Genomic DNA, 55859 nt, shown 5'->3' with positions numbered 1-55859 from the left:
AGACGAGTCGCGACGGCAGCGGCAGCAGCGCGGTGAGCAGGTAGGCGGAGAGCGCGTTGACCTGGAATGTGCGCTCCAGCCCGTCCGCCGTCACCGGCCGCGGGCCTTCGGGCGGGAGCCAGCCGGCGTTGTGCACCACCACGTCGAACGGGGCACCGGCGCACAGCGAAGCGGCCATCGCCCGGGTGGAGGCGAGTGATGCGAGGTCGCCGACCACCACCTCGCCCGCGCCGGCGTCGCGCAGCCGGGCCGCCTTCGCCTCGTCGCGGGCGTGCCGGACCACCTCGTGGCCCCGCCCGTCGAGCACCCTGGCGATCTCCGCACCGATCCCGTCGGACGACCCGGTCACCACGACCCTCATGCGGCGACTCCCTGGAAGCCGAGCACCCCGTCGACCTCCAGCGGGCGTGGCCGCACCGGCACGTCGAAGCTGAACACCTCCAGCACCGCCGGCCCGGCCTGGAGGTAGGTCATCAGGAAGCCGCGCGGGTCGTCGTGGTGGCGGATCTCGCCGATCACCGGGTAGCCGAACGTGTCGAGCGCGGCCGGCAGGTCGTCGACGGTCACCGCCACGTGGTCGAAGCGCGGCCGCTCGCCGGGCGCGACGAGGGTCTGCGCGGCGGCCAGGTCCGGCGCGTACACGTGCTGGTAGCTCAGGTTGCCCTGGACGAACTCGAGGCGTGCCCCGTCCGGGTCGAGGAAGAACGCGATCCGCACGTCGCCGAGCACGTCGGCGGGGGGCGACAGCACGGTGACGCCGGCCGCCGCGAGGTCGCGGACGCGGGCGTCGATGTCGCCGACCTTCATGCCGAAGTGGCGGATGCCGCCCTGGAGGTCGTCGTTGACCCAGCCGCCGAGGTCGCCGCCCGGCCCGACGTCGGTGACCAGGACGCGCACCGCCCCGGCCGCGAAGCACCGCGTGCGCGGCGCCGACGTCACCTCGTCGAAGCCGAGCAGGTCGCGATAGAAGGCCGCAGACCGTTCGAGGTCGCGCGAGCCGAGCCGCAACATCACAAACGGGCACCCTACCGTGACCGCTCACAGAGGCACAACCGCTAGCGGCGCACTGGAAACAATTCCGCAACGAGCCCTTGACAGGCGCGCGACGGCGCGCAGATTCTGTGAACGCTCACAGAGTAGTGAACTCAGGAGGGCACCCCCATGACTCAGCACATCCACCGGCGCGGCTTGCTAAAGGGCATCGCGACCCTCGGCGCGGCCGCCGCCCTGCCCACTTTCCTCGGCGCGTGTACCGACGACGAAGAGCCGGCGAGCCAAGCGGCCGGCGACCCCAACGCACCGGCCAACCTCACGTTCTGGACCTGGACCACCAACATCCAGAAGGTCGTCGACATCTGGAACGCCAAGAACCCCACGCAGAAGGTCACGGTCAGCAACCAGGCACAGGGCGAGGAGCTGATCACCAAGACGCTCACCGCGCACCGCGCCGGCAACGCGCCCGACCTGATCCACGCCGAGTACCAGGCGCTGCCGGTGCTCATCACCAACGGCGTCGCCGCCGACCTCACCTCGATGGCCACCGGCATCAAGGGCGAGTTCACCGACGGGACGTGGGCGCTGACCTCGTTCGGCGGCAAGACGTACGGCATACCGCAGGACGTCGGGCCGATGATGCTCTACTACCGCGAGGACCTCTTCCAGCAGATGGGTCTCACGGTGCCGAAGACGTGGGACGAGTTCGCCGGTGTCGCGCGACAGGTGCGGCAGAAGGACGCCAAGCGCTACCTCGCGACGTTCTCCTCCGGCGACCCGGGCTGGTTCGCCGGGCTCGCCGAGCAGGCCGGCGCCAACTGGTGGGTCAACGACAACGGCACCTGGACCGTGCGGATCAACGACGAGGCGACCAAGAAGGTGGCCACCTTCTGGGGCCAGCTCGTCAACGAGGGCATCCTGTCCGGCAAGCCGATGTACACCCCGGAGTGGAACAAGGCGATGACCGACGGCACGCTGATGGCCTGGCCGAGCGCGATCTGGGGCGCCGGCGTGCTGGAGGGCGTGGCGCCGAGCACCAAGGGCAAGTGGCGCATGGTGCCGATGCCGCAGTGGGACGCCACCCCGGCGACCGGCTACTGGGGCGGCTCGGCGACGGCCATCTCCAGCAAGTCGAAGCAGCGGGCGCAGGCGGAGAAGTTCGTCACCTGGCTCAACACCGACCAGGAGGCGCTCGACACGCTGATCTCCGCGGGCGGCATCTACCCGGCCGCGACCAAGGGCCAGTCGAGCACCCAGCTGAGCAAGGCGCCGGCGATGATGCCCAACCAGCCGGACTTCTTCGCCGAGGCCGCCGAGATCGCGAAGACCGCGCGGGGCTTCAACTGGGCGCCGAACGTCAACGTGACCTACAGCCAGTACAACGACATCTTCGCCAAGGCGATCCAGGGCAAGACGGACTTCGCCGCCGCCGTCGACGCCATCCAGGCCGCGTCCGTCGCCGACCTCAAGAAGCAGGGCTTCGAGGTCAAGGAGGCCTGAGGTGGTAGCCCCGGCCGCCACGGTCCGCCGCCGCCGGCCCCGCCGGCGCGGCGGCCCGACCCCGTACGTGCTCCTGGCCCCGGCGATCGTCCTGCTCGTGCTGTTCCTGCTCGTCCCCATCGGGTACACGGTGTGGCTGAGCCTGCGCGCGGCGAGGGTGACCGGCGGCGGGTTGGGGATCCGCGAGGAGACGTTCGTCGGCCTCGAAAACTACGCGAGCGTGCTCAGCGACTCCGCGTACGTCGACGGCCTGCTGCGCATGCTGCTCTACGGCCTGATAGTCGTGCCCTCGATGCTCGGCCTCGCCCTGCTATTCGCGCTGCTGCTGGACACACCGCGGGTGCGCTTCGCGACGTTCTCCCGGATCGGTATCTTCCTGCCGTACGCGGTGCCCGGCGTGATCGCGTCGCTGCTGTGGGGCTTTCTCTACCTGCCCAACGTGAGCCCGATCCGGGACGCGTTCGAGGCGGTCGGGCTTCCCGCGCCGGACTTCCTCGCGGCCGGCTCGGTGCTCTTCTCGGTCGCCAACATCGGCGTGTGGGGCGGTGTCGGGTTCAACATGATCGTGCTCTTCACCGCGCTGCGCGGCCTGCCGGGGGAGATGTACGACGCGGCCCGCATCGACGGCGCCAACGAGGTCCAGATCGCGCTCCGGGTGAAGGTGCCGCTGATCATGCCGGCCGTCATCATGACCGGCATCTTCGCGATGATCTCCACGCTCCAGGTCTACACCGAGCCGGCGACGCTGCTACCCCTCACCGACACCGTCTCGCAGACCTGGGTACCGCTGATGACGATCTACCGGGACGCGTTCGTCAACGCGGACCTCTACAGCGCCGCGGCCGCCTCGGTGGTGCTCGCGCTCGGCACGCTCGTCGTGTCGGTCGCGATGCTCACGCTGCTCCAGCGGCGCGCCTTCGGGAGGGACCGATGACGACGCTCACCGCGCCCCGGGCGGCGGCGGACACCCGGCCCGCCCAGCGCCACCGCGGGGCCGACAAGCGCACCCGGTGGGTGCCGACGGCCCTGCTGCTGCTCGGCGCGCTGTACTGCCTCGTGCCCGTGGTCTGGGTCGCGGTCGCGGCCACCAAGGGGCCGAGCGAGCTGTTCAGCACGTTCTCGTTCTGGCCGAGCTTCCACGGCGGGTTCCAGTACAACGTCACCCACCTGCTCGACTTCCGCGACGGCGTGTTCCTCAAGTGGGCGCTCAACAGCCTGCTCTACGCCGGCGTCGGCTCGGTGCTGTCGGTGGGCGTCTCGACGATCGCCGGGTACGCGCTGGCCAAGTACGACTTCGTCGGCCGCGAGCTGATCTTCATGACGATCCTCGCCGGCGTGCTCGTCCCGCAGATCACGCTCGCCGTGCCGCAGTACCTGCTGATGTCCGAGCTCGACCTGGTCAACTCGTACTGGTCGGTGCTGCTGCCGAGCATCATCAGCCCGTACGGCATCTACCTGTCCCGGATCTACGCCGCCTCGGTGGTCTCCGACGACATGCTGGAGGCCGGCCGGATCGACGGTGCCGGCGAGTACCGGCTGGCCTGGAAGGTCGGGCTGCCGCCGATGATCCCGGGCATGGTGACGCTGCTGCTCCTCCAGTTCGTCGCGATCTGGAACAACTTCCTGCTGCCGTACATCATGATCTCGGACGATGGCCGCTTCCCGATGACCGTCGGCCTCTTCACGATGCTCAACCAGGGCGCCAGCCAGCCGGCCCTGTACTCGCTGGTGGTCATGGGTGTTCTCCTGTCCGTGCTGCCGCTGGTCGCGCTGTTCCTGTTCCTCCAGCGGTACTGGCGGCTCGACCTGGTCAGCGGGGGAGTGAAGGGATGACGTCGGTGCGTTTCCCGACCGGTTTCGTCTGGGGCACGGCCACGGCCGCGTACCAGGTGGAGGGCGCGGTCGCCGAGGACGGGCGCGGACCGTCCATCTGGGACACGTTCTGCCGGGTGCCGGGCGCGATCGCCGGCGGCGACACCGGCGACGTGGCGTGCGACCACTACCGGCGGTGGCCGGAGGACGTGGCGCTGATGGCGTCGCTGGGGCTGGGCGCGTACCGCTTCTCCGTCGCCTGGCCCCGCGTGCAGCCGGACGGCGCCGGCCCGGCCAACCAGAAGGGCCTCGACCACTACCGCCGGCTCGTCGACGGGCTGCTGGAGCGGGGCATCGTCCCGTACCTGACGCTCTACCACTGGGACCTGCCGCAGGCGCTGGAGGACCGGGGCGGCTGGCCCGCACGCGACACCGCCTACCGGTTCGCGGACTACGCGGCGATCGTGCGGGACGCGCTCGGCGACGTGGTCGACCACTGGGCCACGCTCAACGAGCCGAAGGTGGCCAGCCACGCCGGGTACGGCGAGGGCATCCACGCCCCCGGCATCCGCGACCGGGCGCTGCGCGACAGGGCCGCCCACCACCTGCTGCTCGCGCACGGGCTGGGCCTGTCGGTGCTGAGCGGGAGCGGGGAGGTCGGCGTCACCCTCGACCTCAGCCCGGTGGTGCCTTACGGGGGGAGTAGGGCGGACGCCGAGGCGTACGACTACGACAACCACGGGATGTTTCTGGAGCCGATCCTGCGCGGCGAGTCCCGCCTTCCGGATGATCTTGTCCACGCCGGCGACCTCGACCTGATCAGCGCGCCGATCGACTACCTCGGCGTCAACTACTACCGGCCCCTCTACGTCCCGAGGGTGCCGCCCGAGCTTCCGGTGACGGCCGTGGGGTGGCCGGTGGTCCCGTCCGGCCTGCGTGACCTGCTCGTCGGCCTGCGCGACACCTACCCCGACCTGCCGCCGGTCTACATCACCGAGAACGGCGCCGCCTACGACGACGAGGTCGGCCCGGACGGGTGGGTCGACGACCCGCTGCGGGTGGCCTACCTGCACGCGCACCTGCTCGCCCTGCACGAGGCGATCGAGGCCGGCGTCGACGTGCGCGGCTACTTCCTGTGGACGCTGCTGGACAACTTCGAGTGGGCCGAGGGCTACTCGAAGCGCTTCGGCATCGTCCACGTCGACCACGCCGACCAGACCAGACGACCCAAGACAAGTGCCCATTGGTACGGACAGGTGGCCCGCACCGGCGCGGTGCCGCAACCCGGGCCGGAGCTCACGTGGAAAACTGAGTCCGATGAGTAGCGAGATGGCGCAGCCACACCCCAAGTCGCGCGGCGCGGCGCGGCGGGCGATGCGCCGCGGGCCGACGATCGATGACGTGGCGGAGATCGCCGGCGTCTCCCGGGGCACCGTCTCCCGGGTGCTCAACGGCGCCCGCTACGTCAGCCCGGCCGCGCTCAAGGCGGTCGAGCGGGCCGTGCGCACCACCGGGTACACGGTCAACCAGAGCGCCCGCAGCCTGGTCACCAAGCAGTCCAACGCGGTGGCGTTCGTGCTGTCCGAGCCGCAGGAGCGGCTCTTCGAAGACCCCAACTTCAGCGTGCTGCTGCGCTGCTGCACCCAGGCGCTCGCCGAGCACGACATCAGCCTGATCCTGATGCTGGAGTCCAGCGACGCCGAGCGTGACCGGGTGCTGCGGTACGTGCGCGGCGGCCACGTCGACGGGGTGCTGCTGATCTCCGCGCACTCCGGCGACCCGCTGATCGCCGACCTGGCCACCGGCGTCGTGCCCGCCGTGGCCTGCGGCAAGCCCGGCGGGGCCGAGGCCGCGATCCCGTACGTGGCGGCCGAGGACGCCGAGGGTGCCCGCCAGATGACCCGCCACCTCGTCGCACAGGGCCGCAAGCGGATCGGCATGATCGCCTGCCCGCAGGTGGTCGGCGGCCCCGAGCGGCTACAGGGATACCGCGACGTGCTCGGCCGCAAGGCCCTCAAGCGCCTGGTCGTGCACACCTCCGACTACAGCTTCGCCGCCGGCGCGGCCGCGATGCGCGAGCTGCTCGCCGAGAGCCCCGACGTCGACGCCGTGTTCGCCGCGTCCGACCTGCTCGCCGCCGGTGCCCTCGCCGAGCTGCGCCGCGCCGGCCGCCGGGTCCCGGACGACGTGGCGGTCGGCGGCTTCGACGACTCCCGGATCGCCCGCGAGACCGACCCGCCGCTGACCACGATCCGCCAGCCGCTGGAGCGCGTCGCCGCCGACATGGTCGACGTGCTGCTCCGCCTCGTCCGCCGCGAGCCGGCGTCGTCCCGACTCCTCCCCACCGAGCTGGTCCGGCGCGAGTCCGCCTGAGCTTCTGACCTTTCCGGCCGCCGCGGCGTGTACTCCTGTGACAGGGCTCGCTGACATCGGAGGACACGGGTGGAGGACGGGGATGGTTTCCAGGAGTTCGCGCGCGCCAGGCTGACGACGCTTTCCCGGATCGCGTACCTGCTCGCCGGCGACCACCACGGGGCGGAAGACCTCGTGCAGAGCACCTTGATGAAGGTGGCGCTGCGGTGGCGGCAGGTGCGGGAGACGGCTGATCCGGACGCCTACGTGCGGCGGATCCTCTACAACGAGCGGATCAGCGCGTGGCGCCGGCGTGGCCGGGGCGGCGAGGTGGTCACCGACGCTCCGCCCGAGCATGCGTCCACTGTGGACGAGTCGGAGTCCGTGCTGCGCCAGATGATGCTGCGCCGGGCATTGGTCCGGCTCACACCGCGGCAGCGGGCGACGATCGTGCTGCGGTTCTTCGAGGACCGCACGGCGGCGGAGGCCGCGGCGATTCTCGGCTGCTCGGTCGGTGCCGTCAAGAGCCAGACCCACCACGCGCTCGGCCGGCTCCGTGCCGTGGCACCGGAGCTTGCCGAGCTGCTCGACCAATCGACGGAGGTTCGGGGATGAACGGTTTGCGGGGGCTTCTGGAGGACGTGGCCGACCAGGCCAGGACCTACGACGTGACCGAACGCGCGGTGCGCGCGGCCCACCGGCGTGAGCGGCTCCACCGGTACGCGCCGCTGGCGGCGGTGGCCGCGGTGGCGCTGCTGGCGGTGGGCATCTGGGTGCCGCTCCGGCCCTCCGGCGGCGAGCCGTCGCTGGTCGCGGGCCCGGTGCCGTGGCTACCGGAGGTGGTGGCGCCGCCCGCCCAGCCTCCGCCCGTCCTCGGCCCGGACCGGCGGGTGGGGCCGGGCTCGCTGCTCTACCGGGTACAGGGCCAGGCGGGCACGATCCTGTTGACGTCGGACGGGCGGCGGTACACCGTCCCGGACCGCGACGACCGGCGCGCGCTGTCGCTCTCCCCGGACGGGCGCTGGCTCCTGCTGGGATCGGATGACCTGCTGGTGATCCAGGACCTGCGTGACGGCGGCCAGCGGCAGGTTGCCGCGACCGATGGGAGGCAGCTCTCCTGGCGGTGGTCGTCGAACGGCAGGTGGCTCGCGCTCGGCGAAACGCTCGTGCCGCCCGCCGAAAGGAGCATGATGCGCCTGATCGACCTGACCACCGGGCAGAGCACTTCGTCGCGTGCGCAGCCCGTGGAGAGGTCGATGCTGGCCGTGCTGGATTCCGGAGAGGTTCTGCTCTGGCACGCCGGTACGACGTCGCTGAGCGCGGAACACCCGTCCGGTGGTGCGCGGTCGGTCCCGCTGCGGCTCGCCGGGGCGATGCGGCCGAACGAGGGGCTCAACCCGCAGCCGGTGGCCGCCCAGGCGCTGGCCGACGGCGCCAACGTCCTCATGCGGGCCTGGGCGTTGCTGTCCGGAGGGGACGGCCGGACCGCCCTGGTCCCCGACGACCTGCTGATGCTGGACCCCGGCAACGGCACGGTGCTGCGCCGGTTCGAGCTACCCGACCCGGTGTTCCGCGGCCCGGTGGGCGGGCCGCCGTCGGTCGACCCCAGCGCCGGCACGCAGACCTCGGGTACCCCGAGCGAACCGCCCCTCGGCTGGACGGACGCCGCCTACGACAAGCGCGACTCGGTGGCGGTCGCGCCGGAAGGCGTCCTGCTGGTGCACGAGATGCTGTCCGGATCGGTGGAGCTTGAGCTGCTGGACACCCGGACCGGGGAGCTGACGGTCGTCACCCGCGCCGGCGACCGGGTCGGCGACCTGCGACCCCGCGGCTACACCCGCTGACCAGGGCATCCGCCCGATGTCTATCAGGTGTCTACATCCCCGCTGGACGCTGTTCGCGGCGTCCAGTGGGCGCCACCGAGGGCTGGCCGGCCGGCGGGCCGAAACTCGCGACCGGCCGGGTGACCCGAGCCTCATCCAGGCCGTGGTTCCGCCGGCCGGCCTTCGCCTTCTAGGGTCTAGGCCCATGGACGCGGTCCGCGACATCTCGGCTCGGCTCGGCCCGGAGCGGGTGCTGGCGTCCGGCCCCGCGTTCGAGGCGGCCAGCCGGGTGTGGAACTCCGCGGTCGAGCACCGGCCGGTCGTCGTCGTGCGCCCCCGGTCCACCGCCGAGGTGGCCGTCGCCGTCGAGGCCGCGGGGGAGCACGGGCTGCCCCTGTCGGTGCGCGGCGGCGGGCACGACTGGCTCGGCCGGGCGGTGCGCGACGGCGGGCTCGTCGTCGACCTCGGCGCCATGCGGCGGGTCACTGTGGACGCCGCCGCGCGCGTCGCCACAGTGGAGGGTGGCGCGACCGTCGGCGACGTGATCGGCGCGGCCGCACCGCACGGCCTGGTCGCCGCGGCCGGCACCGTCGGCGGCGTGGGCATGGCCGGCCTCACCCTCGGCGGCGGGTACGGGCCGCTGGCCGGCCGCTTCGGGCTGGCCGCCGACAACCTGCTCGGCGCCGAGGTCGTGCTCGCCGGCGGGCGCGTGGTGACGGCCGGCGCCGACCTGCTCTGGGCGCTGCGCGGCGGGGGCGGCAACTTCGGCGTGGTCACCGCGATGCGGATCCGGCTGCACCCGGCGGCCCGGCTGCTCGCCGGCTTCGCGGTCTACCCGTGGGAGGACGCCGCCGGCCTGCTGTCCCGCCTGGACGACCACCTGCCGGCCGCGCCCGACGAGCTGACCGTCCCCAGTGGAGTCGCGGGCGCCCCCGGCCCGGCCGTCTTCCTCGCCCCGGTCTGGTGCGGCGACGAGAGCGCCGGCCAGGCGGCACTTGCCGAGCTGCTGCGCCTCGGCACGCCGCTGGAGTCCACCGTCGCGGCGGTGACCTATCCGGAGCTGCTCGCCCGGTTCGAGCCGTACGCCGCCGGCGGCCGGCACCACGCCATGCGCACCCGCGGCGTCCCCGGGCTCACGCCGGATGTCGTCGGCGCGCTCGTCGCGGCGGGGGAGCGCCGCACCTCGCCGCTGTCCGGCGTCGTCGTCCACCACTTCCACGGCGCGGCCGCGCGGGTACCCGAAGACGCCACCGCGTTCGGCAACCGCCGCGACCACCTGATGGTGGAGATCGGCGCGGTGTGGGAGCCCGGGCCCGGAGAGCCGCACCGGGCGTGGGCCGACGAGGTGTCGTCGGCGCTGGCGCCGGCGGCGCTGCCCGGCGGCTACCCCAACCTGCTCCGCCCCGACGACCATGACCAGATAGCGCACGCCTACGGCGCCAACGCCGCCCGCCTGGCCGAGGTGAAGGCCCGCTACGACCCCGGCGGTGTCTTCACCGCGACACCACTTCCATCGCCGAAGAGCTGACGCGCGGGGCGGGTGCCGTGCCACGCTGGACCGATGTCACTGACGATGGGGAGCGGCCCGTTCGGCCACGCGCCGGCCGGCGTGTTCGCACCCGGCATGGTGCTGATCGACCCCTACCCGCGGCGCATGCGCGGCGTCCTCGACGGCGAGACGATCGTCGACTCCACGCGCGGCCAGCTCGTGCACGAGCCCGGGCGGCTGCCACGGTGCTTCTTCCCGCCCTCCGACGTGCGCACCGACCTGTTCGTCTCCGGCCCGGCCGGCGTGCCCTCCGCGGCCCTCGGCGAGAGCCAGGTGTGGGACCTGCGGCTGGGCGACCGGCTCGTCGAGCGGGCCGCGCTCGCCTACCCGTCGCCGCCGGCCGAGGCCGCGCGCCTCGCCGGCCACATCGCCCTGTACTGGCGGGCGATGGACCAGTGGTACGAGGAGGACATGCCGGCGCTCGCGCACATCCGCGACCCGTACCACCGCGTGGACGCGCTCCCGTCGTCCCGCCACGTGCGGGTCAGCCTCGACGGGGTGACGCTGGCCGAGAGCGAGCGGGCGGTGGTCGTCTACGAGACCGGCCTGGTGCCCCGGTGGTACTTCCCGCGCGCGGACGTGCGCGTCGAGCTGGAGCCGAGCGACTACGCGTCGCGGTGCGCGTACAAGGGCGAGGCGTCCTACTGGTCGGTGGTGGTCGGCGACACCCCGCACGTCAACCTGGCGTGGACGTACCGCGAGCCCCGCCACGACGCCGCGCTCACCAGGGACCGGGTGGCGTTCTTCAACGAGCGCGTCGACGTGGATCTCGCCGGGGCGCGCGAGGAGCGCCCCGGCGGCCCGTGGGCCGACCCCGACTGGTGGCGCGACAAGACGTTCGAGGGTGATCTCTGACCGCGGCCGTTTGTGCCCCTGGCGGGCGGGAAACCGCACGCGATGAGCCACAGATTCGTCGCTCGTACGCTCTTCGTCGCCGCCACCGCCGCGGCGATGATCGGCACCCCGGCGCTTTCCGCGGCCGCCGCCCGCGGCACCGAGGTTTTCGTGGAGGTGACGCCGAGCACCGTGCAGGCCGGCGACCAGGTGCACATCCAGGCCAGCTGCGACGGCAACGACCGGCAGGCGCGGGTGCGCTCGGACGCGTTCGGCCAGGTCTCGGTGCGGCCGGACAACGGCCTGCTCACCGGCACCGCGACGGTGCCCGACCGCAAGCCGCCGAACACCTACGACGTCGTCCTGAACTGCCCCAACAACGTCACCGCCAACACCACGGTCACCGTCGTCAACATGAGCAAGGCCACCCGTGGTCCGGCCACCGGCGCCGGGGGTACCGCCGGCGGTGGCGTCAGCCCGTTCGTCCTGACCGGCGGCCTGGGCGTTGTCGCGGTGGGCGCCGGGGTCGCGCTGATCGTGCGCGGTCGGCGCGCCGGATCCGGCGGCTGAGCCGGCCGCGCGTGGCCGGAAGCGACGACCGGCGGTGGCCGGGCGCCGAGGCCGTCGTGAGCGCGGCTGTCGGGATCGGCCGCGAGGCGGCTCGCGCCAGCCTGGGCTCGGCGCCGGCCGGGACACCCGCCGGCGGGCAGCGGACGCAGAAGCCGCCGGTCCGCGAGCGACCGGAGAAGCCGCCGGTCCCCGAGCGACCGGAGAAGCCGCCGGTCCCCGAGCGGACGGTGAAGTCGCCGGTCCCTGACCGCACGGTGAAGTCGCCGGTCCGTGACCGCACGGTGAAGTCGCCGGTCCCTGACCGCGCGGAGGGGCGGCGGACGGCGCCTGCCGGGGAGCGCCCGGCGCCCGGTCGCCGGGCTGAACGCGGCCCCAGGCACGCCGCGCCGGGCGCGGCCGTCGCGGTGTCGCGAGTGGAGGGTGCGGGGAGACACGCCGCCCCGGAGCCCGCACCCGCGCCACCTGCGGCGCCCGCGCCTGCCTTCGCTCGCCGCCGCCGGCCGTTGCGGAGCGCGGCCCGGCGGATCGGCGGGCCCGACTGGGGGCTGCGCCTCGTGTTCTCGCTGGTCGCCGCGCTCATGCTGCTGACCGTCACGGGCTTCGCCTTCGAGCGCCTCACCGGCGTCGACGTGCTGCCGGACGGGCCGCCCGCCCGCTTCTGGCCCGCGCCGCGCGACTTCCCGGTGCTCGACCGCAGCCTGCCGGTGAGCATCCGGGCCAGGTCCGTCCGGATTGACGCCCAGGTGCACCGGGTCGGGAACACGCCGAGCGGCGCCATCGACGTACCCACCGGCGGCCGGTTCGACGAGGCGGGCTGGTACGACAAGGGGCCCACCCCCGGCGAGTACGGCCCGGCGGTGATCGTCGGCCACGTCGACAGCGGCACCGGGCCGTCGGTCTTCCACAAGCTGTCGCGCCTGCGGCCCGGCAACCGCGTCGAGGTCACCCGCGCGGACGGTTCGGTCGCGGTCTTCGAGGTGAACTCCGTCAAGCGCTTCGACCGCGACAACCTCCCCGCCGACCAGGTGTTCGGCGACTTCAGCCGCCCCGCGCTGCGCCTCATCACCTGCGGCGGCCGGTGGGTGGGCGGCACCACCGGCTACGCCGACAACGTCGTCGTGTTCGCCTCTCTGGTGAAGGCACGCTGAGGCGTCAGCGCTGGTACACCACCTTGCCTCCCACCATCGTGAGCACGGGGCGGATGCGCTTGACGTCCTCCTCCGGCACCGAGAAGTAGTCGCGGTCGAGCACCACAAGGTCGGCGAGCTTGCCCTGCTCGATCGAGCCGATCTTGTCTTCCATGTTGAGGTGCCAGGCGTTGTTCGCCGTGAACATCCGCAGCGCCTCGACCCGGGTGATCCGCTCGGCCTCGTTGATCTGGTCGCCGAGCGCGTTGCGGCCGGTGACCGCGAAGTACAGGCCGAAGAACGGGTTGAGCGGCGCGATGTGCACGCCGTCCATGTGGATGCCGGCGTGCGGGATGCCACTGTCCAGGATGGAGCGGAACGGCGAGCCGCTGGCACCCGCCGTGCCGCTCGGGTAGCGGAACGTGCCGACCTGCACGCTGCCGCCGAGCGCGGCCAGCCGGGCCAGGAGGTCCCGGGTCACAAACGGTACATGGTGGACGGTCCAGCGCAGGTCCTTGATGCCGAACTCGGCGTCGACCGCCTCGTACGCCGCCACGATGTTTTCGAACTGGGCGAGGCTGAGCGCCCGGTTCGTGTTGCGCCACCCGGCCTGCGCGATGACCCGCTGCGCCTCCAGCCACGCCGCGCCGGAGCCGTCGCCGGGCGCGCCCCACTCACCGATCGCGCCGGTCATCAGCATGTCGTCGCCGAACAGCGGGAAGACGTTGCGCAGCCGCTCCTTCAGCTCGGGCAGGGCGATGTCGTTCTGGTTGTGCAGGAAGTTGGTCTGTAGCCGCACGATCGCGTCGCCGTCGGCGTGCACGGCCAGCCACGGGTCGTACATGCGGTAGTGGTCCAGGTTGGACAGGCTCTGCGTCGGGGTGAGCGGGCCGGGCGAGGGGAAGAGCACCTGGTCGAGCGAGGCGGTGAGGCCGACGCTGGCCGAGTACGCCATCGCGTCCCGGGTGCTTCGCTTCTTGTCCTCGAACGTCTGCCGCACCCGCAGGTGGTACAGCGCGGTGGTGGACTGGGCACCGGCCGCGATCGTGCCGTCCGCGGCGACCACGACGGGGATCGACGCGGTCTCCAGGAACGCCTTGCCGAGGCTGTTCGTCCGCGCCGGCCCGCTGAAGCTCTGGAACAGCAGCACCGGCCGGTCGGGTACGGCCTCGTCGAGCTCGGCGAGCGTGGGCACCCGGCGTTCGGCGAACATGTTGGGGTGCCAGCCGCCCATCGCGGTGACGAACTCGCCGGGCGGCACGCCGCGCCGCCGCTTGGCGAGCATCTGCTGGATCTCGGCGATGTCGCGGGCGTTTTCGATGACGACGTGGTAGCCGGGGCGGTTGGCCAGGCTGACGATATGGACGTGGCCCTCGATGATGCCCGGCACGACCGTGCGGCCGCGCAGGTCGATCACCTTCAGGCCGGGCCCACCGCGCGGGACACCCCGCCCGACCGCGGCGAAGGCGCCGTCCTCGACGAGCACCGCGTCGACGACCGAGTCGCGCTTGTCCATCGTGTGGATGCGTCCGTTGACGAGTGCCGTGCGGTCGGGCGAGCCGTGCGCCGAGGCGGCTGCGGGAGTCGCGACCACGCCGGCCACGCCGACCGCGGCGCCGGTCTTCAACAGGTTTCTCCGGCCGAGTCCGGGCATGGCGGTATCACCGTCTCTGTGCATTGTGAACGCTCCTTAGTGGTCAGATGCCCAGCACGCTGCGCTGGACGGTGTCGCTGGCGCGCAGCTCGGCCGAGGTGCCGCTGCCGGCCACCCGCCCCTCGGCGAGCAGGTAGCCGCGGCCGGCGGCCTCCAGGGCGCGGTCGACGTCCTGCTCGACGAGCAGCACGCTCACCCCCTGGGCGTTGACGGCTTCGATCGCCTCGAACACCTCGTCGGTCATCACCGGGGCCAGCCCGAGCGACGGCTCGTCGAGCAGCAGCAGCGTTGGCTTGGCCATCAGGGCCCGCCCGATCGCCAGCATCTGCTGCTCGCCGCCGCTCAGGCTGCCGGCGAGCTGGCCGGTGCGCTGTCGCAGCCGGGGAAAGACGTCGTAGACCCGGTCGAGGCTCTGGCGGTACCCGGCGCGGGCGGCGCGGCGGTACGCGCCGAGGCAGAGGTTGTCGTAGACGGACATGGCCGGGAAGACCCGACGGCCCTCGGGCACGACGGCGACGCCGTGCGCGCAGACCTTGTGCGCGGGCAGGTGGGCGATGCCGGTGCCGCCCACCGCGATCGTGCCGCGGCGCTTGGCGTGCAGCCCGGCGACCGCGTTGACGAGTGTGGACTTGCCGGCGCCGTTGGTGCCGAGCACCGCGACGGTCTCTCCATCGTGGACGTCCATCGTGACGCCCCACAGCGCCTGCGCGTCGCCGTAGAAGGCGTCCAGGTCGCGGATCTCAAGCATGGGCACGCTTCCCCAGGTAGGCCCGGACGACGGCCGGGTCGGCGAGCACCTCGCGCGGGTCGCCGTCGGCGAGGCGGGTGCCCCGGTCGAGGACGACGACGCGGGTGGCGAGCTGGTTCACCACCCGCAGGAGGTGTTCGACGATCACGATGGAGACGCCGGAGCGGTGCACGCGGCGGATCACCTCGACCGCGTTGTCGATCTCGGCGGGGTTGAGTCCGGCGAGCGCCTCGTCGAGCAGGAGCACCTTCGGGTCGGCGGCCAGGGCGCGGGCGATCTCCAGCAGCTGGCGCTGGTGGAGGTTGAGCTTGTCCGGGTACGCGCCGGCCAGGTGACCGAGGCCGACGACGTCGAGCGGGCCGGCGGCGTCCCGCCGGGCGGTCGCGAGGGAGCGCGGGGAGCGGCCGAACATGATGGCCATCGCGACGTTGTCCCGCACGGTCATCGAGGTGAACGGGCGGGGGATCTGGTACGTGCGGGCGACACCCGCGTGGGCGACCCGGTGCGGCGGCAGCTTGGCGAGGTCGTTCCCGGCGATGTGGACGCTGCCCCGGGTGGGGCGGAGGGTGCCGGAGAGGATGCTGACGAGGGTGGTCTTTCCGGAGCCGTTCGGCCCGACGAGCCCGACGATTTCGCCCTCCCGCACGGTGAGCGAGACGTCTTCGAGGGCGCGGACACCGCCGAAGTAGCGGGCCACGTTCCGGCATTCGACGAGGACGTCGCCGATCTCCGGGGGCTCCGACAACACCGCTGGGACGGGCGATGCCGGCTCGGCGGCCGGAGCGGGAGGCGGGGACGCGCGACGGATCGGAAGCAGCGCCACCACCGTCGCCGCCAGCAGGCCGGCCAGGATCGCGTCGAGCGGCTCGCCCGGCAGCCAGACCGCCGCGGTCACCACCACGGCCGTCCCGAGCGCCAGCAGGGGGCGGGCGCGGAGCCTCGCGTACACGCCCTCGGGGGCGAGCACCACCAGCACGACGAGGATCGCGCCGAGCACGATGAGCTGCCACTCGCCGAGCCCGGAGGCGGTGAGCCGGTCCTGGAGCAGCACGACGAGCGCCACCCCCACGACCGGGCCGAACCAGTGTGTCCGTCCCCCCAGGACGCTCATCACGATGACGAAGAGCGGCACGGTGAGGTGGAAGACGCTGTCCACCGCGACGAAGCCGATCTGGAGCGCGAAGAGGCTGCCGCCTACGCCACCGATGACGGCACTGGCCAGCAGCGCCAGCATCTTGTACCGGAACGTGGGCACGCCCAAGCCCTCGGCCACGTCTTCGGCGTCGCGCACCGAGGCGAGCGCCCAGCCGAAGCGGGATTGCCGCATCAGGTACGCGACGAGCACCGCGAGCGCGGCGACGAGCAGGTTGAGCAGGTACAGGAAGTCCTGGAAGAGCCCGAGCCCTTCGGGGAAGGGCGGCACCGACACGATGATGCCCTGCCCGCCGTCGATGTCCGAGTTGATCCGGGCGAGCGACGCGAGGATGAACGGCACGGCGAGCGTGAGCAGCGCGAAGATCTCCCCGCGCAGCGACCGCAGCCGGAACGCGATGGCCCCGATCGCGAGCGCCAGCAACGCGCTCAGGCAGGCGGCCACGAGGATCGTCACGTAGAAGCTGACCCCGTGGCGTCCGAAGAGGACGGCGGTGCTGTACGCGCCGATGCCCACGTACGCCGCCTGGCCGAAGCTGAAGTATCCACTGTAGCCGGACAGGATGTTCCAGCTCGTCGCCTGCGTGACCCAGAAGAGCATGAGGGTGAGCAGCGCGAGGTAGAAGAGCGGGAAGCCGAGCGTCACCCGGTACAGCGACAGGCAGGCCAGCGCCGCCACCACGAGCGGAAAGCCGACGGCGAAACGGCGGCTCACCGGTGGGCTCCCGCCATCGTGAAGAGGCCCTGCGGCCGCAGGATCAGCGCGAGGACGATCGCGGAGAAGAGCACGAACGGCGCCGTCGCCGGGGAGAGCACGACCGACACGACGCTGGAGAGCAGCCCGACGAGTACACCGGCGGCGAGCGTGCCGACGAGGTGCCCGATGCCGCCGAGGATAACCACCGCGAACACCGTGCCGAACCACTCGAACGCGGTCGACGGGGTCAGGGAGTTGCCGAGCGAGAAGAGCATCCCGGCCACCGCCGCCGTGGCTCCGGTGACGGCGGCGAGGAGTACCCCGATCCTCCGGTGGTCGATCCCGAACGCGGCGGCGATCGGCCGGTCCTCGGCGTACGCGCGCAACGCCCGCCCGACGAACGTGCGTCGCAGCACGAGGTGCGCGCCGCCAATGACGAGCACCGCGATCGCGAACGCCAGCAGCGTCGGCACCGGGAAGACGAAGCGCCCCAACCGCAGCGACTCGGTCGCGTACGGGTTTACCTCCGCCGCCATCCGCTGGAAGTCAGCGCTCCACAGGTTGCTGACCGACTGCACGACCACGATGAGCAGGCCGAAGGTGATCAGCAGCGAGTTGAGCTCGGAGACGCGCAGGTAGTCGAAGGCCCACTGGAGCGCGCCGCCGAGCACGAACATCGCCGGCACGCTCACCACCAGCGTGACGAGCGGGTTGACCCGCCACGCGGTGGCGAGCTCGAACGTGAGGTACGCGCCGAGCAGGATCATGCCGAAGTGGGCCAGGTTGATGATGCGCAGCACGCCCCAGGTCACCGAGACGCCGGCGGCCATCAACGCGTACAGCCCGCCCAGCAGGATCCCGCTCAGCGCGGCTTGGATCGTGGTCATGGTGTGGGGCCGCGGAGCTGAGCGGCCGCCCGGTCGGCGGGCCACACGGTCACCCAGTCACCGTTCTGGATCTGCTTGATGGTCTGGGTGGTCGGCCAGAAGTTGTTCTGCGCCGGGTCGAACGCCAGGTGGCCGCTGAACGTCGTGTCGGCACCCTTCGCGTGCAGCGCCTCGCACATCTTCGTCTGGTCGGTGTCGCCGGCGCCCTTGACCGCCGAGGTGAGGATCTCCCAGGCGTTCCAGGAGGCGGCGGCTTGCGTCTCGAAGACCGTGTACGGCAGCTTGGCCGTCGTGGCACGGGCCTTGAACTCGTTCACGATCGTCGTCGCGTCGCCGCCGAGCTTGTCCAATGTGGCCTTGTTCGGCTCGAAGATGCTCACCGACAGCAGCCCGTCCGAGGTCGCGCCGAGGCCGAGCGGCGGTCCGGGCGCCGGGAAGAGGCTGAACATCATCGGCGGTTTGTAGTTGAGCTGCGCCATCGCCTGGAGCAGGTTGACCGGGTCGACGCCGAGCCCGTTGTTGACGACCAGGTCCGGCTTGGCGTCGCGCACCCGGGCCGCGATCGGCGCCCAGTCGGTGGTCGTCGGCGGGTACCGCACCTCCAGCACCAGGTCGAGGCCCTTCTGTTTGGTGATGGAGACGGCGCCGGTCTTGTTGTCCTTGGAGCCGTACGAGACGAAGTCCGTCGAACCGTTCTGGTTGGTGAGGATCGCGATCCGCTTCGGCGGGCTGGCGAGGCTGGCGGTCGCCTCGAAGAGCTGGTTGGGTACGAACTCGTTCGGCGCCGGGCCGATAGACCAGGCCGGAAACTGGCACTCGTAGGTCAGCAGCGGCGCGATGACGGCCGTGTGCTGGGGCATCGTGTACTTGTGGCGGGCGGCCACGGCCATCGCACTCAGGATGTTGGGCGTGGCGTACGGGCCGATGATCAGGTCCACCTTGTCCTGGCTGATCAGCTGCTCGTAGAGCGTGCTCACCTTGGCCTGGTCGGACTCGTCGTCCCGCACCACCCATCGCACCGGGCGGCCGAGCAGGCCACCGGCGGCGTTGAGCCGCTCCACGTACAGCTCGCCGGCGATCTTGTGGATGGCGCCGGTGGCGGCGAACGCGCCGCTGAGCGAGAGCGTGGAGCCGACGACGATCGGGTCACCGCTCGCCGCCGGCGCGCCGCCCGCGTCGTCGGAGGGCGACTTGGACTCGCAGGCCGCGGCGGCCACGAGGAGCAAGGCGGCCGCGGCGATCATTCCCTTCTTGAACATGTTCAACGCACCTTCCCGGTGGCATGCACGATGGACCCGCCGACCACGGTCAGCTCGGACCGCACGTGGCGGATCTCGTCCTCGGGTACACGGAAGTAGTCGCGGTCGAGCACCACGACGTCGCCGAGCCGGCCGGTCTCCAGCACGCCGAGCTGGTCTTCGTCGGCCTTGCCGAGAAACCAGGTGTTGTCCCGGGTGTAGAGGTCGAGCACCTCGCGGCGGGTGATCTGCTGGCCGTCGTTGACGACGGCGCCGAGCGCGTTGCGGCCGGTGACCGCGTAGTAGGCGTGGACGAACGGGTTCATCGGGGCGATCTGCATGCCGTCCGAGCTCATGCCCGCGTGGATGCCGTTGTCGACGATCATGCGGAACGGCGGGCCCGCGGCGGTGCCGGTGCCGGCCAGGTAGCGCCAGCCGGTGAGGCTGAGGCCGCCGCCGAGCGCCTTGAGCCGGTCCACATAGTCCGGTGTGATGAACGGGACGTGCGCCACGACCCACCGGAGGTCCCTGATGGACACTTCCGCGTCGACCGCCTCGAAGCCCTCGATCTCGGTGCGGAAGTCGGTGGGGGAGAGCGAGTGCACCTCGGCCCGCCAGCCGGCGCGGGCCACCCGCCGGGCCGCCTCCAGCCAGTTGGGGCCGAGGCCGCTGGCGATGAACTCGCCGATCCCGCCGGTGCGCACCATGTCGTCGCCGAAGAACGGGAACGCGTTGCGCAGCCGCTCGGCCAGCGTCGGCAGCGCGGGGTCGGTGTCCATGTGCAGGAAGTTGATCCGCAGGCGCACGATGGCCCGCCCCTGCTCGTGCAGCTCCAGAAACGGCAGGTGCATCGTGTAGTTGTCTTCGTGCGCGGCGCCGTCGCTCGGCGTACCCGTGGATTGGAAGGCGCCCTGGTCGAGATGGGTGGTGACGCCGACGCTGGCCGCGTAGGCCATCGCGTCGAGCGTGCCCCGCCGCCGCAGCTCGGGGGTGAGCGTGCGGCGCAGCGCGAGGGTGGCCTTGCCGGTCTCGGCACCGGCGGCGATCGCGCCGTCCGCGCCGACGACCACGCCGGCCGCCTCGAAGAACGCCTTGCCGAGGGTGTTGGTCGCCGACGGACCGCTGAACCCGACCGAGACGTACGCCGGGTGGGCGGGCAGCGCGGCGTCGAGCTCGGTGAGCGTGGGCAGCCGCACCTCGCGGAACTGGTTGAAGTGGAACCCGCCGATCGTGGTGACGAACTCGCCGGCCGGCACGCCCTTCGCCCGCGCCCGGTAGGTCCGCTGCACGTCGGCGACGGAGTAGGCGTTTTCCAGCGGGGTGTGGCGGCCGGGACGGTTGCCCATCAGCACGATGTGGTTGTGGTTGTCGATGATGCCCGGGATCGCCACCCGCCCGCGCAGGTCGATCACCCGCGGGTGGTCCGGCAGCGCGCGGCGCGCGGCGCCGAGGCTGTTTCCGGTGTACGCGACGCGGCCGTCCCGGATGGCGATGGCGCGGACCACGTCGTGGTGGTCGTTCATGGTGTGGATGGCGCCGTTGTGCAGGATCAGGTCCCGCTCCGCCGGCATGCCGTGCGCGGCCGCCGGCCGGGACTGGGTCACCGCGCCGACGGCGGTGGCGGCACCGACCGCCGCGCCGGTGCGAAAGATCGTTCTTCGGGGGACGCCTTCCTGGTCAGCCTGGGTCACGGGACACCGTCCTCTCACGGGTCACGTCGCGGCTTAGTGAGTGGGGTGTAGGCGTGTGTTTCGGGTGGGGGTCAGCCCGGTTTCCGAGCTGTCTTAGGGCCGGAGTGTAAGCTGCTAGTTCACACGTGTGCAATACCACTTACACCGGTTGCGATCTTGTGAACGCCCGGACGCACGCGCCGGCCTACCCGGCGGACTGAGTGGACGCTCAGGCCCAGCGCTCGAGCACGAACCACACGCCGACGGCGGGCTCGGTGCTCTCGTTGCGGTAGGCGTGCGGGTTGGACGAGTCGAACGACACCGCGTCGCCGGCCCGCAGCTTGTGCGTCTCGAAGCCCAGCGACAGCGTCAGCTCACCGCTGATCACGAAGCCGAACTCGATGCCCGAGTGGCGCATCAGCAGCCCCGAGCTCGACGACGTGCCGCCCGGCTGGTAGGTGATGAGCAGGAACTCCACGTGCTTGTGCGGCATCCGGCCGAGCAGCTCCCAGGTGACCCCTGAGTCGAGGGTCAGCACTTCGCGCTCGTCCGGCGTGATCACCGGGCCGACCCGCTTGCCGGCCACCTCGACCGACCCGCCCGTGCCCGCCGCGGCGAGCGCCGCGGTGAGCAGCGCGGCCGTCGCCGGACCGTCCCGGACCGCGGCGGCGTCCCCGGCCGCCGCGAACGCGGGCAGCCGCACCACCTCGACCCCGTCGCCAGCCTCCGCGACCCCCGTCGCCTCCGCCGCCGCGGGCGGGTCGGCCGTCTCGCCCGCGGTCGGCGGGCCGAAGAGCTCCTCGATGGAGATGCCGAGGGCGGTGGAGATCGCGTACAGCGTGCTGACCGACGGGCTGCTCTTCTCCGTCTCGATCTGGGAGATGAGGCTCGCCGAGACGCCGATGTCGCGGGCGAGGGCGCGGATGCTGACCCCACGGCGGATGCGCTCGGCGCGCAGCCGCGCACCGATCGGGGGCACCGCCGACGCCGCCACGACCACCTCCTGATCCAGATCGTCGAGTGTAGGTTACCGTCCCACCGGCCCGATTCCGTCAAGTACCACTTAACGCGAATGCGATTCCCGCCACTCGTCGATCACGACGACCCGGACGGGTGGGGCGCGGCTCGCGCGTCCCGGGACGCCGGTCGTCCGTTGACACTGCGGCCCCGACAGTTCGACGGAGGATCGTTGAAGCCTTCCACCTGGGTCGCCGTGGTCGCCGCCGCGGCGCTGCTGCCCGGCACCGGCACGCCGGCGCGGGCGACCCCGCCCACCGGCGTCAGCGCCACAGCGACCTTCGACAGGACCGCTGGCGACACCCGCGTCGCACTGCGCCGGATCACCATCGCGCCCGGCGGCGACACCGGCTACCACTACCACGACGGACCCGTGTCGGCCGTGGTGGTGGCGGGCACGCTCACCCACTACGGCGCGGACTGCCAGGTCGACCACGTCTACCGCGAGGGCGACGTCGTACGGGAGCCGGCCGGACCCGGCAACGTCCATATCGGACGGAACGAGGGCCCGACCCCGCTGGTGCTGGACGCGCTCTACATCCTCCCGGCGGGCGCACCCTTCGCGGTGGACGCCCCCGCACCGCCCTGCGAAACCTGACCCGTCCTCGGCGACGAGAGATTTGGGCTACCGCGACGTCCGTCGTGGTCCAGACCGCTGCTCCCGCGGCCTCACCCGTCCGCCGTTGGTCGCGCTCACCCTGCGCGCAACCGGCCGGCAGGAAAGAGGGCGGGGTGACGGGCTCGAGCCAGGCGGTGGCCGCCGTTTGTCCACAATGTCTGTTCCCGGATCGGCGATCCGGGAAAGCAAGTCCTGGCCCCGGGCTGGTTACGGTGCGTCAGGATGGCGGAGGTAGCGCCCGCGAAGACCGCCTTCGGGGCTTGTCCCGCGGACCTGGCAGTGGACGGCCGGGGGTTTCGGCGAGCGCCGCGAGCCGCCGGCCGGGAACGGTGCCCGCGGGAGCAAACGGTCTACAGCTGACGCGGACGTGGGCAAATATGTCTCCGGCCACTGACGAAGGGGAAACACCCCGGATCCGAACGGTCTCTAGGGAGTTGGGCCTCTCCGGTGGGCACCGTAGACCTCATCGAAGGTCATCTCCAGCCGCCGGACGTGCCGTTTGGGGTCGGGTGACACCCCGCTATGGCTCGCGGCGCGGTGACGGTAGCGTTTGCGGGCGGCGGGTCGCCACCCCCTCAGCCGGCGGCCCGGGCCCTCTGTCCGTCGGTTTGGGAGGATGCGCATGTCCCAGCGTGGTGAGGCGGTCGCGGCGCCCGAGGGCGCGGCGTCCCAGCAGCGGTTCCAGATCACCCTTCGTGGTTACGACAAGAGTCAGGTGGACCGGTTCGTCGCGCAGGCGGAGAGCGGGATGTCCGCCGTCAAGCGGGAGCGCGACCAGGCTCTGACCCAGGTGCGCGACATGGCCGGCCAGCTGCACCAGCAGCGGGCCGAGCTCGCCGACCTGCACGCCGAGCTGACCGAGCTGCGCGACCGGCCGCGGCAGCTGGAGAAGGCGTCGTTCCGCGACCTCGGCACGATGGTCGACCAGATCATCGAGCTCGCCGAAAAGCAGGGCGAGCTGCTCGTCAACGCGGCCGCCGAGCGGGCCGCCGCCCTCGACGCGCAGGCCGAGAAGGCCCTCGCGGACGCCCGTGACCTGGCCGAGCGGGTGCGGGCCGCCGGCGAGGCCGCCCACGAGCGCAGCCTTCAGGCGGCCCAGCAGGTCGACGAGGAGGCGGCGCAGCGGGCCGAGCAGGCGCGCGCCGACGCCGAGGCGATGCTGGAGGCGGCGCGGGCGCAGGCGCAGCAGGAGATCGACACCGCCCGGGCCAACACCCGCCAGGAGCTGACCCAGTGGCAGGCCACTGTGGAGCGGGAGATCGGCGACCGGCGCACCGCCGCCGAGCGCGACCTCAACGAGCAGCTGACCGCCGCGCAGGCGAAGATGGCCGACGAGCGGTCACAGGCCGAGCAGAGCGCGGCCACCCTGCTGGCCGAGGCGCAGCAGCACGCCGCCGACATCCGGCGGCGGGCCGACGAGCAGCAGGCCTCCCACCAGCAGCAGCTCCAGATGGTGCAGCAGGAGATCCAGATGCGCCGGCAGGCGCTGGCCCAGATGCAGAGCGAGCTCGACAGCGGGCAGCAGCAGCTCACCCAGGTGCGCCACGACGGTGACGTCGCCGAGCGCGAGGTGGCCGAGCTGCTTCAGCAGCTCGGCGCGGTGCGGCAGGATCTGGCCGGCGAGCTCGACCGGCTGGAGCACGCCCGCGGCGCGGCCGACTCCGCCGAGCGGCACGCCAAGGAGGTGCGCGCCCGGGTGCAGCGCGAGGCGAAGCGGGTCGCCGACCTCGCCGCCGCCGCGGTGATGGCGGCCGCGGCCAGCAACGTGCAGACGGGGGAGTACCCGCAGGTGGGCCCGCCGCGGCAGAAGCCCGCGCCGGCCGCGGAGGAGGCGCCCGAGGCGGTGCCCGCCCCGGAGCCGGCCCATGCCGCCGAGCCGGCGCCCGCCCCCGCCCCCGCCCCCGTGCCGGCGCCCGCGCGCAGCCTCTTCGAGCCGGGCCCGCGCAACGGCCAGGTCGAGCCGGACCGCGACGGCGAGCACCGAAACGGCGCGGTGCCGGCGCAGCCCGGACACCGGGCGGCCGAGTAGCCGAGCCCTGGTGCGGAGGGCGACCCCTCCGCACCGGGGACTTCTCTCTTAGCTGGCGGAGCAGGTCGGCGTCATGCCGGTGCCGACCCCCGTGCCCTGGAAGCCGAACTCCGTCGTCTGCCCGGCGGCGATGCGGCCGTTGTAGCTCACGTTCGTGAAGGTGACCGGGCCGCTGTTGCCGCTGCGGTTGGCGCTCCACGCGTTGGTGACAGCGGCGCCGGACGGCAGCGTCATCGACACCGACCAGCCGTTGGTGCCGCTGGAGCCGGCGGTCACCCGCACGGTGGCGACGAAGCCGCCCTGCCACGAGTTGAGCGAGACGGTGGCGGTGCAGCCGCCCGGGCCCTGCGTCGGCGGGGTGGTGGGCGGCGTGGTCGGCGGGGTCGTCGGCGGCCGCGAGGTGGGGGCGGTCGTCGGCGGGGTGGTCGGGGGGACGCCGTTGTTCAGCTCGGCGAGCACCGCGTCGTAGGCCGGCTTCTTCTGGCCGCTGCCGTTGAACAGCAGCGGTGCCTCACCCGAGCGCCACGAGTCCGAGTCGCGGACGCCCCACACCGTGATGCCCTTGCACCGCGCGACCGCCATGCAGTCCCGGACCGTGTTGCGGTACGCGTCGGCCGGCGCGTTGCGGATGTCGAGCTCGGTGATGTGCACGTCGACGCCGAGCGCCGCGAAGCTGGACAGCGTGGTGCGGTAGTTGCTCGGGTAGTTCGAGCCACCGGTGAAGTGCGACTGGAGGCCGACGCAGTCGATCGGCACGCCGCGCTGCTTGAAGTCCTGCACCATCCGGTACACGGCCTGGGTCTTGGCGTCGGTCCAGTTGTCGATGTTGTAGTCGTTGTAGCAGAGCAGCGCGTTGGGGTCGGCGGCGTCGGCGGTGCGGAACGCCACCTCGATCCAGTCGTTGCCGGTCCGCTGGAGGTTGGAGTCGCGGCGCGCGCCGCTGCCGCCGTCCGCGAACGCCTCGTTGACCACGTCCCACGCGAACACCTGGCCGCGGAAGTGGGTGGCGACCTGGGTGATGTGGTTGTTCATGGCGTTGCGCAGGGCGGTGCCGGACAGGCTCTGCATCCACGGGGGCTGCTGCGAGTGCCAGGCCAGCGTGTGGCCGCGCACCGACATGCCCTGCGAGCGGGCGTGCTGGACGATCCGGTCCGCGTTGCCGTAGCTGAACTGGTTCTGGTTCGGCTCGGTCGCGTCGATCTTCATCTCGTTTTCGGGCGTGACCTGGTTGAACTCGCGGTTCAGGATGGTCACGTACGCCGAGTCGCTGAGCTTGTTGGCCGGGACCGCCGTGCCGAAGAAGCGGCCGGTCTGCGCCGCGGAAGCGCCGAGCGTGGTCGCGGCCGTGGCGGTGCCCGCCATCACCATCGTCATCGCCGCCGCGGCGGCCAGGCCGGCCGCGACCACCGACCAGGTCGCGGCTATCCGCGTCCGCTTCCGCCGGAGTTGCTGTGTCATCGTTGCCTCTTTCGCACGTGGGGTGGGTGCCGCGATGGCACGGGGGGCCACGCGACCATGTGGGGACCGTCCCGCGCGCGTCTGCCCGCGCCGGGGACGGCGACATCGGCCGGGGTGCCACTCCGCCAGGCCCGTTGTGCTCGATCCGCACGACTGTCCGGACCACCGGCCCGGATCCAGCTCAGGTTACGGAAGATTTCCGGTAAATCCAAGCCCTCCGATGGATCACGCTGCCCTGGTGTGGCGGCCGCGTTCGAGGACCAGCGGGAACGCGACGACGAGCACCATCGCCGCGAGCTGGAGCCCGGCGTTGACCTGCGTGCCGATCGGGACGGTGGCCAGCACGGCGGCGGCTGTCAGCAGGCGCCGCCACAGCGGCCGCACACCCAGCGCATGCCGGGTCTCCGTGACGCTTGCCAGGTATGCCGCGACGCCACCGGCCAGCGCCAGCGCCTCCGGCCAGTGCGCGTGGTCGCCGGGGTGGGCGACCGCGGCGTGGATCCCGGCCGCGGTGACCACGATGCCAAGCAGCAGCGGGACGAGCGCGAGCCCCAGCCGCACGGCCAGCCGGACCGCGGCCCCGCCCTCGGTGCGGGCCAGGGTCTCCTCGGCGGCGCCGGCGTCGGTGAAGTACGTCCACCACAGCCCCGCCGGCAGCGCCAGCGCCAGCACGACCACCGCGAGCGTGCCGGCGCCCAGGTGGTCCACGTCGACACCCATGCCGATCGCCACCACCGACTCACCCAGCGCGATGATCACCAGCAGCCCGTGTCGCTCCACCAGGTGGCCCGGGACCAGGTGGAACGAGCGGGCCGCGCCCACCCACGAGTGGCGCGGCGCCACGTAGGGCACGACCATCTGTAGGACGAGCGCCGCCACCCACAGCGCCGTCCGCGCCGCGCCGCCCGCCAAGCCGCCGGCCACGAGCAGCGCGGCGGCACAGAGGTTGTACGCCGCGAGCGGCCGCAGTCCCCGCCCGACGTCCGCCTGGGTGAAGAGCAGCAGGTGTACGCAGATCGTCACCAGGTAGCCGACCGCGAAGACGAGCCCGGTGTCGTCGAACGCGTGCGGGATGCCGACCGCGGCGATCAGCAGGCCGGCCATCCCCACGAAGAGCAGCAGCTTCTGCGCCGGCTGGCGGGGCGGCACGTGGTTGGCGAGCCAGATGTACCCGTCGAACATCCACCACAGGATCCCGAAGAGCAGCAGCACCTGCCCGACCGTGGTGAGCGTGAGGTGCTCCTCCAGGAGCCGGGTGAGCTGGGTGAGCGTGAAGACGAACACCACGTCGAAGAAGACCTCGACCGGTGTCACCTGCTGGGCCGGGCCGCCGTTGTCCCGCCACCGCGTACGCGTCATGCCAACGGAGCATAGGTACCGGCCGGCCTGAGCGGGCTTCAACCCGGGTTCCAGCCGCGTTCAGGGCGGGGCGGTTAGCGTGAACGGCGGCCCCGATGCAGGGAGGTGTCGTGGACACGGAAACGCCTGGGCAGGACGTTGACGTCGTCGTTTCCCCCGAAGAGCTCGCCGCCGGTGAGCTTTCCCCCGAAAAGGCGCGCCTGGCCACGCTGCTGCTGCACACGCGCGGCTGCGTGGTCCTGCGCGGCGCGCTGCCGTCCACAGTGGTCGGCGCGGCCGACACCGCGTTCGACGAGGTCTTCGCCGACTGCGTGGCCAGCGGTGACGGCGAGAGCCTGGAGATGGCCGGCATCACGTGCCGGGTCGGCCGCGAGTCGCAGGCGGTCTTCTGGGAGCGTAACCACCGGTGGCGCATCTTCCCCCGGCTGCGGTCACCGTTCGACAGCCCGTGGCTGCTGGCCAACCCGTTCGCGATGGGCCTGATCCGGGGCGCGCTGCGGGACGACTTCCACTGCAAGTTCGTCTCCAGCGACACGTGCCTGGCCGGCGCCGTCATCCAGTCGCCGCACCGGGAGATGGATCCGGGGCTGTCGTGGGAGCCGCGCGGATACATCGTCAACATCCCGCTGCACCGCTGCGATCTGGACAACGGTCCGTTGGAGATCTGGCCGTGCGGCAGCCACCTGTGGCGCGACGACGTGCTGCGCGGGCTCGGCTACGACGACACCGTCCAAGATGGACGCAACCCGGACTTCGAGGCGCTGGCCGCGATGTTTCCGTCGCGGCGGGTCGAGCTGGAGCCGGGCGACCTGCTGATCCGCGACCCGGCGCTGATGCACCGCGGCACGGTCAACCACACCGACAGCCCGCGCACGATGCTCGCGATCTGCTACTTCCGCGACGGCCTGACGCACAACTACGGCCAGCTCGACCTCAACCTCGACCGCGAGCTGCACGAGCGCCTCGCGCCCGAGGTGCGGCCCCTCTTCGACGGGGTGCTCCAGGCGGTGTGATGCGCGTCAGCGCCGCCCCTCCAGGTAGGCGAGGACGGCGCGGACCCGGCGGTGGCCACCGTCGTCCGGCGACAGGCCGAGCTTGGTGAAGATGTTGCCGATGTGCTTGTGCACGGCGTTGCCGGTGACGAAGAGGCGGGCCGCGATCGTGTCGTTGTCGTGGCCCTCGGCCATCAGCGCGAGCACCTCCCGCTCTCGTGGGGTGAGCGTGGCCACCGGGTCGCCGCGGGTCAGCAGCTGGGCGACCACCTCCGGGTCGAGGGCGGTGCCGCCGCGGGCCACGCGGGTCAGCGCGTCGACGAACTCGTCGACCCGGCTCACCCGGTCTTTCAGCAGGTAGCCGACGCCTCGGGGCGCGGCGGCGAGCAGCCGGGTGGCGTAGGCCTGCTCGACGTACTGGGAAAGGACCAGCACCGGCAGGTCGGGATGGCGGCGGCGGGCCTCGATCGCGGCGCGGATGCCCTCGTCGCGGAAGCCGGGCGGCAGGCGCACGTCGACGATCGTGACGTCCGGACGGTGGGCGTCGACCGCGGCGAGGAACGCCTCCGCGTCGGTCGCGACGGCCACCACCTCACAGCCCTTGGTGCCGAGCAGCAGCTCCAGCCCGCTGGAGAGCAGCACGTTGTCTTCGGCGATCACGACCCGCACGGCAGCTCGACCTCCACGAGTGTCGGCCCGCCGGGCGGGCTGGTGACGGTGAGCCGGCCGTCGAGCGCCTCCGTGCGCCCGCGGATGCCGGCCAGGCCGGTGCCGCCGTCTTCGCGGGCGCCGCCGGCGCCGTCGTCGCGGACCTCCACCAGCAGGCGGTCGCCGGCGCGGCGCACCCGGACGGTGGCGCGGCTGGCCCCGCTGTGCTTGGCGACGTTGGTGAGCGCCTCGGTGACCGCGAAGTAGGCCACCGCCTCGACCGCCGCCGGCATCCGGCCGAGGTCGCCGACGTCGAGGTCGGCTGGGACGCCGCCGCGCGCCGCGACCGCGTGCAGGGCGCCGGCCAGGCCCAGGTCGGCGAGGATCGGCGGGTAGATCGTGCGGATCACCGCGCGCAGCTCGGTCATCGCCTCCTCCGTGCCCTCGTGCGCCTGCCGCAGCAGGTCGGCGACGGCCGGCGGCGCGTCGGGCAGCGCCTGCCGGGCGACGGCCAGCCGCATCGCGATCGCCACAAGCCGGGCCTGGGTGCCGTCGTGCAGGTCGCGCTCGATGCGGCGCAGCTCCGCACCGTGCGCGTCGAGCACGTCGGCGCGGGTGCGGGTCAGCTCGGCCACCCGCTCGGCGAGCCGCTCCGCCGCCGACGGGGCCAGCGCGGCCAGCGTGAGCCGGGCGTGCAGCGCGGCCAGCGGCGGGAACACCCCGGCCGCCACCGCGGCGAGGATCGCGAGCTGGGCCGCGCCGAGCGCCAGCGCCCGCCCCCAGCCGGTGACCGGCACCTCGACGAGCAGGCGGAGCGGGTCGCCGGCCGGAAACATCCACCACAGCGGCGCGGCGACGAGGGCGACCAGCGCGTTGCCGAGGCAGAAGAGCGCGAGCAGCCCGGCCGGCACGCCGATCACCACGTGCGCCGCGAGCCAGCGCAGGTAGCGGTCGAGGCGTGCGGTCGGTGGCGGCGGGTCGACACCGCGCAGGGCCGCCGCCCGCCGGAGGTGCGCCGCGGCCCAGCGCCGGCGCAGCGGGAACGCGACCACGGACACCACCAGATACACCGTCGCCGTCCGCACTCGCCGCACCCGTAAACGTCTACCAGGGCGGCGGCCCGCCCCGCACTACAGCCAGCGCTACCTTCCGACGGGTCGCTGGCGGTATCGGATCGGGCCCACCGCCGCACCTAGCGTGAGCCGGCATGCGAACCCTTCTCGCTCTGCTCGCGGTGGCGGCCGTCGCCACGCCGCCCACCGACCTCCAGCGGCACACCGACGCGATACACGCGCTCGGCCTGCCGGGCGCACAGGCCCGCCTCGTCACCGAGGACGGGCGCCACCACGTCGCGACGAGCGGCTTCGGCGATCTGGGCGCCGGCCGCCCGGTGCCGCCCGAGGGGCGCTTCCGGATCGCCAGCACCGGCAAGGCGTTCGTCGCCACCGTGGCCCTCCAGCTCGTCGGCGAGGGGCGGCTCCGCCTCGACGACACGGTCGAGCGGTGGCTGCCCGGCGTGGTGCGTGGCAACGGCAACGACGGCCGGCGGATCACCGTGCGGCACCTGCTCCAGCACACGAGCGGCATCCACGACGACTTCCCCGACTACACGACCGAGGCCGACTTCCTGCGCCACCGCTACGACGTCTACACGCCGGAGCAGCTCGTCGCGCGGGCGATGGCGCACCGGCCGCACTTCAAGCCGGGCAAGGGGTGGGGCTACTCCAGCGTCGGCTACATCCTGGTCGACATGATCGTCGAGCGGGTCACCGGCAACCCGTGGTGGACCGAGGTCGAGCGCCGCGTCGTGCGGCCGCTCGGGCTGACCGCCACGTCCTGGCCGGGCCTGTCACCCGAGGTGCCGCGGCCGCACGCGCGGGGGTACCAGATCCTCGACACCGGCCGGCAGTTCGACGTCACCGAGCAGGTGGTGGTCGACCCGGAGGCGGCGATCACGTCCACCACCCGCGACCTCAACACGTTCTTCCGGGCGCTGCTCGGCGGGCGGCTGCTGCGGCCGGCCCAGCTCGCCGCGATGACGCGTACCGTGCCGGTCGACCCGGGCCTGGCGGAGATCCTGCCCGGCGCCCGCTACGGCCTCGGCCTCATGCGGCGGCCACTCCCGTGCGGCGGTGTCTACTGGGGACACCCCGGCGGCGGGGCCGGCTACATCACGGACAACGGCGTCACGGCGGACGGCCGGCGCAGCGTGGTCCTCTCCGTGAACGGCACGCACCCCGACTTCACCCAGCAACAACAAGCGGCCGACGCGCTTGTCGAGGGCGCGCTCTGCGGCGCAGGAACCACTCGGCCACGGCGAGGTTGACCAGCCAGGCGAGGAGCATCAGCCCGGCGCGGGCGTTCGCGCCGGGCTGTTCGCCGGTCGCCACCATGTAGGGCGCGAGCGTGAACGCCTGGGTGCCCGCGCCGAGGCCGATCGCGTAGCCGCGGGCCATCCACGCGCGGTGCCGGGTGAAGTCGCGGCGCAGCGCGGCGGCGAGGCCGAGCAGGATCGACAGGGCCATCGCGGAGCCGAAGAAGAGGCGGATCCAGGTCAGCACGCCGTGGTCGTGCGCCGGCAGGTCGTACGCGAAGGTCATCCACAGGCCGCTGAGCGCGACGGTCAGTCCACAGGGGACGAGTATCCGCCCGGCCCGGCGGTGCCAGCGGTGGCGGCGCAGGCTCGGCACGAACTGGAACGCGCCGAGGATCGAGTACACGACCGCGCCGACGATGTGCAGCACGACCGGCACCGGGTCGGCGACGAAGCGGGCGTTGCCCGCGGTCACCTCGGGGCCGGTGCCCAGCTCGGTCACCCGGGCCGCTCCGGCGATCACCGGCACCAGGCTCAACAGGATCAACGCGGCCGGTAGCCGCCACTCGCGCCTCGTCATGCCGTCGATCGTCGCCGCCGCGGCTGCCGCGCCTCATCGGTACATGGGCCGCGATCCGGCTCGCCTATGGTCGGGCCCGGCGGTCGTACTTTCAGCGATCACCGGTCACCAGCCACTCGTCGCCGACCTTCGTGACCCGCAGCACGGTGATGCCCAGCGGGTTGGCCCCGACGGTCAGCGCGTCCGCGTCGCCGCTGAGGCGCGCGTCGCCGACCTTCTCCCGCTGGGCGCCGGAGAGGCCGGCGAGCATCGCGTCGACGCCCCGCGGGCAGTCGCCCACGGAGTGGCGGGTGGCCAGCTCCTGCCCGAACGGCTCCGTCACCAGCGTGCACGCCAGCTCGCCGTCGCCGGTGGCGAGCGCCTTGAGGTAGTTGCGCGCCGCGCCCTCCGCCGGGTCGGTGCGCTGCCAGAGGTACGCGAAGCAGCCGAGGACGAGCACCGCGGCGAGGACGACACCGATCAGCGCGCGGCCGCGGGCCGTCATCCACGCGCCCGGGTGCGGTTGGTCTCGTACGCCCACATGGCGATCTCGACCCGGTTACGCACGCCCAGCTTCGTCATCAGGCTGGTGATGTGTGACTTGACGGTGCTGAGCGTGATGAAGAGCTCGTCGGCGATCTCCTTGTTGGTGCGCCCCCGCGCCACCGCGACGAGCACCTGCTCCTCCCGGTCGGTGAGCGCCTCGATCGGCTGCGCCGGCGGTGCGGCCGGACCCGCGTCGGCGAACGCCTTCAGCAGGCGCGTCGTGACGCTCGGCGCGATCAGCGCGTCACCGTCGGCGGCCGCGTGCACCGCCTGGGCGAGCAGGGCCGGGCCGGCCTCCTTGAGCAGGAAGCCGCGGGCGCCGGCGCGCAGTGCCGCGTACACGTAGTCGTCGAGGTCGAAGGTCGTGATGACGACCACCGCGAGCGGGTCGGCGACCGACGGTCCGGCGAGCGCCCGGGTGGCCTCGATGCCGTCCATGCCCGGCATGCGGATGTCGAAGAGGCACACGTCGGGGCGGAGCCGCCGGGCGAGCTCGACCGCCCGCCGCCCGTCGCCCGCCTCGCCGACCACCTCGATGCCGGGCTGCGCGTTCAAGATCATGGTGAGGCCGGTGCGGACGATCTCCTGATCGTCCGCGACGAGCACGCGCACACTCACTGTGTCTCCTGGTTCGCTCGCTCGTGCGGCGCCTTCGTCGCTCGCCGCGGCACGGCGGGGCAGCCTGGTCCGGACGCCACCCCGGCCGGCTCGCTCACGCGGCCGCTCCGGTGCGGGGCAGCACGGCGGTGACGGTCCACCCGCGGTCGGGGTTGGGGCCGGCCGCGCAGGTGCCGCCGAGCAGGTCGGCGCGTTCCATCATGCCCATCAGGCCGAACCCCGGCGCGCCGGACGGGCGCGCGGCGCTGGCCTCGCCGTCGTCGCTGACCCGCAGGCGCACCGACGTGTCGTCGGCGGCGACGCTGACCTCGATGCGGGTGGCGTGGCGGGCGTGCCGGCGGGCGTTGGTGACCGACTCCTGGGCCAGCCGGTAGATGGCCGAGCCCACCGACGGCGGCAGGTCGTCGAGGTCGCCGCGGATCTCCACGTCGACGGCGGGCCCGGCGCGGAACCGGCCGGCGAGCCGCTCGATGTCCGTGACGCGCGGGCTGGGCGCGAGGTCGGCGGGCTGGTCGCGGCGCAGGACGCGGACCATGGCGCGCATCTCGGCGAGCGCGCGGGAGGCCTCGGTCTCGATCACGCGGAGCGCGTCGACCGCGGCGTCCGGCTGGGTGGCCGAGGCGGCGATGCCGGCCTGGGCGCGGATCGCGATCGCCGACACGTGGTGCGCGACGGTGTCGTGCAGGTCGCGGGCGAGCCGCTCGCGCTCCAGCAGCTTGACCCGGTCGCGCTCGCGTGCCCGCGCGCTGGCCCGGAAGCGGAGCGCGGCGCCCAGCGTGGAGACGCCGAACATCACCGCGAAGCCGGCGATCATCTCGCCGATGCTGATCGTGCCGGCCAGGGCGGAGAGGCCCACCTTCGCCGCGACGAAGGCCGAGCCGATCACCGCCTCCCGGCCGCCGCCCCAGCGGAGCAGCGCATACGGCAGGACCAGGAACCACGTCATCGTGTACATGACGCAGGGGTCGCCGGGCAGCACGAACGGGGCGACCGCGGTCACGCCGAAGGCGATCGCCACCGTCGCGAGCGGGTGGGTGCGCCGCCACAGCAGTGTGGGCAGCAGGGCCAGCCCCATGACGACGGAGCCGGCCCGCCACTCCAGGTCGGGCCGGAAGATCCCTTCCAGCACGATCGCGGGCGCGAACACGGCGACGAGCACCCAGTCGCGCCACACCCGGGCCGGGGCGTCGGGGACCCGCGGCTCCTCCAGCAACGCGCGCAGACGTGGATGCACGGTCCCATGGTACGAACGGGCGGTCCTACTCCAGATCGGCCCAAAGTACGACTGTTTTGTCCCGGTGCGAGGGCCCGGTCAGTAGGTGTCGGTCTCTACTTCCTCGCACACCAGGAAGTCCGGCGGCGCGTCCATGCCGGCGCGCTGCTGTGCCTCCTTCAACGCCGCGCTCCGCGTGAAGGCGCGGGCGTCGTCGGCCGTCGCGAACTCGGTGACGACCACGACCCTGTTCGGGTCGTCCACGCCGCGGTGGAGCCGATGCGCGGTGGCGGCGTGCTCCTTGCGTACCGGACGCATCTCGTCGAAGACGGACTTGAACCGGTCGTAGTCGGTGACATGGAGCTGGACGATGAGCTTCGCGGTCATGATGAACCCCCCGACCCGCATGGGTGTCCGAAATGTCGCATACGCCGTCAGTGTACGCCCGGTGCGCGGGCTACGGGAGGCCGAGCAGGTGGAAGGCGGCCCAGTCGACCGTGCCGGCGAAAGCGGGTGTGTCGTCCGCGTGGCTTTCCCAGCCGGCCAGCGTGGCGTTCAGCGCGTCGTCGGCTGGTTCGGCGGCGGCCCACTGCCGCAGGATCTTCACGACGTCCGCGTTGGACATCTCGGCGCGCATGGACTTCTGGGCCGCGGCCAGCGCCGTGGCCGCCGGGACCGCGCCGTCGTGCCAGCACCGGAAGAACTCGCCGACGAGCAGCGCGGCCGGCAGGTCGCCGACCGTCCAATGTGTCGCGATCACCTGCCGCGCGCCGGCCGCGAGGAGCGCCTCGGGCGGGCCGACCGCCTCGGCGGACAGGACGACGAGCGACGCGTCGACCGGCCCCGGGACGCTGAGCCCCGGATCGTCGGTGGCGAGGTGCACCACGTCGTACGCCCGCAGCAGCTCGCTGACCGCCGGCACGGTGACCTCGGCGCCGGCGAGGGTGGTAACCGGCCCGGCGACGTCCGAGGTGAGGCTCGCCGCCTGCCGCCGCAGGAAGGGCAGTGTCACGGCCTGCCCAAGGCCGCGCCGCGCCGCCGGCCGCTCCCCGGTTTGGCGGAGCAGGGCGAGGCTGGGCGCGTAGGAGACGCGGATCCGCTCGCCTACGTGGTGGCCGTCGGGCAGGAGGGCCGCCGCCAGCGGGAGGCCGGCAAGGCGCGGAGACGGCAGCAGTACGACGCCGGTCGTGCCCTCCGGCACCAGCTCCAGCACGGGCGCCCACAGCTCGCGCCCGAGCAGCCGGCCCATGGCGTCCAGCCGGCCGGACGGGAGCGGTGCGCCGGTCGCCACCGGGAGGTCGTCCGGTGCGACGGCGGGACGCTCGCTGATCGCAGTCCACCCGCCGCGCCCGGCGCAGAGGACGGTGAGGGCGGGTGCCAGGTCGACGTAGGCGGCGACCACGCCCGGCGGCAGCACCGCCGTCATCTCCTCCAGCGCGGGCAGCGCCGTGCTCCGGACGGACGTGGCCCGCCGCGCCTCGGCGACCTCCACCGCGAACGTCGCGTCACCGGCCCGGACCGCCGCCGCGCCGCCCAGCTCGTACGCCCGGTCGCCGCCGGCGTCCCGGGACAGCGTGTCGAGGTACTGCCGGATCGCGGGGCGGGCGCCGGCCCAGTCGCCCCGCTCGGCCCGCAGCAGCGCGGCGAGGAAGTACGTGCGGCTGGCGAGCGTGATGATGACCGGCGCGTCCGGCGCGAGCAGGGGCTGGAGCACCGCCTCGGCCGCGCCGGTGTCGCCGAGCCGCAGGTGGCATTCCACGAGGTGCAGCAGGGCGGTGCGCTCCTCCTCGGCCGCGCCGAGCGCGCGGTACTCGCCCGCCGCCCGTTCGTAGTAGCCCACCGCTTCGGCCAGGCCGCCGGCTCCCATGTGGACGGTGGCGAGGGAGCTCGTCGCGGCCGCGTGGGCGGCAAGGTCGCCGGCCTCCTCCGCGAGGTCGGCGGCGCTGCGCAGATGCTCCCGCGCGGCGTCGAGGTCGTCGACGGAGAGGGCCACGTCGGCGCGGATCGCCATCGTCCGGCCCAGCCCGTGCGGGTCGCCGTCGGCGCGGAAGATCTCGGCCACCCAGCTGAGCACCCGCTCAGCTCCGGCGGCGTCGCCGCTGGCGTGGAGCGCTTGGCCGAGGGCCTGGCCGAGGAACGCCTCGGCGGTCGGGTGTCCACCCAGCGCGCGTACCCGGGGCAGGCATCCCTCGAGCACCTCGACCGCCTCGCCGGCCCGGCCCGCCGCGGCCAGCGCCACGCCCCACTGGTGGGTGGCGGCCACCCCGGCCGGTGAGGGGTCGCCGGCGAGGGCGAGCCGGTGCGCGTCGCCCAGGCTCACGAGCATGGCGGAGGCGTCGTTGCCGGCGCGGTGGGCGAGCCCTTCCGCGGTGAGGAGCGCGATCCGCAGCTCGTCGTCGCCGCTCGACTCGACCCGGCCGCGCACCGCGTCGAGCACCGCCATCGCCGCGGCCGCGCTGCCGGCCAGCGCGTGCTCCCGGCCGAGGGCCACGCCGGTGGCCGGCTCTCCGGTCTCCAGCCACGCCCGCTCCAGCCGGTCGAGCTCGCTCTCCGGCTCAGGCACCAGCTCGGTCTCCGGCTCGGTCTCTGGCTCGGGCACCGGCTCGTCGAAGGCCGCCGGCTGATCGGTCACAGGCTCCTCGTAGGCCGCCGGCTCGTCGTAAACCTCCGGCTCACTGAAGGCCGCCAGCTCATCTGGGGCCGCCGGTTCATCATGGGCCGCCGGCTCGTCGTAGGCCGCCGCTTCATCGTGGGCCGCCGGCTCGTCGTGGGCCGCCGGCTCGTCGTGGGCCGCCGGCTCGTCGTAGGCCGCCGGCTCGTCGAAGGCTGGCGGCTGATCGGCCGCCGGCTCGTCGTAAACCTCCGGCTCGCTAAAGGCCGCCGGCTCGTCGTAGGCGGCCGGCGGCGCGTCGGGAGCCGGTGCGTCGTGCAGCTCGGCCAGCAGGAGGTGGGCGCGGACGGCGAGCGGGCACTCGTCGGCGCTCGTAGGGTCCGCGAGGCGTACCACCGTCCGGAGCGCGGCCGCCGCCGGTGCCCGGTCGTTCTCCCGCCAGAGCGCCTCCGCCCACGCGAAGTGGGTGACCACCGTGTCCCGCCGCACCGCGTCGGCGAGGGCGGGGTCGTCGCCGGCGTGCTGCCCGGCCCGGACCAGCCGGTCGGCCGCCTCCGCGTAGCTCTCCCGCGCGGTCAGGTACGCCGCCGTGTACCTCTCCGCCGTCGCGAGCCGCTCCGGCCGCCGGGTGCGCTCGGCCGCGTCCCGCATCATGGCGAGGAGTGGCTCGGCCTCGTCGAGCGCGCCGCCGGTGACCAGGAGGCCGACCAGGTTGGCGGTCCACCGGCTGAGGTTGAGCACGTCGCCGTACCGCAGGCAGAGCTCGATCGCGCGGTCGTACGTCTCGATCGCGGCCCGGGTGTCGCCGGCCCGGTCGTACGCCATCGCCTTCTCGCCGAGCAGCGCGCACAGGCCCGCTTCCAGGCCCTGCGCCCGCGCCACCTGCTCCGCCCGGGTGAACCGGTCGACCGCGCCCGCCAGGTCGCCGGCGTGCAGCAAATCGGCACCCTGGCGCGACAGCGCGGCGAAGTCGGGGGCGGCGACGAGGTCCGTCGCGTACCGGGCGGCGAGCCCCGGGTCGGCCGCGAGCACCTCCATGACGGCGGTGGCGATCCGCGCGCGGTCGGTGTCGCCGACCATCGCGGCCACGGCGGCGGCGTTCTGCGCGACCACGCGGGCCTGCCCGACATAGGCGCGGTCGCCGGCGGCGAGGGCGGTCAGCCGCGGCAGCACGGCGAGCAGCACATCCTTCGCCACCGTGACGCGCTCGTTACGCAGCGCGACCTCCGCCGCGAGCAGGTCGAAATACGTGGCCAGGCCGCTGTGGCCGGCCTCCGCGGCGAGCGTCCGCCCGGACGCCACGTCGGCGGGGTCGAAGCCGTCGGGGTCGCTGGCGATCCGGTCGTGGACGCGGAACGCGGCGAGCGCCAGCACGGCGTCGGGCCGCCCGTCGACCAGCCGGGAAACCCTGTCGTACCGGTCGGCGCCGGCGACTCCGGGCCCCACGTACGCCTCGAGCAGCTCGTAGACGGCATCGGCCTCGTCGGTGCCGACGCCGCCGTAGGGCGGGGATCCGGCCACCGACCAGACCAGGTCGGAGTAGGCGTCCTCGTCGCCGTTGGAGGCGATGAAGCGCAGCATCCAGTAGGGCCACGGCTGAGCCGCCGGCTCCGGGTGCTGGCCCATTCGTTCACCGCCGATGCAAAGAGGCTCCTTCAACATATGACGGATGGCGGCCGGAGGTTAGCCGGGTACGGGCGCTCGACGTACCGGCCGCCGGTTTCGCGAGAGGACTAGACTCGGACACCCACGACACGAGGAGTGCGTCGGTGGTGACGGCTCTGGATCCACCATCGCTGTACATCGGCCATGATCCCGCGGTGACGGTCGTCTCGACGCGGCCGTTGAAGGTCGAACGTGGCGGGGTCCGCACCTACCGGTGGGGGCATGTCGCGGAGCTCTTTCCCGGGGGAGCGCCGGCCGGCTTCACGAAGGCGCAGCAGGTGCTGGTGCTCAGCATCGTGCTGTTCGTGCTGGCGGCCGTCTTCGCCGCCTTCGGCACCGCGTGGACGTTCGTGCCGGCACTGTTCGGGGTGGCCGCCCTGATCGTGTCCGGCCAGCTCGAAGGGGCACAGCGGCGGCCGGGCCGGATCCTCGCACCGGAGTCCGACCGATGGGCGGAGCAGTGCTATCTGCTGGTCGACCACCGGGAGCGCCGCGACCTGTGGACGGCGGTCACCGTCGGAAAGCGGGTCTGCCGCACGCTGCCGGCCCTCGCCGGGATGGTCGACACCGGCGCCGCGGAGCGGCTGCTGGCGTCCGCGCTGTTCGACATCGCCAAGGTACTCAACCAGCGGCAGGAGGTGCGCCGCCTGATCCACGAGCTCGGCCGGCAGCGACACTACGGCCTGCCGGCCGACAACCCCGCGGTGCGCAAGCTGCACCGCCAGCGCGAGCGGTTGGTCCAGGCGCTGTCCGACCTCGACGCGGAGGTCGCGCGGAAGATAGCGGGCCTGGAGGCCACGGCGGTCGCCAGCGAGACGTTCATCCGCGAGCGGGAGATCCACCAGGTGACCAGCAGGGTCGACCAGACCCTCGCCAGCCTGGCGCCGGCCGAGGTTCTGGGCACGCCGGACTCCGGGCTCGCGCTGGCCGACGAGGTCGAAGCCGTCCTGGCGGTGTACCGCGAGCTCAACGAGCGGTACGGCACCAGCTGAGCAGCTCCGGGTGGGCGCGGCTCAGCCGAGGGAGGCGGTCGCGGCCGTGACCGTGGGGTAGACGTGGAAGCGGCGATCCAGTTCCGTGGTCTGCATGAGCCGTTTCACGATCGGGTTGAGGGCGGCGAGGTGGAGCCAGCCGCCGCCGGCCTCCGCCCGCTCGTGCACCGAGAGCAGCAGGCCCAGCCCGGTCGAGTCGACGAATGACACGTCGCGCAGGTCGAGTACCACGCGCGGGTGGGCCTGGAGGGCGTCGTTGAGCCGCTCCTGCATGGGCCCGACGCTCCAGAAGTCGATGACGCCTCGCGCGGTTACCACGCTGACGTCGTGGCGCTCCTCGACGTCGACGGCGAGCCCCAGCTCACCGTAGGCGTCGCCCGCCGGATACCGGCGCCGGTCGGCGTGCAGGCTGTCGTTCATCACCCATCCCATGATCAACCCCCGTTTCGTGCCGGCGTGGTTGCCCGCGGACAGGTGAGGTCAAACAAGGTTGTGGCAGGAAACGCAACTGGCACACCCGCCGTGAATGGAACCGACCGAAGGGGGTAGCCACCCCGTCCTCACCCCCAACTGATGAGCAGGGAGCACGTGATGACGGACATTGCCACGTCGCGCTCACCCTCGGGCGACCATGAGTCGACCGCGCAGGTGGCGAAGGAACAAGCCGTGAACGTGGGGCAGACCGCCGCCGACAGTGGCGGTCAGGTGCTGCGCACCGCCGCGGAGCAGGGCCGGCAGGTCGCGGAGGAGGCCGGCCACCAGGCCCGCGACCTCTACGCGGAGGCGCGCGAGCAGGTACGCGGCCAGGTCGGCGACCAGCAGCGGCGCGCCGCCGGCGGCCTGCGGTCGGTCGGCGAGGAGCTGCGCCGGATGGCCGACCAGGGCGGCGGCTCGGGGCCGGCCACCGAGCTGGCCCGCCGGGCCTCGGGCACGGTGGACCAGGTCGCCGGCTGGCTGGAGGGCCGCGAACCGGGCGCCGTGCTGGACGAGGTCAAGCGGTACGCCCGCCAGCACCCGGGCGCCTTCCTGGCTGGCGCCGCCGTGCTGGGCGTGCTGGCCGGCCGGCTCACCCGCGGCCTGACGGCCGGTGCCGGCTCGGGGTCGGGTAGCCGCACCGACTCCGGCTCCGGTGGCGGCATCGACTCCGGCGAGGGCACCGGCACCCTGTACGCCGGCGGCGCGTCCGGTGGCGTACCGGGGATCGCCACGCCGGTGACCGGTGCCGACGACCGGCCGATCGACCCGGTGCTGCCCGGCGAGGCGCGGCTATGAGCACCGCCGTCAACCAGCCGCAGCCCGACCCGGCGCAGCGCTCCTTCGGCGAGCTTGTCGGCGAGGTCGCACAGGACCTGTCCACGCTGGTCCGCCAGGAGATGGACCTCGCCAAGGCCGAGCTGCGCGAAGAGGCCGGCAAGGCGGGACGGGCCGCGGGTGCCTTCGGTGCCGCCGGTCTCGCCGGGTACATGGTGCTGCTATTCCTCTCGATCGCCCTGTGGTGGGCGCTCGCGAACGGGATGGACGAGGGCTGGGCGGCTTTGATCGTCGCGCTCGTGTGGGCCGTCGCCGGCGCCGTCCTCTACGCGGTGGCCCGGTCCCAGATGCGCCGCGTACGCGGCCTGACCCGGACCGCGGAGACCGCCAAGCAGATCCCCGACGCACTCAAGCCAGAGCCAGGAGGCTACCGATGAGCACAGACCCCGACCAGATCCGGCGGGAGATCGCCCGTACCCGGGAAGAGCTGAGCGACGACGTCGACGCGCTCGCCTACAAGGCCGACCCCCGGCGCATGGTCCACGACCGCAAGGAGCGCGTCCGGCACACGTTCCGGCGGATGAGCGACACCGTCATGGGTACCGCGTCGCAGGTGACCGCGAAGGGCGGCGAGGCCGCCTCGGGCGCCTCCGACAAGGTGTCCGCCGCGGTCTCCACCGTCGGTGACGCGGCGGCCGCGGCCCCGGGCCAGATCAAGCGGCAGGCCGAGGGAAACCCCATCGCGGCCGGCCTGATCGCGTTCGGCGTGGGCTGGCTCGTGTCGTCGCTGCTGCCCGCGAGCGAGCGCGAGAAGGAAGCGGCCGAGCGGCTGAAGGCGGTCGCGCAGGACCACGCGGACACCATCAAGGAAGAGGTGGGCGGCGTGGCTCAGGAGATGCGCGACAACCTGCGCGAGCCGGCGCAGCAGGCGGCCCAGTCGGTGCGGTCGACCGCCGAGGACGCCGCGCGGTCCGTCAAGGACGAAGCCCGGTCGGCCACCGACGACGTCCGGGACGAGGTCCGCGAGGCGGGCCACCAGGTCCGCTCGTAGCGGCCAGCCGGCCGGCACCCCGCGGGGGCGCCGGCCGGCTACGACCGTTCCTACGGCTCCTCGACCTCGTGGATCGCGGCCTCCTCGGCGCTGGGCGCGCCGCCGGCCGCGCCGGCGTCCCGGGCGATCGACGAACCCTCGGTATCCGCGCGGACGCCCTCGTCCGGCTCGACGAGCCGGCCCACCGAGCCGGTGCCGGCGCCGGTGTCGTACATGGAGACCGGCGAGTCGGTACGCGGGTCGACCGGGCCGGTGTCGTCCAGCGGGGTCTGGTCGTCCACCCGGTCAGTCTCCTCGGACAGGGGGTCCGGGTCGAAGGCCTCCGCCTCGATCGGGGACGGGGTGGCGTCGCGGCGTTCGCCGACGTTTCGCATCGCCGGGTCGGCGGTCTCGCGGGTGAGCTTGTCGTCCAGCGACTCGCCCTCGCGCTGCTCCTCGGCCGTGGTGCCGAAGCGGTCGATCGCCTCGGGACGGTCGTCCCGGTCGAGCGGGATCGCGGCGGGCTCCGGGCCGTCCGCCTCGCGGACGGTCTCGACCTCGTCGCGGGCGGTGGAGTCGTCGTCGGCGACGTCGGGGATGCCGAGCGCCTCGGGATCGGAGAGCAGGTGCGGGTACTCGTCGCTCATGCCGGTCTCCTACCCAGGGAGGTCGCCTTTATACGACCCTTCAGCACACCAGGATCGCGGGCGTGGCGGCGGACTCGCCGATGGCCTCCATCGCGGCGTCGGGGCGCAGCGGCGCCGGGGTGGGCAGGTCCGCCGCCTGCCCGCGCAGGACGCCGGTGGCGTGCCGCACCGGCAGCGGAAACATGCCCAGGTTGGTGGCGGCCGGGTCGACGTGCGCGCGACGGGAGCCGAAGCGGGCGGCGGCGTGCCACTGCGACGGGTTGGCCGTCGCCGCGGTGGGCACCCCGAAGCCGTCCACCAGCACGTCGATCGAGCTGAACGTCGTGCTGCCGGCCAGCCACCAGCACAGGGCGTTCGCGGCGCGGCTGGCCGGGGTCTCGCACCAGTACGGCACCATGCCGGCGCGGAGCACCTGCGCCGGGTCGAGCAGGCGACCGCTCTCCACCACGAGCCGGTTGCCGGTCTTGCCGGCGCCGCGCAGCCACCGGCGGTACAGGTCGGCGACCGCCGCGCTGAAGGCCTCCGGGGCGGCGTACAGGACGCGGTGCAGGCGCAGCCGGCGGGCCCGTGCCCACGAGCGCACGCTCTCCTCGAAGCCGGCCTCGACGCCGGTCTCCGTGTACCGCTCGGGGCAGGAGATCGTGGGCGGCCGCCACCGCACCCGGTCCGCGTCGAGGTAGCGCAGCGCCTGGCACAGCTGCGGTCCGGCGGTGCGGAACTCACCCGCGTCCAGGCCGCTCGCCGGGCTGCCGAGCTGAAACGTGTGGCCGGCGCCCACGTCGAGCACCGGCCAGGTCCGCATGTCGCGGACCACGATCACGGCGGCGTCCCGGCTCAGGTAGGCGGAGAGGAACTCGCGGTACGGGTCGGGCAGGTGCTGCCAGCGGGCGTGGAGGGAGACGGTGGAGCCGGCGAGCACCCCGCGCAGCACCGGGTCGTGCACCTGGCGGATGGCGAGGGCCGGGTTGGCGGCGAGCAGGCGGGCGGCCACCGAGGCGCCGTGGGTGAGGGCCGCGTTGGGGTCGTCGGGCGAGCCGTCCGGCCACCGCACCGCCATCTCGAAGCCGGAGGGTAGCCACGGCACGCCGGCCGCGGCGGCGAGGTGCACCGCGGCGCCGTGCGGGGAGCCGACGACCACCGACGGGTACTGCCGGCGTGGGTACTGGCCGACGACCCACCGCGCGACCTCGTCGGCGTCGACGCCGTTGGTGGCCGCCACGGGGACGGCCGCCTGGCTGGCGTGGCGTGCGGCGGCCCGGCGCGCGCCGGACGGCAGGACGCCGCCGTAGCGGGCCACCATCGGCCGCCGGCCGAGGTCGCCGCAGTCCCGGCCGTGCAGCGCCCGGGCGGTGGCGGTCACGAGAACCCGGGTCAGGCTGTCCGGGCACACGACCCGATCCGGCGTGGCCGCGGTCGCCGCGGTCGCCCGTGCCGATTCCTCCAACATCACCCACGTCCTCTTAGGTCGCCCGGTCTCGCACGAGATGGCCGCGATCCGCTGGTCCAAACGTCGACCGCCGGTTGTTTCGGCGCGGCGCCACCCCCGGCGACCGGCGCACCCCCGGTCCTCTGTCACCCGCGGACCGCGTGCTCCCGCGGGCACAGCTCCGGCCGGTCGACCCGGTCCGGCCCGGCACAGCCCTCGATCGACGGGCCACTCGTGGAGGTCTCCTAGTGGCCGATGTCGTACGCGCCGGGCTCGACGAGGCCGCTCTCGTACGCGAAGACCACGATCTGGGCGCGGTCGCGCAGGCCCAGCTTGGTGAGGATGCTGGAGACGTGTGACTTGACCGTGGCGGGTCCGATGTAGAGCCGCTCGGCGATCTCGGTGTTGGTGGCGCCGCGGGCGACGCCGGCGACGATGTCGCGTTCGCGGTCGGTGAGGCGCTCCAGGCGGTCGGCGACGGCGGTGTTGACGCCGGGGCGCGTGGCGAAGCGGCTGATCAGGCGGCGGGTGATCGACGGGGCGATGAGGGCGCCGCCGTCGGCGATGGTGCGTACCGCGGTGGCCAGCTCCCGCGGTGGGATGTCCTTGAGCACGAAGCCGCTCGCGCCGGCGCGGAGGGCCTGGTAGACGTACTCGTCCGGGTCGAACGTGGTGAGGATGAGGATCCGCACCGGCCAGTCGGCCTCCCGGAGGATCCGCGCGGTCGCTTCGAGGCCGTCGAGCTCGGGCATGCGGATGTCCATGAGGACGACGTCCGGGTGGTGCCGGTGTGCGGCGTCGATCGCCTCGAAGCCGGTGCCGGCCTCGGCCACCACCTCGATGTCGGGGTGCGCGCCCAGGATCATGGCGAAGCCGCCGCGTACCAGGGCCTGGTCGTCGACGACCACGACGCTGATCGTCATGGCTCGCCCGTGCGGGGGAAGCGGGCGAGGACGCGGAAGCCGCCCTCCGGGCGCGGGCCGGTCTCGAGGCTGCCGCCGAGCAGCGTCGCGCGCTCCCGCATGCCGATGATGCCGTGGCCGGGCGCCTGCGGGCGGTTCGGGGCGAGCGGGGCGTGGTCGACGACCTCGATGGTGATGTCGGTGCCGTCCTCGCACAGGCGTACCTCGGTGCGGGTGCCCGGCCCGCCGTGCTTGAGCACGTTGGTGAGCGCCTCCTGGACGATGCGGTAGGCGGACAGCTGCACCCGCGTGGGCAGCGGTGTCCGCAGGCCGTCGGTGACATCGATGTCGAGCCCCGCCGTGCCGAGCTGGGCGACGAGCCGGGGCAGGTCGGCGAGTCCGGGCTGGGGGCCGAGGCCGCCCCGGTCGGCGTCCGGGCGGAGTACGCCGAGCAGGTGGCGCAGCTCGTCGAGGGCCTGGCGGCCGGCCTGCTCGACCGCGGCCATCGCCTGGCGGGCGCGCTCCGGATCCGCGGCGGCCACGGCCTGGGCCGCCCCGGCCTGCACCGTCATCATGCTCACCTGGTGGGCCACCACGTCGTGCAGCTCGCGGGCGATGTGGGTGCGCTCCTCGGCGACGATCCGGCGCGCCTGGTCGGCCTGCTGCCGGCGCCGCTGGGCGGCCCGCTCCTCGCGCGACGCCATCCGCCGCCCGATGTACCAGATGACCAGGAAGAACACGACGCCGAAGGCGGTCTCCGACCACGGGCTGGACAGGACGAGGCCGTCGAGGACGAGCAGGGCGACCGCCGCGGCCACGCCGGCCAGTCCCCACCGGCTGTCTCCCGCGTAGCGGCCGACGGCGTAGAGCCCGAAGAGCGTGATCAGACCCACGTTGGTGTCTTCGGTCGGCAGGGCGAGCGCCCAGCAGGCGACCGCCACGCCGAGGACCGCGACCGGCGCGCGGCGGCGCTGGGAGAACGCTGCCGCGGCGACGGCGTAGGCCACGAACGCGACCGGGGGCACCTCGGTGATCGACCGGAGCGCCGGCGCGTCGCCCTGCCCCTCCGTGACGAACACCGTCGTCAGGAACAGCACGGCAGCGAGGACCCCGTCGGCCGCCCGGGGCCAGCGGGCGAACGGGCCACGGCGGCGGCGTGTCCGGTTCATCGTCGCTCACGGTAGGGCAGCGCACGCCGTGCCGTCATCCGCCGCCGGGCGGAGGGAAACGCCCCCGGTCGCCCGCCCGGCGGGGGAGGGGCCACCCCGTCCGGCGCCGGGAGACCGGGCCCGGTGCCGCCGCCGACGATGACGGCCATGAACTCCTTCACCCGGCGCATCGGCGTGGCGAGTGCCCGCCGGCCCTGGATCACCATCGCCGCCTGGATCATGGCCGCGGCGGCCGTCATCGCGCTGGCCGGCACGGCCGGGGGCGCGTTCGCCGACGACTTCGTCGCTCCCGGCAGCCAGAGCGAGCAGGCGATGGAGCTGCTCGAGGAGCGGTTTCCCGAGGCGGCCGGCGGCGCCGCCCTCGCGGTCTTCGCCGTGCCCGAGGGCCAGCGGCTGGACAGCCACCGGGCCGCCGTCGACGCCGCGGTCGAGCGGATCGCGGCCGGCGCGCACGTGACCGCCGTGGCCAGCCCGTTCGCCGCCGGCACCGTCTCGCCCGACGGGCGCATCGGGTACGCCGAGATCACCTTCGACACGCCCGCCACGGAGCTCGGCCCGGCGCCCTTCACAGCGATCGCGGGTGCCCTGGAGCCGGCCCGGCAGGCCGGCGTGACGGCGGAGCTCGGCGGCGACGCGACGTTCATCAACGCCGAGACGGAGGCCTCGGGCGCGGAGGCGGCCGGCCTCGTGGTCGCGCTGATCGTCCTGCTCGTCGCCTTCGGCTCGGTCGTGGCCGCGCTGCTGCCGATCGTACTCGCGCTGTTCGCCGTGGCCGCCGGCGTCAGCGGCATCGCGCTGCTGGCCAACGCCATGGACGTCTCCTCCGTCGCACCGGTGATCGCCGGGATGATCGGGCTCGGCGTCGGCATCGACTACGCCCTGTTCATCACCGCGCGTTACCGCGAGAACCGCGCCACCGCCCCCGACAACGCCGCCGCGCTGGCCGGTGCGATGGCCTCGGCCGGGTCCGCCATCGTGTTCGCCAGCGGGACCATCGTCGTGGCGATGACCGCGTTCGCGCTGACCGGCACGGGTTTCCTGATCTCGATCGGGCTCTCCACCGCGCTGGTCGTGCTCGGCGTGGCCGCCGCCGCCCTGACCCTGCTCCCCGCCCTGCTCGCACTGCTCGGCGACCGCATCGACCGCGGCCGGCTCCCGCTGCCTCGGCGGCGGGCCACCGGCGCCGCCTGGGGGCGCCTGGCCCTCCGCGTGTCCCGGCGTCCATGGGTGTACCTGCTCGCGGCGGCCGCGCTCCTGCTCACGCTGACCGCCCCGGCGCTGGCGATGCGGACCGGCTTTCCGGACGCCGGCGGCGACTCGACGGGCACTAGCCACCGGCGCGCGTACGACCTGCTCGCCGAGGGCTTCGGCCCGGGGGTCAACGGCCCGCTGCTGCTGGTCGTGGACCTGCGCCGCCCCGGCACCGGTGCCGGTGACATCGCCGCGCTCTCCGCACGCGTCGCCGCCGACCCGGGCATCGCCTCGGTCGGCGAACCGCAGGCCTCTCCCGCCGGCGACGCGGTCGTCATCCGCGCCGTCCCCACCACCGCACCCGCCGACGCCGCCACGTCCCGGACGCTCGAACGGATCCGCGCCCTGGTCCCGGAGAACGCCTCCGTCTCCGGACTGACCGCCCTGACCGACGACCTCAGCCGGCAGCTCACGCGTACCCTGCCGATCTTCGTCGGCGCGATCCTGGCCGCGTCGTTCCTGCTGCTGATGCTGGTGTTCCGGTCGATCCTCGTGCCGCTCAAGGCCATCCTGATGAACCTGCTCTCGATCGGCGGCGCCTACGGCGTGATCGTGGCCGTCTTCCAGTGGGGGTGGGCCAAGGAGCTGTTCGGCCTGGAGGAGACGGTCATCATCCCCTCGCCGCTGCCCATCATCTTCTTCGCCGTCCTCTTCGGACTGTCGATGGACTACGAGGTGTTCCTGCTGTCCCGGATCCGCGAGGCGTACGACGAGAGCGGAGACACCGTGGGCTCGGTCGCCCGCGGCATCGCCGCCACCGGTCGGGTCATCACGTCGGCAGCGCTGATCATGGCCGCCGTGTTCCTCGCCTTCGTCGCCGACCCCTCACCCTTCGCCCGGATGCTCGGCCTGGGCCTGGCCACCGCCGTGCTCCTCGACGCGACCGTGGTACGCCTGTTCCTCGTGCCGGCCCTCATGACGCTGCTCGGCCCCGCGAACTGGTGGCTGCCGCGCTGGCTCCACCGGCGCATGCCGCACCTGAGCGGCCGTCAGCGGCCGAGCCTGTCCAGGTCGGGCAGCGGGCGCTCGCCCAGCACCGTCCCGGCCGAGTCGTAGCCGACGAGCGTGGGCGGGGCGACCCGCTCGTTGGCCTCGTACCAGAAGAAGAACATGCCCGCGGCGGCGAGTGCCGGGCGGACTGACCCGTCAGTCAGGCGCAGCTCGGCACGGACCGCACCGCCCGCGCTCGCCCACATCGTGTGGATCCCCTCCGGGGTCGACGAACCACCCGTCGAACCGAACACCGGCTGCGACCGCATATCCGCGGGCTCGCACTGGCCGCCGGCGAGCCGGAAGTCCGCCGGCGCCGGCCGGTCGACGGGCCCGGGTGCCTCGAACATCGGGGCGACGCAGACCGTGCCGTTCGCGCCCCGGGCGGACCACACCGACAGCACCGTGCCGTCCGGGCCCGGCCCCTGCGCCACCCGCCGCGCCGTCTGCACGTCGACCCCGCCGTCCGTCTCGCTCGTCCAGAACGACAGCGACCCGGTGAACGACTCGGGCAGCAGCCCGCCGGCGGTGGCGGCGCCCGCACCCACCGCGAGGATGCCCGCCGTGAGCGCGGCGGTGACGAGAAGGCGCGGCCGGCGCCGGGCCGCCGTCGGGGCAGGCGCGAGCAGCAGCCGCTCCAGCGCCGCCGCACGCGCCGCGGGCGGCCACTCGTCGTCGACCGCGGTGACCGGCCGGAGCTTCTCGAGGATCGTCTGTTCCCTGCTCATCGGGTACCTCCTGGTGCGGGAAGCGGGTGGGTAATGGGGCGCGGTTCACTGTCGAAACGCAGCCGCCGCCGCGCGCGGAAAAGGCGTACGTGGAAGGCGGGCAGCGAGCAGCCGGCCACCTTCGCGGCCTGCTCGGGCCGCAGGCCGTCCCAGGCCACGAGCAGCAGCGCCTCCCGCTCCTTGGGCGTCAGCTCCGCCAGCCCGGCCAGCACGGCCGCCCGCTCGGTGGCCAGCACGTCCGCGGCCGCGGCCGGCTCGGCGACCTGCCGCCACCGCTCCAGCTCGGCCGCCAGCCGCGCCTGCCGGTGACCGGAGCGGCGCAGGTTGGCGATCGTGTTGCGGGCGACCACCAGCAGCCAGGGCAGGGGATCGTCCGGCACGGCCGCCAGCCGGCGCCAGGCCACCAGGAACGTCTCCGACACCACATCCTGCGCGGTGTCGGAGTCGAGATGTCGCAACGCGTACGCCATGACGCGCGGGCTGTGCTCTCGCCACAGCGCCACGAACCGCTCTTCGTCTTCGCTCACACCATGTACTGTCCGGCGGACCCCAGAATCTAACGTCGGCTTGTCTTGGCCCATTAAAGATCAAGATTTGAGCTACCGCGACGTTCGTCATGGTCGCTGCCGTTGCTCCCGCGGCCCCACCCGTCCGCTGTTGGTCGCGGTTACTTCGGCGCCTCCGCCGGAGGCGCACATGGGCGTCCGTGGCGAGAAATTGCCCCTCTAGGGGCCACAGATCGCCACGGACGCGGCGATCAGTCACGCCGCGAGCTCGGGTGCGCGTGACCAGCGGCGGATGGGTGAGGCCGCGGGAGCGGCGGTCTGGACCACGACGGGCGTCGCGGTAGCTCGAGTCTGATTTGAACCGGGGTTTCGGGACCGTTGTTTTGCGGTGCGCTTCTACCAGGTGGTCGGCTTTACGGGCTGGTAGAGCCAGGTGTCGAAGAACGCGTCGAGTCGCTTGCCGCTGCGCTTTTCGGCCAGGCGGACGAAGTCGGCGGTGGTGACGTTGCCGTCGCGGTTGCGGGCGTACCACTCGCGGAGGATGCGGAAGAAGGTCTTGTCGCCGACCTTGACCCGCAGCGCCTGGAGCGTCGCCGCGCCCCGGTCGTACACCGTGCCGGAGAAGAGGAACTCGGGACCGCCCACGTTGCCCGGGGGCCGGGTCCAGATCGAGCTCGTCGCCGGGCGCGCGTACACCTCGTCGAACGACGCCTGCGCGGTCTGGCCGCCGTGCTTTTCGTCGTAGATCCACTCGGAGAACGTGGCGAAGCCCTCGTTGAGCCAGATGTCCGGCCATACCGTCAGGGTCACCGAGTTGCCGAACCACTGGTGCGCCACCTCGTGCACGACGGTGGTCGGGTTGGGCGTGCTGTCGTACTGCACCTTGGTCTGCGACTCCAGCGCGTACCCGACCTCGGGCGCGTGGTCGACCACCGCGCCGCCGCTGCTGAAGGGGTAGGGGCCGTACAGCCCGGCGAAGAACTCGATGATCTCGGCCTCGGCCGCCAGCCGGTCGAAGGCGCCGTTGGGCACCTCGACGGGGTCGACCGCGTGGTAGAGCGGGATGCGCCCGGCCTTGCTGACCCGCAGCTCGAAGACGCCGTTGGTGGCGGTGGCGAGGTACGGGGCCATCGGCGAGTCCTCGTACCAGTGCCAGGTGGTCTTGCCGCCGTGGTCGCGCCGGGACAGCAGACGCCCGTTGCCGATCGCGGTGATGCCCTTCGGCACGGTGATGGCCATGTCGTAGGTGGCCTTGTCGCGCGGGTTGTCGTTGGCCGGGTACCAGCCGGGGGAGCCCTGCGGCTCGTTGACCACGAACGCGCCGTCGGCGGTGGGAACCCACCCCTCGCTGCTGCCGTCGGGGTCGATCACCTCGGTCGGCTCGCCCTTGTAGTCGACCTTCACGACGAACGCCTTGCCGCGCCGCAGCGGGACCTTCGGCGTGATCACCAGCTCCTGGCCGTCCCGGGTGAACGAGGCGGGCAGCAGGTTGACCGTCACCCGCGTGACCGTGAAGCCGCGCAGGTCGAGGTCGAACCGCCGCAGGTCCTGCGTGGCCCGCGCGGCGATGACGGCGGACGCGTCGAGGTGGTTGGTGGCGCGCACGTAGTCGAGGTCGAGCGAGTAGTGGCGCACGTCGTAGCCGCCGTTGCCGGCCAGCGGATAGTACGGGTCGCCGAGGCCGGGCGAGCCGACACCGGGCGCCGCGGAGGCGGGTGTGGCGACGACCAGCGAGATGGCGGCCGCGGCCACGCCGGCGGCGGCGCGGACCACGTGACGTCGGGCCATGGGGGACTCCTCTCGCCGGGCTGGCCTGCCGATGCTCCCAGAAGCCACGACCGCCGTCCACAACCGGCCTCAGAGTGCGGGCTGGACCCTGAGGCCGAGGGCTTCGGCGAGGACGACCGCCTGGTCGGGGTCGATGACGGCCTCGCGCAGAGTGACCGTCAACGGGTCCAGTGTGGACAGGTCGGAGCCGCGCAGGTCGGCGCGGGTCAGGTCGGTGTGGTGCAGCAGCGCGCCGGCGAGGTCGACCTGGCGGAGGGTGGCGCCGGCGCACTTGGCTCCGGTGAGGTCGGCCTCGCGCATGCGTACGCCGGCGATCTCCGACTTGCTGAGGTCGGCACCGGGCAGCCCGACGAACGACCAGTCGCCGCCGGTCACCTTCAGGAGGCCGAACGTGCACCGGTCGAACATGCTGCCGACCAGCTTGCAGCCCGTGAAGGCGGCATCGAAGAACGAGCAGTTGGTGAACGTGCAGTTGACGAACGCGGCGTCGCTGTGCGCGGAGGCGTTGAAGCGGCAGTCGCTGAACGTGCACTCGGCGAACGACGCGCCCTGGTTTACCACCTCGGTCAGGTCGACGTCGTGGAACGCGACCCGGGTGTGCTCCTGCCCGGAGATGTCGTCGCACGCCCAGTCTTCGTGGCGCACCTCGGTCTCGGTCGGCGGTGCCGGTGCCCCGTACCTGCGCTCAGCCATGGTTGTTGACCCTAGCGAGCCACCCGTCGAGGTAGCGCGCGAGGGCGGCGACGGCAAGCGCGATCGCCAGCACGCCCGCGACGTTGCGCAGCGCGACGGCGTAGCCGAGGTCGGTCACGTCGAGGAACGGGTACGGGTACCAGTCGGTGGCCGCGCCGCGCACGAGCGTGTACGCCACCCAGGCCGCCGGCCACGCGAACGCCCAGCCCACCACGCGCCAGGTGACCCGGGGGCGGGGGCCGAACAGCAGCCAGCCGGCCACGGTCCACAGTGGGCAGAAGTAGTGGAAGGCGGCGTTGAGCCACAACGCGAGGCCCTCGTGCGACACCTGGCCGGCGAGCACCGTCGCGTACACGATGCCGGTGATCGTGATGCCGAGAAGGCCGTCGAGGCGCAGGACGCGCCACCAGCGCCCGTCCCTCAGGGGGTTGGCGGCGAGGGTCGCGGCGGCGGCGAGCACCAGCAGGTTGCTCTGGATCGTGAAGAAGCTGAGCAGGTTGACGACGCGGGTGCCGGTGCCCGCGGGCGCCTCGCCTTCGGCCGCGTTGACGTCGGCGCCGCCGCGGAGCACCAGGACGAGCTGGGCGACGAAGGCGGCCGCCACGACGGCGAACAGGACGGCGTGCCACAACCGGCTGAGCTGGCGGCTATTGCCCACAAAAGGAACATATCAGGCAAGGGTCCGCGCGAGTGCCACGAGGGCGTTGGGGTCGTCGGCGTAGAAGCGGACCTCGTCCACCGGATCCTCGTGCACGGGCAGCGTGAGCGGCTCGCGCAGCGTGACGTCGATGCTCGTCTGCCCGCCGGTGCCGAGGTGGAGCACCGTCCCCTCGACCTGGACGCCGCGGCTCGACGGCAGCGAGCGGTAGCGGTGCCGGACCGAGGCGATCGCGTCCCACGGGATCGTGATGTCGATCGAGGTGCCGTTGCGCAGGCGGATGCCGGCGTCGCCCACGACGTGCGGGTTGGTGAGCAGCGCGCCGAGTGCGCCGATCATCCAGATCAGGCCGTAGACGCCGGCGACGAGCGCGGCGTACCGGACCGTCGACCACGGCACGAGCCGGCTGATGACGAGGTCGAAGATCGGGATCTCCAGCGCGGACAGGACGATGAAGACCGCGAAGATCGGCTTGACCGGGCCCGCGTGCCCGAAGGCCACGTCGCCGGGCGCCAGCTGGACGGGGCGCCGGGTGAGCCAGCGGAACAGGCCGCGCCACATCGCCGTCTCGTAGCGGATGACCGTGCGGAGCACCGCACACCTCCTTTCGCGTTGCAACTGCAACGTAACACGCGTGACGTTGCACTCGCAATGTGAAAGCATGTGGGCATGCCCAAGGTGGTCGACCACAACGAGCGCCGCACCCGCATCGCCGAGGCGCTGCTGCGGGTGGCGGGGGAGCGCGGGCTCGAAGCGGTGAGCCTGCGCCACGTGGCTGCCGAGGCCGGCGTGACGTCCGGGATGGTGCAGCACTACTTCCGCACGAAGGACGAGATGATGGCCTTCGCGCTCGCGGTGGTGCGGGAGCGGAGCGAGGCGCGGCTCACCGCGGCGGCCGCCGCGCTCGGCGCCGACCCGCCGCCCCGCGAGGTGCTCCGCACGATCGTCGCCGAGGTGCTGCCGGTCGACGAGCCGCGGCGCGCCGACGGCCGGGTGGCGCTGGCGTTCCTCGCGTACACGGCGGTGCGCCCCGAGGTCGCCGGCCCGCTGCGCGCCGACACCGCGGCGATGCTCGCGTTCGTGGCCGAGCAGATCCGCGCCGGCGGGCCGCGTCCGGGGACCGATCCGGACCGGGCGGCGGTGGGCCTGCTGGCGCTCATGGAAGGGCTGGGCCTGCACCTGCTCGGCGGCCACTACGGCCCGGAGACCGCGCTGGCCGCCCTCGACGCCCACCTGGACACGATCTTCGCGTAGGAGTTTGCGCCCGCGCGGCGTCGGGCATCCGGGTGCATGCTCGGGTTCTTCCTGGAGGGGTACGGCTGGTTGCCCAACCGCCGCCGGCGCGCCGGCGAGCACGTGGTCGAGACCCGCGCGTTCGGGTGGCGCGTGACCGCCCTCTGCGGCCCCGACGCGGCCCGCTTCTTCTACGACGAGACCAACATCCAGCGCCATGGCGCGGCGCCCGGGCCGGTGCAGGACACGCTCTTCGGCCGCGGCGGCGTGCAAGGCCTGGACGGGGTGTACCACCGGCTGCGCAAGGCGATGTTCCTCGCGATGCTGACCGGCGAGGGCGTCGCGCTGCTGGAGCGGTACGCCGCGGACGCCTGGGACGCCGCCGCCGAAACGTGGTCCACGCGCGACAGTGTGGTGCTGTTCGACGAGACCGCGGAGGTGCTCGCCCGCGCGGTCGCGCCGTGGGTGGGCCTACGCGCGGACGAGTCGCTCGCGGCCGACCTGGTGTCCATGGTGGACGGGTTCGCCACGCCCGGGCCCCGCCACTGGCGCGCCCGCCGGGCGCGGGCCCGCCGCGAGCGGTGGCTGTCCGATGTGGTCACCCGGGCCCGCGGCACGTCGCCCGCGCCGGCCGGCTCCGCGCTGGCCGCGATCGCCGAGCACACCGACTCCGCCGGCGACCCGCTCGACCCCCGCGTGGCCGCCGTCGAGCTGCTCAACGTGCTGCGGCCGACGGTGGCGGTGTGCTGGTACGTGACGTTCGCCGCACACGCCCTCCACCTCTGGCCCGAGCACCGCGACCGGCTGCGCGACGGCGACCCCGCGTACGCCGAGGCCTTCGTCCACGAGGTGCGGCGCTTCTACCCGTTCGCCCCCTTCGTGGGTGGCCGCGCCACCCGTGACCTGGAGTGGGACGGCCACCGCATCCCGGCGGCCTCGCTGGTGCTCCTCGACCTCTACGGCCAGAACCACGACCCGCTGCTGTGGCCCGACCCGTACGGCTTCGCGCCCGGCCGTTTCCTGGAGCGCCGGGTGGGCGCCTACGAGCTCGTCCCGCAGGGCGGCGGCGACCCGCTGACCGGCCACCGCTGCCCCGGCGAGATGGTGACGATCGCGCTGCTCCGCACGCTGCTGCCGAGGCTGGCGAAGCTCGACTACACGGTCCCCGACCAGGATGTGGACATCTCCCTGCGCCGCGTCCCGGCCCGCCCGGCCAGCGGCATGGTCCTCACCGACGTCCGGGTGCCAGCGCACGTTGGAAGTTGACACGCGGGGTCACGTGCCCGCATCGTCGTGCGCACCGGGCGTCGAACGGGAAAGGGCCGACCTTTGGTGGACCAGCGCACGCGCCAGTACGTCATCGTCGGGGCCGGTCCGGCCGGTTTGCAGCTCAGCTACTTCCTCCAGCGCGCGGGGGCCGACTACGTCGCGCTGGAGCGGGAGCCGGGGCCGGCCGCGTTCTTCCAGCAGTACCCGCGGCACCGCCGGCTGATCTCGCTCAACAAGGTGCACACCACCAGCACCGACCCTGAGATCAAGCTGCGCTGGGACTGGAACTCGCTGCTCAACGACTCACCCGACCTGCTGTTTCCCAAGTACAGCACCGAGTACCTGCCGGCGGCCGACGACCTGGTCCGCTACCTCGCCGACTTCCAGCGGATCCACGAGCTCGACGTGCGCTACGACTGCCCGGTCGACCGGATCGTGCGCCGCGACGGCGGGTTCGACGTCCACTGCGGACCGGAGACGTGGCGGGCCCGCGCGGTCATCGTCGCCACCGGGTGGGGCCTGCCCTTCGTGCCGGACATCAAGGGCATCGAGCACGCGGTCGGCTACGAGGACGTCGCGACCAAGCCCGAGGCGTTCGCCGGCCAGCGGGTGCTGATCATCGGTAAGGGAAACTCCGCGTTCGAGACGGCGAGCGCCATCTTCGGGCACACCGCGATGGTGCACCTGGCCAGCCGCCAGCCGCTGCGCCTGGCGTGGAATACCAAGCACCCCGGCGACGTGCGCGGGCAGTACGGCGCGATCCTCGACAGCTACCAGTTCAAGACGCTGCACTCGGTGCTCGACTGCGTGATCGACGAGATCCGGCCGGTCGACGGGGGTTACGAGGTGGACATCACCTACACCCACGCCGACGGCGAGCGCGACACGTTGGTGTACGAGTCGGTGGTCCGGTGCACCGGCTTCCGGATGGACACGTCGCTGTTCGACCCCAGCTGCCGGCCGGAGATGGTGCGCGACGGGCGGATCCCCGGGCTGCGCCCGGACTGGCAGTCGACCAATGTGGACGACCTGTACTTCGCCGGCACGATCGCGCAGGCCCGCGACATCAAGC

53 protein-coding genes (2 of these 53 only partly in view) are annotated in these 55859 nt (G+C 73.2%); 23 read left to right on the top strand and 30 right to left on the bottom strand.

The genetic code is table 11. The features are described from left to right. On the bottom strand, positions 1–361 hold the 5' end (the start) of the coding sequence (locus ACTMTJ_RS16370) for an SDR family oxidoreductase (RefSeq protein WP_441217324.1). Its footprint begins 389 nt before the window's first position; only the first 361 of its 750 coding nucleotides appear in the window; the start codon lies at positions 359–361; its stop codon lies off the left edge, out of view. Then, positions 358–1011 (bottom strand): VOC family protein, encoded by a 654-nt coding sequence (locus ACTMTJ_RS16365; protein WP_441217723.1) that lies wholly within the window; start codon positions 1009–1011, stop codon positions 358–360. The genes ACTMTJ_RS16370 and ACTMTJ_RS16365 overlap by 4 nt, the downstream gene beginning before the upstream one ends. A gap of 150 nt (positions 1012–1161) precedes the next feature. Between ACTMTJ_RS16365 and ACTMTJ_RS16360 the strand changes: the two genes are divergently transcribed. The 11 genes from ACTMTJ_RS16360 to ACTMTJ_RS16310 all read left to right on the top strand — a co-directional run bounded on the left by ACTMTJ_RS16360 (position 1162) and on the right by ACTMTJ_RS16310 (position 12581). Continuing rightward, complete coding sequence (locus ACTMTJ_RS16360) at positions 1162–2493, top strand: sugar ABC transporter substrate-binding protein (RefSeq protein ID WP_441217322.1); 1332 nt, start codon at positions 1162–1164, stop codon at positions 2491–2493. Position 2494: 1 nt separating this feature from the next. Further along, positions 2495–3427: a carbohydrate ABC transporter permease gene (locus ACTMTJ_RS16355; protein WP_441217320.1), complete on the top strand. Its 933-nt coding sequence runs from the start codon at positions 2495–2497 to the stop codon at positions 3425–3427. Continuing rightward, positions 3424–4326 (top strand): carbohydrate ABC transporter permease, encoded by a 903-nt coding sequence (locus ACTMTJ_RS16350; RefSeq protein ID WP_441217318.1) that lies wholly within the window; start codon positions 3424–3426, stop codon positions 4324–4326. The genes ACTMTJ_RS16355 and ACTMTJ_RS16350 overlap by 4 nt, the downstream gene beginning before the upstream one ends. Then, complete coding sequence (locus ACTMTJ_RS16345; protein ID WP_441217316.1) at positions 4323–5630, top strand: GH1 family beta-glucosidase; 1308 nt, start codon at positions 4323–4325, stop codon at positions 5628–5630. The genes ACTMTJ_RS16350 and ACTMTJ_RS16345 overlap by 4 nt, the downstream gene beginning before the upstream one ends. Further along, positions 5623–6678, top strand: a complete 1056-nt coding sequence (locus ACTMTJ_RS16340) for a LacI family DNA-binding transcriptional regulator (RefSeq protein WP_441217315.1) — start codon at positions 5623–5625, stop codon at positions 6676–6678. Before ACTMTJ_RS16345 ends, ACTMTJ_RS16340 begins: the two co-directional genes overlap by 8 nt. 69 nt (positions 6679–6747) lie before the next feature. Continuing rightward, on the top strand, positions 6748–7272 hold the full coding sequence (locus ACTMTJ_RS16335; protein ID WP_441217313.1) for a SigE family RNA polymerase sigma factor: 525 nt from the start codon (positions 6748–6750) through the stop codon (positions 7270–7272). Continuing rightward, the gene (locus ACTMTJ_RS16330) at positions 7269–8501 is read left to right on the top strand and encodes a hypothetical protein (RefSeq protein ID WP_441217311.1); all 1233 of its coding nucleotides are present in this window, start codon (positions 7269–7271) and stop codon (positions 8499–8501) included. The genes ACTMTJ_RS16335 and ACTMTJ_RS16330 overlap by 4 nt, the downstream gene beginning before the upstream one ends. A 184-nt stretch (positions 8502–8685) precedes the next feature. Continuing rightward, complete coding sequence (locus ACTMTJ_RS16325; protein WP_441217309.1) at positions 8686–10008, top strand: FAD-binding oxidoreductase; 1323 nt, start codon at positions 8686–8688, stop codon at positions 10006–10008. 33 nt (positions 10009–10041) lie between these two features. Then, on the top strand, positions 10042–10884 hold the full coding sequence (locus tag ACTMTJ_RS16320; RefSeq protein ID WP_441217307.1) for a DUF427 domain-containing protein: 843 nt from the start codon (positions 10042–10044) through the stop codon (positions 10882–10884). A gap of 42 nt (positions 10885–10926) precedes the next feature. Then, positions 10927–11433 carry a hypothetical protein gene (locus ACTMTJ_RS16315; protein WP_441217305.1) on the top strand — a complete coding sequence of 169 codons (507 nt, stop codon included), beginning with the start codon at positions 10927–10929 and terminating at the stop codon, positions 11431–11433. Between the two features lie 56 nt (positions 11434–11489). Further along, on the top strand, positions 11490–12581 hold the full coding sequence (locus tag ACTMTJ_RS16310) for a class F sortase (RefSeq protein ID WP_441217303.1): 1092 nt from the start codon (positions 11490–11492) through the stop codon (positions 12579–12581). Positions 12582–12585: 4 nt separating this feature from the next. On the opposite strand, the gene ACTMTJ_RS16305 is transcribed toward ACTMTJ_RS16310, so the two are convergent. The 7 genes from ACTMTJ_RS16305 to ACTMTJ_RS16275 all read right to left on the bottom strand — a co-directional run bounded on the left by ACTMTJ_RS16305 (position 12586) and on the right by ACTMTJ_RS16275 (position 21600). Continuing rightward, on the bottom strand, positions 12586–14238 hold the full coding sequence (locus ACTMTJ_RS16305) for an amidohydrolase (protein ID WP_441217301.1): 1653 nt from the start codon (positions 14236–14238) through the stop codon (positions 12586–12588). A gap of 19 nt (positions 14239–14257) precedes the next feature. Beyond that, complete coding sequence (locus ACTMTJ_RS16300) at positions 14258–14962, bottom strand: ABC transporter ATP-binding protein (RefSeq protein WP_441217299.1); 705 nt, start codon at positions 14960–14962, stop codon at positions 14258–14260. Then, positions 14955–16829, bottom strand: a complete 1875-nt coding sequence (locus ACTMTJ_RS16295; RefSeq protein WP_441217297.1) for a branched-chain amino acid ABC transporter ATP-binding protein/permease — start codon at positions 16827–16829, stop codon at positions 14955–14957. The genes ACTMTJ_RS16300 and ACTMTJ_RS16295 overlap by 8 nt, the downstream gene beginning before the upstream one ends. Further along, on the bottom strand, positions 16826–17698 hold the full coding sequence (locus tag ACTMTJ_RS16290; protein WP_441217295.1) for a branched-chain amino acid ABC transporter permease: 873 nt from the start codon (positions 17696–17698) through the stop codon (positions 16826–16828). Before ACTMTJ_RS16290 ends, ACTMTJ_RS16295 begins: the two co-directional genes overlap by 4 nt. Next, entirely contained in the window at positions 17695–18957 is a 1263-nt protein-coding gene (locus ACTMTJ_RS16285) for an amino acid ABC transporter substrate-binding protein (protein WP_441217293.1), read from the bottom strand. Before ACTMTJ_RS16285 ends, ACTMTJ_RS16290 begins: the two co-directional genes overlap by 4 nt. A gap of 2 nt (positions 18958–18959) precedes the next feature. Next, positions 18960–20627: an amidohydrolase gene (locus ACTMTJ_RS16280; RefSeq protein ID WP_441217291.1), complete on the bottom strand. Its 1668-nt coding sequence runs from the start codon at positions 20625–20627 to the stop codon at positions 18960–18962. A gap of 208 nt (positions 20628–20835) precedes the next feature. Beyond that, positions 20836–21600, bottom strand: a complete 765-nt coding sequence (locus tag ACTMTJ_RS16275) for a helix-turn-helix domain-containing protein (RefSeq protein ID WP_441217289.1) — start codon at positions 21598–21600, stop codon at positions 20836–20838. Between the two features lie 195 nt (positions 21601–21795). Here ACTMTJ_RS16275 and ACTMTJ_RS16270 point away from each other — a divergent pair, with 195 nt between their 5' ends. Further along, entirely contained in the window at positions 21796–22221 is a 426-nt protein-coding gene (locus tag ACTMTJ_RS16270; protein WP_441217287.1) for a cupin domain-containing protein, read from the top strand. A gap of 643 nt (positions 22222–22864) precedes the next feature. After that, the gene (locus tag ACTMTJ_RS16265; RefSeq protein ID WP_441217286.1) at positions 22865–24271 is read left to right on the top strand and encodes a DivIVA domain-containing protein; all 1407 of its coding nucleotides are present in this window, start codon (positions 22865–22867) and stop codon (positions 24269–24271) included. A gap of 48 nt (positions 24272–24319) precedes the next feature. Here the strand turns inward: ACTMTJ_RS16265 and ACTMTJ_RS16260 are convergent, their stop codons facing one another. Both ACTMTJ_RS16260 and ACTMTJ_RS16255 read right to left on the bottom strand, forming a co-directional pair. Then, positions 24320–25729 (bottom strand): endo-1,4-beta-xylanase, encoded by a 1410-nt coding sequence (locus ACTMTJ_RS16260; RefSeq protein ID WP_441217284.1) that lies wholly within the window; start codon positions 25727–25729, stop codon positions 24320–24322. Between the two features lie 225 nt (positions 25730–25954). Then, entirely contained in the window at positions 25955–27088 is a 1134-nt protein-coding gene (locus ACTMTJ_RS16255; protein WP_441217282.1) for a low temperature requirement protein A, read from the bottom strand. 110 nt (positions 27089–27198) lie between these two features. Between ACTMTJ_RS16255 and ACTMTJ_RS16250 the strand changes: the two genes are divergently transcribed. Beyond that, the gene (locus ACTMTJ_RS16250) at positions 27199–28101 is read left to right on the top strand and encodes a phytanoyl-CoA dioxygenase family protein (RefSeq protein WP_441217280.1); all 903 of its coding nucleotides are present in this window, start codon (positions 27199–27201) and stop codon (positions 28099–28101) included. A 6-nt stretch (positions 28102–28107) separates the two neighbouring features. Here the strand turns inward: ACTMTJ_RS16250 and ACTMTJ_RS16245 are convergent, their stop codons facing one another. Both ACTMTJ_RS16245 and ACTMTJ_RS16240 read right to left on the bottom strand, forming a co-directional pair. Next, positions 28108–28749 (bottom strand): response regulator, encoded by a 642-nt coding sequence (locus tag ACTMTJ_RS16245; protein ID WP_441217278.1) that lies wholly within the window; start codon positions 28747–28749, stop codon positions 28108–28110. Next, the gene (locus ACTMTJ_RS16240) at positions 28737–29813 is read right to left on the bottom strand and encodes a sensor histidine kinase (protein ID WP_441217276.1); all 1077 of its coding nucleotides are present in this window, start codon (positions 29811–29813) and stop codon (positions 28737–28739) included. Before ACTMTJ_RS16240 ends, ACTMTJ_RS16245 begins: the two co-directional genes overlap by 13 nt. 122 nt (positions 29814–29935) lie before the next feature. On the opposite strand from ACTMTJ_RS16240, the gene ACTMTJ_RS16235 reads away from it, so the two are divergent. After that, positions 29936–31054 (top strand): serine hydrolase domain-containing protein, encoded by a 1119-nt coding sequence (locus ACTMTJ_RS16235; protein ID WP_441217274.1) that lies wholly within the window; start codon positions 29936–29938, stop codon positions 31052–31054. Here ACTMTJ_RS16235 and ACTMTJ_RS16230 read toward each other — a convergent pair. From ACTMTJ_RS16230 to ACTMTJ_RS16205, 6 genes are all read right to left on the bottom strand, one after another. Then, the gene (locus ACTMTJ_RS16230) at positions 30972–31622 is read right to left on the bottom strand and encodes a DUF2306 domain-containing protein (RefSeq protein ID WP_441217272.1); all 651 of its coding nucleotides are present in this window, start codon (positions 31620–31622) and stop codon (positions 30972–30974) included. The genes ACTMTJ_RS16235 and ACTMTJ_RS16230 overlap by 83 nt on opposite strands. 91 nt (positions 31623–31713) lie before the next feature. Further along, positions 31714–32106: a hypothetical protein gene (locus tag ACTMTJ_RS16225; protein ID WP_441217270.1), complete on the bottom strand. Its 393-nt coding sequence runs from the start codon at positions 32104–32106 to the stop codon at positions 31714–31716. Next, positions 32103–32765, bottom strand: coding sequence for a response regulator (locus ACTMTJ_RS16220; RefSeq protein WP_441217269.1), 663 nt, complete (start codon positions 32763–32765; stop codon positions 32103–32105). The genes ACTMTJ_RS16225 and ACTMTJ_RS16220 overlap by 4 nt, the downstream gene beginning before the upstream one ends. A gap of 94 nt (positions 32766–32859) precedes the next feature. After that, on the bottom strand, positions 32860–33999 hold the full coding sequence (locus ACTMTJ_RS16215) for a sensor histidine kinase (RefSeq protein ID WP_441217267.1): 1140 nt from the start codon (positions 33997–33999) through the stop codon (positions 32860–32862). 78 nt (positions 34000–34077) lie between these two features. Further along, complete coding sequence (locus ACTMTJ_RS16210) at positions 34078–34365, bottom strand: antibiotic biosynthesis monooxygenase family protein (protein WP_441217265.1); 288 nt, start codon at positions 34363–34365, stop codon at positions 34078–34080. A gap of 70 nt (positions 34366–34435) precedes the next feature. After that, the gene (locus ACTMTJ_RS16205) at positions 34436–38215 is read right to left on the bottom strand and encodes a CHAT domain-containing protein (RefSeq protein WP_441217263.1); all 3780 of its coding nucleotides are present in this window, start codon (positions 38213–38215) and stop codon (positions 34436–34438) included. 143 nt (positions 38216–38358) lie between these two features. Between ACTMTJ_RS16205 and ACTMTJ_RS16200 the strand changes: the two genes are divergently transcribed. Further along, entirely contained in the window at positions 38359–39246 is an 888-nt protein-coding gene (locus ACTMTJ_RS16200) for a hypothetical protein (RefSeq protein WP_441217261.1), read from the top strand. A gap of 21 nt (positions 39247–39267) precedes the next feature. Here ACTMTJ_RS16200 and ACTMTJ_RS16195 read toward each other — a convergent pair whose 3' ends face one another. After that, positions 39268–39666 (bottom strand): STAS domain-containing protein, encoded by a 399-nt coding sequence (locus ACTMTJ_RS16195; protein ID WP_441217259.1) that lies wholly within the window; start codon positions 39664–39666, stop codon positions 39268–39270. 171 nt (positions 39667–39837) lie between these two features. Here ACTMTJ_RS16195 and ACTMTJ_RS16190 point away from each other — a divergent pair, with 171 nt between their 5' ends. Genes ACTMTJ_RS16190 through ACTMTJ_RS16180 form a run of 3 tightly spaced genes read left to right on the top strand, consistent with a single transcriptional unit; the run spans position 39838 to position 41548 of the window. Further along, positions 39838–40518 (top strand): hypothetical protein, encoded by a 681-nt coding sequence (locus ACTMTJ_RS16190; RefSeq protein ID WP_441217257.1) that lies wholly within the window; start codon positions 39838–39840, stop codon positions 40516–40518. After that, positions 40515–40934 carry a phage holin family protein gene (locus ACTMTJ_RS16185; RefSeq protein WP_441217255.1) on the top strand — a complete coding sequence of 140 codons (420 nt, stop codon included), beginning with the start codon at positions 40515–40517 and terminating at the stop codon, positions 40932–40934. The genes ACTMTJ_RS16190 and ACTMTJ_RS16185 overlap by 4 nt, the downstream gene beginning before the upstream one ends. After that, positions 40931–41548, top strand: a complete 618-nt coding sequence (locus ACTMTJ_RS16180; protein WP_441217254.1) for a DUF3618 domain-containing protein — start codon at positions 40931–40933, stop codon at positions 41546–41548. The genes ACTMTJ_RS16185 and ACTMTJ_RS16180 overlap by 4 nt, the downstream gene beginning before the upstream one ends. 50 nt (positions 41549–41598) lie before the next feature. Here the strand turns inward: ACTMTJ_RS16180 and ACTMTJ_RS16175 are convergent, their stop codons facing one another. The 4 genes from ACTMTJ_RS16175 to ACTMTJ_RS16160 all read right to left on the bottom strand — a co-directional run bounded on the left by ACTMTJ_RS16175 (position 41599) and on the right by ACTMTJ_RS16160 (position 45671). Beyond that, positions 41599–42174, bottom strand: a complete 576-nt coding sequence (locus ACTMTJ_RS16175; RefSeq protein ID WP_441217252.1) for a DUF5709 domain-containing protein — start codon at positions 42172–42174, stop codon at positions 41599–41601. Between the two features lie 40 nt (positions 42175–42214). Next, positions 42215–43621, bottom strand: a complete 1407-nt coding sequence (locus ACTMTJ_RS16170; RefSeq protein ID WP_441217250.1) for a hypothetical protein — start codon at positions 43619–43621, stop codon at positions 42215–42217. A gap of 224 nt (positions 43622–43845) precedes the next feature. Next, the gene (locus ACTMTJ_RS16165) at positions 43846–44523 is read right to left on the bottom strand and encodes a response regulator (protein WP_441217248.1); all 678 of its coding nucleotides are present in this window, start codon (positions 44521–44523) and stop codon (positions 43846–43848) included. Next, the gene (locus tag ACTMTJ_RS16160) at positions 44520–45671 is read right to left on the bottom strand and encodes a sensor histidine kinase (protein ID WP_441217247.1); all 1152 of its coding nucleotides are present in this window, start codon (positions 45669–45671) and stop codon (positions 44520–44522) included. The genes ACTMTJ_RS16165 and ACTMTJ_RS16160 overlap by 4 nt, the downstream gene beginning before the upstream one ends. Positions 45672–45818: 147 nt before the next feature. Here ACTMTJ_RS16160 and ACTMTJ_RS16155 point away from each other — a divergent pair, with 147 nt between their 5' ends. Then, a complete protein-coding gene (locus ACTMTJ_RS16155) occupies positions 45819–47978 on the top strand; it encodes an MMPL family transporter (RefSeq protein WP_441217245.1) in 2160 nt (719 codons plus the stop codon). Here the strand turns inward: ACTMTJ_RS16155 and ACTMTJ_RS16150 are convergent. The 6 genes from ACTMTJ_RS16150 to ACTMTJ_RS16125 all read right to left on the bottom strand — a co-directional run bounded on the left by ACTMTJ_RS16150 (position 47912) and on the right by ACTMTJ_RS16125 (position 52879). Continuing rightward, positions 47912–48640, bottom strand: a complete 729-nt coding sequence (locus ACTMTJ_RS16150) for a hypothetical protein (protein ID WP_441217243.1) — start codon at positions 48638–48640, stop codon at positions 47912–47914. The two genes, ACTMTJ_RS16155 and ACTMTJ_RS16150, sit on opposite strands and share 67 nt — an antisense overlap. Then, on the bottom strand, positions 48637–49167 hold the full coding sequence (locus tag ACTMTJ_RS16145) for an RNA polymerase sigma factor (RefSeq protein WP_441217241.1): 531 nt from the start codon (positions 49165–49167) through the stop codon (positions 48637–48639). Before ACTMTJ_RS16145 ends, ACTMTJ_RS16150 begins: the two co-directional genes overlap by 4 nt. A 375-nt stretch (positions 49168–49542) precedes the next feature. Continuing rightward, positions 49543–50934, bottom strand: a complete 1392-nt coding sequence (locus tag ACTMTJ_RS16140) for a M1 family metallopeptidase (protein WP_441217239.1) — start codon at positions 50932–50934, stop codon at positions 49543–49545. A gap of 69 nt (positions 50935–51003) precedes the next feature. Continuing rightward, a complete protein-coding gene (locus ACTMTJ_RS16135) occupies positions 51004–51627 on the bottom strand; it encodes a pentapeptide repeat-containing protein (RefSeq protein ID WP_441217237.1) in 624 nt (207 codons plus the stop codon). Next, positions 51620–52285: a Pr6Pr family membrane protein gene (locus tag ACTMTJ_RS16130; protein WP_441217235.1), complete on the bottom strand. Its 666-nt coding sequence runs from the start codon at positions 52283–52285 to the stop codon at positions 51620–51622. Before ACTMTJ_RS16130 ends, ACTMTJ_RS16135 begins: the two co-directional genes overlap by 8 nt. A gap of 12 nt (positions 52286–52297) precedes the next feature. Then, positions 52298–52879, bottom strand: coding sequence for a PH domain-containing protein (locus ACTMTJ_RS16125; RefSeq protein ID WP_441217233.1), 582 nt, complete (start codon positions 52877–52879; stop codon positions 52298–52300). A 75-nt stretch (positions 52880–52954) separates the two neighbouring features. Here ACTMTJ_RS16125 and ACTMTJ_RS16120 point away from each other — a divergent pair, with 75 nt between their 5' ends. The 3 genes from ACTMTJ_RS16120 to ACTMTJ_RS16110 all read left to right on the top strand — a co-directional run. Further along, positions 52955–53539, top strand: coding sequence for a TetR/AcrR family transcriptional regulator (locus ACTMTJ_RS16120; RefSeq protein ID WP_441217231.1), 585 nt, complete (start codon positions 52955–52957; stop codon positions 53537–53539). Between the two features lie 36 nt (positions 53540–53575). Next, complete coding sequence (locus ACTMTJ_RS16115; RefSeq protein ID WP_441217229.1) at positions 53576–54784, top strand: cytochrome P450; 1209 nt, start codon at positions 53576–53578, stop codon at positions 54782–54784. Positions 54785–54850: 66 nt separating this feature from the next. Beyond that, on the top strand, positions 54851–55859 hold the 5' portion of the coding sequence (locus ACTMTJ_RS16110; protein ID WP_441217227.1) for an NAD(P)-binding domain-containing protein. It continues 536 nt past the right edge of the window; the window shows 1009 of its 1545 coding nt (coding positions 1–1009); the start codon lies at positions 54851–54853; the stop codon falls past the right edge of the window.

Origin of the sequence: Phytohabitans sp. LJ34 (genome assembly GCF_052068095.1) — a bacterium.
Lineage (GTDB): Bacteria > Actinomycetota > Actinomycetes > Mycobacteriales > Micromonosporaceae > Phytohabitans.
This window is presented reverse-complemented; position numbering and strand designations above follow the sequence as displayed.

Coding starts and splice junctions, on each gene's coding strand:
- ACTMTJ_RS16115 (WP_441217229.1), top strand. CDS start 53,576: ATGCTCGGGTTCTTCCTGGAGGGGTACGGCTGGTTGCCCAACCGCCGC.
- ACTMTJ_RS16285 (WP_441217293.1), bottom strand. CDS start 18,957: ATGTTCAAGAAGGGAATGATCGCCGCGGCCGCCTTGCTCCTCGTGGCC.
- ACTMTJ_RS16165 (WP_441217248.1), bottom strand. CDS start 44,523: ATGACGATCAGCGTCGTGGTCGTCGACGACCAGGCCCTGGTACGCGGC.
- ACTMTJ_RS16365 (WP_441217723.1), bottom strand. CDS start 1,011: ATGTTGCGGCTCGGCTCGCGCGACCTCGAACGGTCTGCGGCCTTCTAT.
- ACTMTJ_RS16185 (WP_441217255.1), top strand. CDS start 40,515: ATGAGCACCGCCGTCAACCAGCCGCAGCCCGACCCGGCGCAGCGCTCC.
- ACTMTJ_RS16360 (WP_441217322.1), top strand. CDS start 1,162: ATGACTCAGCACATCCACCGGCGCGGCTTGCTAAAGGGCATCGCGACC.
- ACTMTJ_RS16330 (WP_441217311.1), top strand. CDS start 7,269: ATGAACGGTTTGCGGGGGCTTCTGGAGGACGTGGCCGACCAGGCCAGG.
- ACTMTJ_RS16195 (WP_441217259.1), bottom strand. CDS start 39,666: ATGAACGACAGCCTGCACGCCGACCGGCGCCGGTATCCGGCGGGCGAC.
- ACTMTJ_RS16300 (WP_441217299.1), bottom strand. CDS start 14,962: ATGCTTGAGATCCGCGACCTGGACGCCTTCTACGGCGACGCGCAGGCG.
- ACTMTJ_RS16140 (WP_441217239.1), bottom strand. CDS start 50,934: ATGGCCCGACGTCACGTGGTCCGCGCCGCCGCCGGCGTGGCCGCGGCC.
- ACTMTJ_RS16230 (WP_441217272.1), bottom strand. CDS start 31,622: ATGACGAGGCGCGAGTGGCGGCTACCGGCCGCGTTGATCCTGTTGAGC.
- ACTMTJ_RS16135 (WP_441217237.1), bottom strand. CDS start 51,627: ATGGCTGAGCGCAGGTACGGGGCACCGGCACCGCCGACCGAGACCGAG.
- ACTMTJ_RS16305 (WP_441217301.1), bottom strand. CDS start 14,238: ATGCACAGAGACGGTGATACCGCCATGCCCGGACTCGGCCGGAGAAAC.
- ACTMTJ_RS16340 (WP_441217315.1), top strand. CDS start 5,623: ATGAGTAGCGAGATGGCGCAGCCACACCCCAAGTCGCGCGGCGCGGCG.
- ACTMTJ_RS16315 (WP_441217305.1), top strand. CDS start 10,927: ATGAGCCACAGATTCGTCGCTCGTACGCTCTTCGTCGCCGCCACCGCC.
- ACTMTJ_RS16260 (WP_441217284.1), bottom strand. CDS start 25,729: ATGACACAGCAACTCCGGCGGAAGCGGACGCGGATAGCCGCGACCTGG.
- ACTMTJ_RS16225 (WP_441217270.1), bottom strand. CDS start 32,106: ATGACGGCCCGCGGCCGCGCGCTGATCGGTGTCGTCCTCGCCGCGGTG.
- ACTMTJ_RS16290 (WP_441217295.1), bottom strand. CDS start 17,698: ATGACCACGATCCAAGCCGCGCTGAGCGGGATCCTGCTGGGCGGGCTG.
- ACTMTJ_RS16170 (WP_441217250.1), bottom strand. CDS start 43,621: ATGTTGGAGGAATCGGCACGGGCGACCGCGGCGACCGCGGCCACGCCG.
- ACTMTJ_RS16255 (WP_441217282.1), bottom strand. CDS start 27,088: ATGACGCGTACGCGGTGGCGGGACAACGGCGGCCCGGCCCAGCAGGTG.
- ACTMTJ_RS16320 (WP_441217307.1), top strand. CDS start 10,042: ATGTCACTGACGATGGGGAGCGGCCCGTTCGGCCACGCGCCGGCCGGC.
- ACTMTJ_RS16120 (WP_441217231.1), top strand. CDS start 52,955: ATGCCCAAGGTGGTCGACCACAACGAGCGCCGCACCCGCATCGCCGAG.
- ACTMTJ_RS16155 (WP_441217245.1), top strand. CDS start 45,819: ATGAACTCCTTCACCCGGCGCATCGGCGTGGCGAGTGCCCGCCGGCCC.
- ACTMTJ_RS16325 (WP_441217309.1), top strand. CDS start 8,686: ATGGACGCGGTCCGCGACATCTCGGCTCGGCTCGGCCCGGAGCGGGTG.
- ACTMTJ_RS16345 (WP_441217316.1), top strand. CDS start 4,323: ATGACGTCGGTGCGTTTCCCGACCGGTTTCGTCTGGGGCACGGCCACG.
- ACTMTJ_RS16180 (WP_441217254.1), top strand. CDS start 40,931: ATGAGCACAGACCCCGACCAGATCCGGCGGGAGATCGCCCGTACCCGG.
- ACTMTJ_RS16160 (WP_441217247.1), bottom strand. CDS start 45,671: ATGAACCGGACACGCCGCCGCCGTGGCCCGTTCGCCCGCTGGCCCCGG.
- ACTMTJ_RS16350 (WP_441217318.1), top strand. CDS start 3,424: ATGACGACGCTCACCGCGCCCCGGGCGGCGGCGGACACCCGGCCCGCC.
- ACTMTJ_RS16175 (WP_441217252.1), bottom strand. CDS start 42,174: ATGAGCGACGAGTACCCGCACCTGCTCTCCGATCCCGAGGCGCTCGGC.
- ACTMTJ_RS16190 (WP_441217257.1), top strand. CDS start 39,838: ATGACGGACATTGCCACGTCGCGCTCACCCTCGGGCGACCATGAGTCG.
- ACTMTJ_RS16265 (WP_441217286.1), top strand. CDS start 22,865: ATGTCCCAGCGTGGTGAGGCGGTCGCGGCGCCCGAGGGCGCGGCGTCC.
- ACTMTJ_RS16150 (WP_441217243.1), bottom strand. CDS start 48,640: ATGAGCAGGGAACAGACGATCCTCGAGAAGCTCCGGCCGGTCACCGCG.
- ACTMTJ_RS16235 (WP_441217274.1), top strand. CDS start 29,936: ATGCGAACCCTTCTCGCTCTGCTCGCGGTGGCGGCCGTCGCCACGCCG.
- ACTMTJ_RS16205 (WP_441217263.1), bottom strand. CDS start 38,215: ATGGGCCAGCACCCGGAGCCGGCGGCTCAGCCGTGGCCCTACTGGATG.
- ACTMTJ_RS16210 (WP_441217265.1), bottom strand. CDS start 34,365: ATGACCGCGAAGCTCATCGTCCAGCTCCATGTCACCGACTACGACCGG.